This is a genomic window from Massilia sp. CFBP 13721 (assembly GCF_014842025.1).
GTDB lineage: Bacteria > Pseudomonadota > Gammaproteobacteria > Burkholderiales > Burkholderiaceae_D > Telluria.
Genome location: NZ_JACYUY010000001.1, coordinates 1 through 57,516, shown reverse-complemented (window position 1 = coordinate 57,516; position 57,516 = coordinate 1). Strand labels below are relative to the sequence as shown.

51 protein-coding genes (1 of these 51 only partly in view) are annotated in these 57,516 nt (G+C 67.8%); 27 read left to right on the top strand and 24 right to left on the bottom strand.

The features are described from left to right. The 6 genes from IFT60_RS00255 to IFT60_RS00230 form a co-directional block, all read left to right on the top strand. Positions 1-359, top strand: partial view of an alpha-ketoacid dehydrogenase subunit beta gene (locus tag IFT60_RS00255; RefSeq protein WP_197986171.1) — the 3' portion only. Its footprint begins 658 nt before the window's first position; only the last 359 of its 1,017 coding nucleotides appear in the window; its start codon lies beyond the left edge, outside the window; its stop codon occupies positions 357-359. Then, positions 360-1,760: a dihydrolipoamide acetyltransferase family protein gene (locus tag IFT60_RS00250; protein ID WP_192048238.1), complete on the top strand. Its 1,401-nt coding sequence runs from the start codon at positions 360-362 to the stop codon at positions 1,758-1,760. A 16-nt stretch (positions 1,761-1,776) separates the two neighbouring features. Beyond that, positions 1,777-3,174 carry a dihydrolipoyl dehydrogenase gene (lpdA, locus tag IFT60_RS00245; protein WP_374011007.1) on the top strand — a complete coding sequence of 466 codons (1,398 nt, stop codon included), beginning with the start codon at positions 1,777-1,779 and terminating at the stop codon, positions 3,172-3,174. Between the two features lie 296 nt (positions 3,175-3,470). Beyond that, positions 3,471-4,073: a PEP-CTERM sorting domain-containing protein gene (locus tag IFT60_RS00240; RefSeq protein WP_192048234.1), complete on the top strand. Its 603-nt coding sequence runs from the start codon at positions 3,471-3,473 to the stop codon at positions 4,071-4,073. Between the two features lie 206 nt (positions 4,074-4,279). After that, a complete protein-coding gene (locus IFT60_RS00235) occupies positions 4,280-4,792 on the top strand; it encodes a porin family protein (RefSeq protein ID WP_192048232.1) in 513 nt (170 codons plus the stop codon). 191 nt (positions 4,793-4,983) lie between these two features. Beyond that, complete coding sequence (locus tag IFT60_RS00230) at positions 4,984-5,997, top strand: aldo/keto reductase (RefSeq protein WP_192048230.1); 1,014 nt, start codon at positions 4,984-4,986, stop codon at positions 5,995-5,997. 75 nt (positions 5,998-6,072) lie between these two features. Here the strand turns inward: IFT60_RS00230 and IFT60_RS00225 are convergent, their stop codons facing one another. From IFT60_RS00225 to IFT60_RS00195, 7 genes are all read right to left on the bottom strand, one after another. Beyond that, positions 6,073-6,879, bottom strand: coding sequence for a hypothetical protein (locus tag IFT60_RS00225; protein WP_192048227.1), 807 nt, complete (start codon positions 6,877-6,879; stop codon positions 6,073-6,075). Between the two features lie 3 nt (positions 6,880-6,882). Continuing rightward, positions 6,883-7,611: a hypothetical protein gene (locus IFT60_RS00220; RefSeq protein WP_192048225.1), complete on the bottom strand. Its 729-nt coding sequence runs from the start codon at positions 7,609-7,611 to the stop codon at positions 6,883-6,885. Beyond that, positions 7,611-8,780: an exo-alpha-sialidase gene (locus IFT60_RS00215; RefSeq protein ID WP_192048223.1), complete on the bottom strand. Its 1,170-nt coding sequence runs from the start codon at positions 8,778-8,780 to the stop codon at positions 7,611-7,613. The genes IFT60_RS00220 and IFT60_RS00215 overlap by 1 nt, the downstream gene beginning before the upstream one ends. Before the next feature lie 683 nt (positions 8,781-9,463). Next, on the bottom strand, positions 9,464-11,068 hold the full coding sequence (locus tag IFT60_RS00210) for a chemotaxis protein CheW (RefSeq protein WP_192048221.1): 1,605 nt from the start codon (positions 11,066-11,068) through the stop codon (positions 9,464-9,466). Continuing rightward, complete coding sequence (locus tag IFT60_RS00205; RefSeq protein ID WP_192048219.1) at positions 11,065-11,565, bottom strand: chemotaxis protein CheD; 501 nt, start codon at positions 11,563-11,565, stop codon at positions 11,065-11,067. Before IFT60_RS00205 ends, IFT60_RS00210 begins: the two co-directional genes overlap by 4 nt. A gap of 2 nt (positions 11,566-11,567) precedes the next feature. After that, on the bottom strand, positions 11,568-12,413 hold the full coding sequence (locus tag IFT60_RS00200) for a CheR family methyltransferase (RefSeq protein WP_229510613.1): 846 nt from the start codon (positions 12,411-12,413) through the stop codon (positions 11,568-11,570). Then, on the bottom strand, positions 12,413-14,110 hold the full coding sequence (locus IFT60_RS00195; protein WP_192048217.1) for a methyl-accepting chemotaxis protein: 1,698 nt from the start codon (positions 14,108-14,110) through the stop codon (positions 12,413-12,415). The genes IFT60_RS00200 and IFT60_RS00195 overlap by 1 nt, the downstream gene beginning before the upstream one ends. 731 nt (positions 14,111-14,841) lie before the next feature. On the opposite strand from IFT60_RS00195, the gene IFT60_RS00190 reads away from it, so the two are divergent. From IFT60_RS00190 to IFT60_RS00140, 11 genes are all read left to right on the top strand, one after another. Beyond that, positions 14,842-15,333 carry a DUF11 domain-containing protein gene (locus IFT60_RS00190; RefSeq protein ID WP_192048215.1) on the top strand — a complete coding sequence of 164 codons (492 nt, stop codon included), beginning with the start codon at positions 14,842-14,844 and terminating at the stop codon, positions 15,331-15,333. Positions 15,334-15,356: 23 nt separating this feature from the next. Beyond that, complete coding sequence (locus tag IFT60_RS00185) at positions 15,357-16,685, top strand: DUF11 domain-containing protein (protein WP_192048213.1); 1,329 nt, start codon at positions 15,357-15,359, stop codon at positions 16,683-16,685. A 91-nt stretch (positions 16,686-16,776) separates the two neighbouring features. Then, complete coding sequence (locus IFT60_RS00180; protein ID WP_192048211.1) at positions 16,777-21,585, top strand: SdrD B-like domain-containing protein; 4,809 nt, start codon at positions 16,777-16,779, stop codon at positions 21,583-21,585. A 10-nt stretch (positions 21,586-21,595) separates the two neighbouring features. Then, on the top strand, positions 21,596-23,284 hold the full coding sequence (locus IFT60_RS00175; protein ID WP_192048209.1) for a DUF11 domain-containing protein: 1,689 nt from the start codon (positions 21,596-21,598) through the stop codon (positions 23,282-23,284). Between the two features lie 257 nt (positions 23,285-23,541). Beyond that, entirely contained in the window at positions 23,542-24,093 is a 552-nt protein-coding gene (gene kefF, locus IFT60_RS00170; RefSeq protein WP_192048207.1) for a glutathione-regulated potassium-efflux system oxidoreductase KefF, read from the top strand. Positions 24,094-24,096: 3 nt separating this feature from the next. Beyond that, the gene (gene kefC, locus IFT60_RS00165; RefSeq protein WP_192048205.1) at positions 24,097-25,902 is read left to right on the top strand and encodes a glutathione-regulated potassium-efflux system protein KefC; all 1,806 of its coding nucleotides are present in this window, start codon (positions 24,097-24,099) and stop codon (positions 25,900-25,902) included. 224 nt (positions 25,903-26,126) lie between these two features. Beyond that, positions 26,127-28,685, top strand: coding sequence for a hybrid sensor histidine kinase/response regulator (locus IFT60_RS00160; protein WP_192048203.1), 2,559 nt, complete (start codon positions 26,127-26,129; stop codon positions 28,683-28,685). Between the two features lie 2 nt (positions 28,686-28,687). Then, a complete protein-coding gene (locus IFT60_RS00155; RefSeq protein WP_192048201.1) occupies positions 28,688-29,299 on the top strand; it encodes a response regulator in 612 nt (203 codons plus the stop codon). Positions 29,300-29,355: 56 nt separating this feature from the next. After that, positions 29,356-30,939, top strand: a complete 1,584-nt coding sequence (locus IFT60_RS00150; protein ID WP_192048199.1) for a sensor histidine kinase — start codon at positions 29,356-29,358, stop codon at positions 30,937-30,939. Then, positions 30,932-31,306, top strand: coding sequence for a response regulator (locus IFT60_RS00145; RefSeq protein ID WP_192048197.1), 375 nt, complete (start codon positions 30,932-30,934; stop codon positions 31,304-31,306). The genes IFT60_RS00150 and IFT60_RS00145 overlap by 8 nt, the downstream gene beginning before the upstream one ends. Positions 31,307-31,466: 160 nt before the next feature. Then, complete coding sequence (locus tag IFT60_RS00140) at positions 31,467-31,709, top strand: hypothetical protein (protein WP_192087910.1); 243 nt, start codon at positions 31,467-31,469, stop codon at positions 31,707-31,709. A 587-nt stretch (positions 31,710-32,296) separates the two neighbouring features. Here IFT60_RS00140 and IFT60_RS00135 read toward each other — a convergent pair. From IFT60_RS00135 to IFT60_RS00110, 6 genes are all read right to left on the bottom strand, one after another. Further along, entirely contained in the window at positions 32,297-33,289 is a 993-nt protein-coding gene (locus IFT60_RS00135; RefSeq protein WP_192048193.1) for a Csu type fimbrial protein, read from the bottom strand. Positions 33,290-33,322: 33 nt separating this feature from the next. Beyond that, positions 33,323-35,722 (bottom strand): fimbria/pilus outer membrane usher protein, encoded by a 2,400-nt coding sequence (locus tag IFT60_RS00130; protein ID WP_192048191.1) that lies wholly within the window; start codon positions 35,720-35,722, stop codon positions 33,323-33,325. Positions 35,723-35,758: 36 nt separating this feature from the next. Then, on the bottom strand, positions 35,759-36,487 hold the full coding sequence (locus IFT60_RS00125; RefSeq protein ID WP_192048189.1) for a fimbrial biogenesis chaperone: 729 nt from the start codon (positions 36,485-36,487) through the stop codon (positions 35,759-35,761). Between the two features lie 17 nt (positions 36,488-36,504). Next, positions 36,505-37,029, bottom strand: a complete 525-nt coding sequence (locus IFT60_RS00120) for a Csu type fimbrial protein (RefSeq protein ID WP_192048187.1) — start codon at positions 37,027-37,029, stop codon at positions 36,505-36,507. Positions 37,030-37,172: 143 nt separating this feature from the next. Next, entirely contained in the window at positions 37,173-39,482 is a 2,310-nt protein-coding gene (locus IFT60_RS00115) for a sensor histidine kinase (RefSeq protein ID WP_192048185.1), read from the bottom strand. A gap of 178 nt (positions 39,483-39,660) precedes the next feature. Further along, positions 39,661-40,293: a TetR/AcrR family transcriptional regulator gene (locus IFT60_RS00110; protein WP_192048183.1), complete on the bottom strand. Its 633-nt coding sequence runs from the start codon at positions 40,291-40,293 to the stop codon at positions 39,661-39,663. Positions 40,294-40,366: 73 nt separating this feature from the next. Between IFT60_RS00110 and IFT60_RS00105 the strand changes: the two genes are divergently transcribed. The 6 genes from IFT60_RS00105 to IFT60_RS00080 all read left to right on the top strand — a co-directional run bounded on the left by IFT60_RS00105 (position 40,367) and on the right by IFT60_RS00080 (position 46,885). Beyond that, positions 40,367-41,851 carry a flavin-containing monooxygenase gene (locus IFT60_RS00105; RefSeq protein WP_192048181.1) on the top strand — a complete coding sequence of 495 codons (1,485 nt, stop codon included), beginning with the start codon at positions 40,367-40,369 and terminating at the stop codon, positions 41,849-41,851. Further along, complete coding sequence (locus IFT60_RS00100; protein ID WP_192048178.1) at positions 41,848-42,657, top strand: SDR family NAD(P)-dependent oxidoreductase; 810 nt, start codon at positions 41,848-41,850, stop codon at positions 42,655-42,657. Before IFT60_RS00105 ends, IFT60_RS00100 begins: the two co-directional genes overlap by 4 nt. Continuing rightward, a complete protein-coding gene (locus IFT60_RS00095) occupies positions 42,654-43,607 on the top strand; it encodes an alpha/beta fold hydrolase (RefSeq protein ID WP_192048176.1) in 954 nt (317 codons plus the stop codon). Before IFT60_RS00100 ends, IFT60_RS00095 begins: the two co-directional genes overlap by 4 nt. A gap of 507 nt (positions 43,608-44,114) precedes the next feature. After that, on the top strand, positions 44,115-45,083 hold the full coding sequence (locus IFT60_RS00090; RefSeq protein WP_192048174.1) for an MYG1 family protein: 969 nt from the start codon (positions 44,115-44,117) through the stop codon (positions 45,081-45,083). Positions 45,084-45,095: 12 nt separating this feature from the next. Beyond that, entirely contained in the window at positions 45,096-46,217 is a 1,122-nt protein-coding gene (locus IFT60_RS00085; protein WP_192048172.1) for a metallophosphoesterase, read from the top strand. 119 nt (positions 46,218-46,336) lie between these two features. Next, positions 46,337-46,885 carry a hypothetical protein gene (locus IFT60_RS00080; protein WP_192048170.1) on the top strand — a complete coding sequence of 183 codons (549 nt, stop codon included), beginning with the start codon at positions 46,337-46,339 and terminating at the stop codon, positions 46,883-46,885. A gap of 51 nt (positions 46,886-46,936) precedes the next feature. Here IFT60_RS00080 and IFT60_RS00075 read toward each other — a convergent pair whose 3' ends face one another. Both IFT60_RS00075 and IFT60_RS00070 read right to left on the bottom strand, forming a co-directional pair. Beyond that, positions 46,937-47,311, bottom strand: coding sequence for a hypothetical protein (locus tag IFT60_RS00075; RefSeq protein ID WP_192048168.1), 375 nt, complete (start codon positions 47,309-47,311; stop codon positions 46,937-46,939). 133 nt (positions 47,312-47,444) lie between these two features. After that, positions 47,445-47,963, bottom strand: coding sequence for a hypothetical protein (locus IFT60_RS00070; protein ID WP_229510612.1), 519 nt, complete (start codon positions 47,961-47,963; stop codon positions 47,445-47,447). 191 nt (positions 47,964-48,154) lie between these two features. Between IFT60_RS00070 and xth the strand changes: the two genes are divergently transcribed. Then, the gene (xth, locus tag IFT60_RS00065; protein WP_192048167.1) at positions 48,155-48,964 is read left to right on the top strand and encodes an exodeoxyribonuclease III; all 810 of its coding nucleotides are present in this window, start codon (positions 48,155-48,157) and stop codon (positions 48,962-48,964) included. On the opposite strand, the gene IFT60_RS00060 is transcribed toward xth, so the two are convergent. The 9 genes from IFT60_RS00060 to IFT60_RS00020 all read right to left on the bottom strand — a co-directional run bounded on the left by IFT60_RS00060 (position 48,965) and on the right by IFT60_RS00020 (position 55,571). Continuing rightward, positions 48,965-49,693, bottom strand: a complete 729-nt coding sequence (locus IFT60_RS00060) for an amino acid ABC transporter ATP-binding protein (RefSeq protein ID WP_192048165.1) — start codon at positions 49,691-49,693, stop codon at positions 48,965-48,967. Further along, positions 49,690-50,412 carry an amino acid ABC transporter permease gene (locus IFT60_RS00055; RefSeq protein ID WP_192048163.1) on the bottom strand — a complete coding sequence of 241 codons (723 nt, stop codon included), beginning with the start codon at positions 50,410-50,412 and terminating at the stop codon, positions 49,690-49,692. The genes IFT60_RS00060 and IFT60_RS00055 overlap by 4 nt, the downstream gene beginning before the upstream one ends. Positions 50,413-50,419: 7 nt before the next feature. Continuing rightward, positions 50,420-51,115: an amino acid ABC transporter permease gene (locus IFT60_RS00050; RefSeq protein ID WP_192048154.1), complete on the bottom strand. Its 696-nt coding sequence runs from the start codon at positions 51,113-51,115 to the stop codon at positions 50,420-50,422. Between the two features lie 10 nt (positions 51,116-51,125). Next, on the bottom strand, positions 51,126-51,959 hold the full coding sequence (locus tag IFT60_RS00045; RefSeq protein WP_192048153.1) for an ABC transporter substrate-binding protein: 834 nt from the start codon (positions 51,957-51,959) through the stop codon (positions 51,126-51,128). A gap of 458 nt (positions 51,960-52,417) precedes the next feature. Continuing rightward, on the bottom strand, positions 52,418-53,695 hold the full coding sequence (locus tag IFT60_RS00040) for an RNA polymerase sigma factor (RefSeq protein ID WP_374000222.1): 1,278 nt from the start codon (positions 53,693-53,695) through the stop codon (positions 52,418-52,420). Next, positions 53,692-54,102, bottom strand: coding sequence for a VOC family protein (locus IFT60_RS00035; RefSeq protein ID WP_192048772.1), 411 nt, complete (start codon positions 54,100-54,102; stop codon positions 53,692-53,694). Before IFT60_RS00035 ends, IFT60_RS00040 begins: the two co-directional genes overlap by 4 nt. 21 nt (positions 54,103-54,123) lie before the next feature. Then, a complete protein-coding gene (locus tag IFT60_RS00030) occupies positions 54,124-54,657 on the bottom strand; it encodes an SRPBCC family protein (protein ID WP_192048151.1) in 534 nt (177 codons plus the stop codon). Positions 54,658-54,676: 19 nt separating this feature from the next. Further along, complete coding sequence (locus tag IFT60_RS00025) at positions 54,677-55,105, bottom strand: YciI family protein (RefSeq protein ID WP_192048150.1); 429 nt, start codon at positions 55,103-55,105, stop codon at positions 54,677-54,679. Between the two features lie 109 nt (positions 55,106-55,214). Beyond that, entirely contained in the window at positions 55,215-55,571 is a 357-nt protein-coding gene (locus IFT60_RS00020; RefSeq protein ID WP_192048149.1) for a YciI family protein, read from the bottom strand. A 231-nt stretch (positions 55,572-55,802) separates the two neighbouring features. Here IFT60_RS00020 and IFT60_RS00015 point away from each other — a divergent pair, with 231 nt between their 5' ends. The 3 genes from IFT60_RS00015 (at position 55,803) to IFT60_RS00005 (ending at position 57,453) form a co-directional block, all read left to right on the top strand. Then, positions 55,803-56,186, top strand: coding sequence for a hypothetical protein (locus tag IFT60_RS00015; protein WP_192048148.1), 384 nt, complete (start codon positions 55,803-55,805; stop codon positions 56,184-56,186). A gap of 117 nt (positions 56,187-56,303) precedes the next feature. Continuing rightward, entirely contained in the window at positions 56,304-56,849 is a 546-nt protein-coding gene (locus IFT60_RS00010) for a M23 family metallopeptidase (RefSeq protein WP_192048147.1), read from the top strand. An 85-nt stretch (positions 56,850-56,934) separates the two neighbouring features. Next, on the top strand, positions 56,935-57,453 hold the full coding sequence (locus IFT60_RS00005; protein ID WP_192048146.1) for an ankyrin repeat domain-containing protein: 519 nt from the start codon (positions 56,935-56,937) through the stop codon (positions 57,451-57,453). Positions 57,454-57,516: the final 63 nt, after the last annotated feature.

Genomic DNA, 57,516 nt, shown 5'->3' with positions numbered 1-57,516 from the left:
ACCTCACCGTGATCACCTACGGCACCATGGTCTGGGTGTCGGAAGCGGCAGCGCTGGAAACCGGCATCGATGCCGAAATCATCGACCTGCGCACCCTGTGGCCGCTCGACCTCGACACCATCGTCGAGTCGGTGAAAAAGACCGGCCGCTGCGTCGTCGTGCATGAAGCGACGCGCACCAGCGGCTTCGGCGCCGAACTGGCCTCGCTGGTGCAGGAACACTGCTTCTATCACCTGGAAGCGCCGATCGAGCGCGTCGCCGGATGGGACACCCCGTATCCGCACGCGCAGGAATGGGCGTATTTCCCGGGGCCCGACCGTGTTGGCGCCGCTTTCAAACGTGCGATGGAGGCGAAGTAAATGGGTATTCATGTCATTAAAATGCCGGACCTGGGCGAAGGCATCGCCGAAGTCGAGGTCGTGGCCTGGCACGTCAAGCCGGGCGACACGGTCAAGGAAGACCAGGTGCTGGCCGACGTCATGACCGACAAGGCCACCGTCGAGATTCCGTCGCCGGTGAACGGCACCGTGACTTCGCTCGGCGGCAAACTGGGCGAAGCGATGGCCGTGGGCGCGGAACTGATCCGCCTCGAGGTCGAAGGCGCCGGCAACTTCAAGGTCGACGCCAAGACGCCGGCGCAGGCAGTGCGCAACGAAGCCGTCGCCGCAGCGGAAAGCGCCGGCACGACGGCAGCGCGTGCCGGCGGCGGTGGCACCGTCGACGAATTCATCCCGATCACGGTGGCGCAGCCGGAAACCGTGGTCACGAGCGTGACCAGCGCGCAAACCGCGGCGGCGCCTGCGCCGGCCAAGGCCGCGCCGGCGCAATCGTCGCACGCCGCGCAAGCCTATGCCGCGGCTCCCGCCCACCACGGCCGCGCTCCGGGCGAAAAGCCGCTGGCCGCCCCCGCCGTGCGCCAGCGCGCCTGGGACATGGGCATCGAACTGCAATACGTGACCGGCTCCGGTCCGGCCGGCCGCATCAGCCATGCCGACCTCGACGCCCACGTCTCGCGCGGCCAGCAGAAAGCCGCCGAGGGCGACCGCCGTTATGCCGTGCTGGAGGGCGAACAGGCGATGCCGGTGATCGGCATGCGCCGCAAGATCGCCGAAAAGATGGCGGAAGCCAAGCGCCGCATCCCGCACTTCACCTATGTCGAGGAAATCGACGTCACCGAACTCGAAGCACTGCGCGTGCAGTTAAACAGCCGCTACGCCGGCCAGCGTCCGAAACTGACGCTGCTGCCGCTGATCATGCGCGCGGTGGTGCTGGCGATCCGCAAGTACCCGTCGGTGAACGCCCGCTTCGACGACGAGGCCAACATCGTCACCACCTACAACCCGGTCCACCTGGGCATCGCCGCCCAGACCGACGCCGGTTTGATGGTGCCGGTGGTGCGCAATGCCGAGGCGCGCGACCCGTGGTCGGCCGCCGCCGAAGTGGCGCGCTTGGCCGAAGCCGCGCGCAGCGGCAAGGCGCTGCGCGAGGAGCTCTCCGGTTCCACCATCACCATCACCAGCCTCGGCGCACTGGGCGGCATCGTCACCACGCCGGTGATCAACCGTCCGGAAGTGGCGATCGTCGGCGTCAACCGCATCATCGACAAGCCGGTGATCCTGAACGGCGCCATGGTGGCGCGCAAGACCATGAACCTGTCGTCCTCGTTCGATCACCGCGTGATCGACGGCATGGTGGCGGCCGAATTCATCCAGACCATCCGCGGCTACCTCGAGTGCCCGGCAACCCTGTTCGTGGAGTGAACAGATGAATCAAATCGTGAACCAATTGAATACTACCTTGTTGGTGATCGGCGGCGGCCCCGGCGGCTATGTCGCCGCCATCCGCGCCGGCCAGCTCGGCATCCCGACCATCCTGGTCGAAGCCGGCCAGCTGGGCGGCACCTGCCTGAACATTGGCTGCATTCCTTCGAAAGCGCTGATCCACGCGGCAGAGGAGTTCGAGAAGGTGAATCACTACGCCAGTGGCTCCGCGCTCGGCATCTCCGCCAGCGCGCCCTCGATCGACGTCGCCCGCACCGTCGGCTGGAAGGACGGCATCGTCAAGCGCCTGACCGGCGGCGTCGGCGCGCTGCTGAAAAAGAACGACGTCCAGGTGATCAACGGCTTCGCCCGCATCCTCGACGGCAAGACGGTCGAAGTCAAAGGCGCGGACGGCGAACTGCAGCGCATCCGCTGCGAACACCTGCTGCTGGCCGCCGGCTCGGAAGCGGTCGAACTGCCCTTCATGCCTTTCGGCGGCATGGTGGTGTCCTCGACCGAAGCGCTGTCGCCGCAGACCATTCCGAAGCAGCTGGTGGTGGTCGGCGCCGGCTACATCGGCCTGGAACTGGGCACCGCCTACCGCAAACTGGGCGCCGAAGTCACCGTGATCGAAGCGGCGGATCGCATCCTGCCGGCCTATGACGCGGAACTCACCAAGCCGGTGGGCGCGGCCCTGAAAAAACTGGGCATCGATTTGCGCCTGGGTTCGAAAGTGCTCGGGCTGAACGCGGCCGGCGATGGGGTACGCACCGAAACCGGGCACGGCGAAGAGATCGTCTTGTCCGCCGACCGCGTGCTGGTGGCGGTCGGGCGCCGTCCGCGCGCCGGCGGCTGGGGGCTGGAATCGCTGCAGCTCGACATGAACGGCCGCGCCGTGAAAATCGACGACCAGTGCCGCACCTCGATGCGCAACGTCTGGGCGATCGGCGACCTGGCCGGCGAACCGATGCTGGCGCACCGCGCGATGGCCCAGGGCGAGATGGTGGCCGAGATCATCTCCGGCAAACGGCGCCACTTCCAGCCGGCCGCCATGCCGGCGGTCTGCTTCACCGATCCGGAAGTGGTCGTGGTCGGGATGGTGCCGGCCGAAGCGGAAGCGGCCGGCATCGACGCCATCACGGCCAACTTCCCGTTCGCGGCGAACGGGCGCGCGATGACGATCGAGTCGACGGACGGTTTCGTCCGCGTGGTGGCGCGGCGCGACAACCACCTGATCCTGGGCTGGCAGGCGGTCGGACGCGGCGTCTCGGAACTGTCGACGGCGTTCAGCCACTCGATCGAACTGGGCGCGCGCCTGGAAGACGTTGGCGGCACCATCCACGCGCACCCGACGCTGGGCGAAGCGGTGCAGGAAGCGGCGCTGCGTGCGCTTGGACACGCGCTGCACATCTGAGCGGGATACCTGCAGGGCGCGGCACATGGACGGCTTAGCTCGGCCGCTTGTCCATGTTCCGCGCAGGCGGCGATGCATCTGCCGCCTCTTGCGCAGCCCCAGGAAATTGGCCAAGGCAATCGAAACCAGCTATTACGCTGGTATATCGACCGCACTTGTCGATGAATCTTACAGGGCGTTACCAGGCAGTATTGACGTGCATCAAGTTTTCTGAATAGAATCAATGATGTAGCAAAGTATTTATTTATTGGCACGGTTGTTGCATAAACAAGGGTTCACACTAACCGGAGATTTATATGTCACTGAGTTCACTGCCTAAACTGCTCGCCAGCCTGTCGTTCTTTGCCTGCTCCTCGCTGTTCGCCGCGCCGATCGTCATCAACGTGGCTGGCATCCAGAGCATTGGCGAATTCGGCGACGCAGCCAATCCCGTGTTCACGTACAACGTCGGCGCGAATGCGACCATCACCAACGTCAGCTATTCGGTCAACGTGACCGCCTTCAGCCCTAGCTATTTGTCGGAAATCTCGTTCGCCATCACCGACTCCGGTGTGAGCGACGGTGTCCTGTTCACGCCAGGCTTCGAAGACGATAACGCGGGCACGGCCTCGTATACCGCGACCACCATCCTGGCCGATGAAGGGCTGTCGTTCAGCGTCGGCGCCGACGGCATCCTGCGCGTCGAGTTCTACGACGCTTTCGACGACGGCGCCGTGAATCCGGATGGCATCTGGAACTTCGGCACCATCACCATCGCCTTCGAACCTGACGTCGACGTGCCGGTCGATCCGGGTCCTGGCACCGACGTGCCGGAACCGGCAAGCGCCCTGCTGCTGGGCGTGGGCGCCCTGGCGATGGGCTACGGCCGCCGCCGCCGCGCCGCGAAAGCCGTGCACTAAGTTCTCCGTTTGACCGAACCTGCCCGGCCTTGCGCACATGCGCAGCGCCGGGCAGTTTTTTTCCCGCAGACTCTTCCCTCTGTCGGCGCCGCGCCACACCGAAACCCCGCCTCAAGATGTCGTTCTGGAAAGCGTGCGATAATCCGCGCCGGCCGACGCCCTCGCTGTCGGCCTCCTTTATCCACCATCGATAAGAGAGCACAGTCATGTTCAAGAAAATCGCCGCGGCAGCTGCCGTCCTTGCTTCCTTCGCCGCTTCCGGCGCCGCATTCGCCGCCGAGCCGCTGCCGTTCTACGCCGGTATCGACGCCGGCTCGACCAAGGTCAAAGGTGCAGACCGCGAAGGCAGCTACGGTGCCTTCTTCGGCTACAAATTCACCCCTGGCATTGCCATCGAAGGCGGCTACCACCGTCTGGCCGACACCGAAGTACGCTATGCCGGCGTGAACACCGACCTCACGGTCGACCAGATCGACCTGTCGCTGATCGGCAGCGTGCCGCTGTCGAACGGCTTCGACCTGTACGGCCGCCTGGGCTACAACCGCCTGGAAGCCGAGGCCCGCGTGGCCGGTTTCAGCGCCAAGGAGCACGATTCGCACGCCCTGTACGGCCTCGGCCTGGGCTACACCTTCACCCCGGTCGTGCACGGCCGCGTGGAAGTGCAGAAGCCGGAAAGCGACGTGACGCGCGTCCTGGCCGGCGTCGCCTTCCGCTTCTAAGCAACCGGCAAGCCGCACCGGAACCGGGAAGCCGCACCAAAACCGGGATGCATCCGCATCCCGGTTTTTTTTGGCGCTGTCATCGCGCAGTTCGATCCTCATCCATAGCGAACGGTGACAGCGCCTTTTTTGTCGTCCAATCAACCGTGCGCCCGCCCCGGCACCGCCGCGGGCATCATGGACGCTCTTCCATGAACAGAAAAGGACGCATCGTGAACCAGCGTTACCGACCGATCACGCGCCTGGGCCTTGGCGGCACCGGCCTGGGCGACATGTACAAGACCACCAGCGACGAGGCGGCGCGCACCACGGTCGATGCCGCCTGGGACGCCGGCATCCGCTACTTCGACACCGCGCCGCATTACGGCGCCGGCCTGTCCGAGCACCGCTTCGGGCAAGCCCTGCGCCGCCGCGCGCGCGCCGACTACACGCTCTCGACCAAGGTCGGGCGCCTGCTGGTGCCTGACCCGGTCGGCGAAATCGCCGCGCCCTTTGTCTCGGCACTGCCGTTCCGGCGCGTGATCGACTACACGAGCGATGGCGTGCGGCGCGCGGTCGAAGACAGCCTGCAGCGGCTCGCCCTCGGCCACATCGACATCGTCTACGTGCACGACCTTTCGCCCGACGCCTTCGGCCGCGACGATTACGAGCGCTACATCCGCATTGCCGCCGGCCCCGGGGGCGCCTTCGAAGGCCTGGTCAAACTGCGCGAGGAAGGCGTGATCAAGGGCTGGGGCATGGGCGTGAACACGATCGAGCCCTGCCTGCGCGCGCTGGAGGCGTCCGATCCCGACGTCTTCCTGCTTGCCGGACGCTATACGCTGATGGAAACGACGGCGCTGGCCGAACTGTTCCCGCTGTGCGCGGCGCGCGGCGCGAGCGTGGTACTGGGCGGGCCGTTCAACTCGGGCTTCCTGGCCGGCGGCGACCATTACGACTACATGCCGGCTAGCGAAGACAAGCACCAGCAGCGCGAGCGCCTGCGCCAGGTGGCGGCGCGCCACGGGGTCGACCTCGCCGCCGCGGCACTGCAGTTCGGCGCGGCGCACCCGGTCGTGGCGGCGACGATCCCCGGCGCCAGCAGTCCGCAGCACCTGCAGCGCAACGCCACCCTGATGGAGATGGCGATCCCGGCCGCGTTCTGGCAGGAACTGGTGAGCGCGGGCCTGGTGGCGCCGGAGGCGCCGCTGCCGACGGCTGCTTAGTCCTGGGTCGCCCGCAATGCAGACGTAAAAAAAGCCGGGCTGCCCGGCTTTTTTCATGCTCCGATGAGCGTGCGCTCAGGCGCCGGTCGCGCCCACGCCGGCAGCCAGCAGCCAGGACACCAGCAGCAGGAAAGCCATCGCCGCCGCGAACAGCACCGACAGGCGGCGGCCGGTCACGCCTTCGCCGAACAGGGCCGGCTTGTCGTAGTCGAAGCCGACGTAATAGGCGTAGAACACGGTTGCCAGGTAGTGCACGGCGCCGAACATCTCGCCCAGCTCGCCCTTGCGCGGGTGTTCGATCAAGAGGTGCGACAGCACCACCAGCACGATGTAGATGACCGACGCGCCCAGCGGCGGCAGGTACAGGCCCATCGACTCGATCCAGCGCTTCAGGCCCGGGCGGCTGCGCGCCAGGAACGGCAGCACCAGGTTGTGGGTCAGGCCGGCGACCAGGATCAGCTTGAGCAGCACGGTCTTGTGCAGGCTGCCGCTGCCGAGCGCCAGGTTGTGCAGGTTGGTTTCCGCCTGGCGGTTATTCTGGACGAAGAACTCGGGCGAGGTGATGCCCAGCACGCGCTGGAACCAGCTGACCTCCTCCAACGCGGCCAGCGCTACCAGCGCGGCCAGGCCGCCCAGCGCCAGCAGTTCGAACTTCGACGTACCGGGCTGCTTCAGGCGTTCGACGAACACGAAGCCGAGCATCACGGCGATCACGGCGAAGCAGAGGAACTGCATCCATTCGACGATGCCATCTTCGCCCAGCAGGCGCCACAAGGCCTTGGTATCGGGACCGGACCAGGCGACGGCCAGGCCGAGGATGAAGACGTTGATGGCGATCGCCATCAGGATGACCGGATGGGTCTGCCATTTGTTATTTGCCACGTACTACTCCTTACTTAATGAAAACGATTCGACCGGAGCCGCCACCTGCGCCGCGGCCACGTCGGCCGCAAGGTCGCCGGCGCCGCGACCTTCGTTACGTTCCGCAGCACCGCGCGCCCTGCTGCGCGCCAGCCGGCGCAGGCCCTGGCGCACCGCCGCGCCCACCGCCCAGGCCCACAGCAGCGGATCGAGCACGGCATCCCACAGGTTGCCGCTCGGCAGGCGTAGCAGGCTGAACAGCACGAGCGCGCCCAGCAGCGCGGCATGCTGGCGGCCGCCGCTGCCGCGCACGAACGCCAGCGCGCAAGCGAGCGCCCCGCACAGGGCCAGCAGCGGCGCCGCCAGCGCGCCGAAACCGGCGTAATACAGGCCCAGCGCCAGCACGCCCATGGCGTCGAGGTACAGCACGGTGCCGGCCAGCGCGAGCGGCGCCACCAGCGAGCGCGGTATCAGGGCGCCGGGCGCCGTCCCGCTCCAGCGCGCGAGCAGGCTGAGCAGGCACAACAGGGTCAGCAGGCCGCTCGGATACTGGAACGTCAGGCCGAGCCAATACGCCGCGCCGCCCTCGCCGCCGAATGCCAGCAGCAGGCCGGCGCCGCCCAGCACCGCCGCGATGGCCGGACGCCGCCGGCCCAGCGTGGCTGGCAACAGCGCCGCCACTGCGGCGGCGAGCACGATGGCCCATGACAGCCGGCCATAGGCGGCCTGCAGCGCGAATTCCGGCAGGGTCATCAGATATCCTTCCCGATATGGATCTGGTAAGCGTGATGCGCGATCGCTTCGCGCTGATGGGTATAGGTGATGTGCAGTGTGTCACCGACCTGGTGCATGGTCGGATACGAGAACTCGTCGCCCGCTTTGCCGCTGGCGATATCGGCGACCGTGCGCCAGACCTGGCCATCGCTCGAGATCGACAGGCGCAGCATGTTGCGCGACGAGCCGTTGGCGGCGACGTGGTTATGCAGCATCAGGATGTCGCCGTTGGCGAGGCGCAGCGCCGCCAGCGAGGTGCTGTGGTTGGGCATGTCCAGGGCCGGCAAGTCTTCCCAGCTGGCGCCGCCGTCGCCGCTGCGCGCGTGCTGCACGCGCTGTTCGTCGCTGGCGTCGCGCATCCAGGCGCGTACTTCGGTACGCGACACCGGCACGATGGTCGGCTGCAGCGTCGACATGCGCGCGCCGATGCGCACGACGCGGGTCGGTTCGCCCTGCGCATCGAAGGCCATCGCCATCGGATACTTGATGCCCAGTTCAAAGTAGACCGGCAGCCACCAGCCGCCGTCGGCGACCGCGACCGGCGCGGTGCGCACCAGGGTACTGGTATTGAACAGGGGCGAGAGCGGCAGCAGCCGACGCACGGCGAAGGTGGCGCCGTCGTCCAGCGACACCATGTGCGCGATGCGCGACGCCGCCCATCCGCCCATGCCGGTGGCGACCACGTACAGGTGGACGGCGCCGTCGGGCGCGGTCCAGGCGACCGGGTTGCCGATGCGGCGCACGCCGAAGCCGAGTGCGCGTCCCAGCGATTCGCGGCTGGCCACGACCCAAGGCGCGCTCCACTTGCCGTTGCGCGAGCGCGAGGCGTACACCTTCACGTCCGGACCGCTCTCGCGGCTGCCGGCCCACCAGAAGGCCAGCAGGGCGCCGTTGGCGCTGGCGAGCGAACTGGCGTGCGCCGACGGCGTGTTGGCCGGCATCGGAATCAGCGAGCGCGACAGTTCGACGAGGCGTGCCTGCCCGCGCGCGTCGGCCGCCGCGGCAGACAGCAGCGACGGCGGCGGCGCGGCGCGCATCCAGCGCGCGGCTTCAGCCGCAAACGCGGCCAGCACGGCCAGCGCCGCCAGGAAGGAGACGACGGTGGTCCGGGTCCAGCGGCGCAGCGGCAGGGTGCGGGTACTGTGCATGGTGGGTAATGGCAGGGATCGGCTGTTCAGGCGGGCGCGGCAAGCAAACCAGGGATCGGCTGCTGCATCTTGCCTGCAAACAATGCAAAGCGGGGATTTTAGCCGGATATCGGGGCAACCGGGCGAGGCTGGCAAAAAAATGGGCCGGGCACGGGGGAGATTGTTGCGTGCAATCCCTGCACACCGATCGAAAATAGCCAGGTCGTCAACAGGGATTGTGCCCGTGCCGGTTATGCGAGACACCCTACGGCTTGCACGATACAAACCGGGCAATGACATCGTTGTCCGACGAATCTCGCGGTCCGTAGGGTGGGCCGGGCGGCGATCCGCTCTGCCCACGCGGTACGGCGTTTGCATGTCGAAGCGCATTTACGAGCATTGCGGCTCTCAGCGGTACGACTGGTGCGCGTGAGCAAGTGGCCGTTCGCGAGCGCTGCGGCGTGCGGGAGAACGGCCGTGGGCAGAGCCCACCCTACGGTTTGCGCGATACCGACTGTTCAATAATATGTTGACGGACGAATATCACGGTCCGTAGGGTGGGCTCTGCCCACGCGGTACGGCGTTCGCATGTCGAAACGCACTCGCAGGCACTGCGGTGTGGGATGGGTACGACTGCGTGGGCGGAGCGGTTCGCCGCCCGGCCTACCCTACTGTACGCCGGTGGGAGAAATGCCCGGCGCGGGTCAGGCGTCGAGGCGGGCGCGCAGGGTGGCGGCGAAGCGCGCGCGGTCGAACAGGCAGACGATGTGTTCGTCGCCCTCCTCGCCCGCCACCGCCAGCACCTCGCCCACGTCGCGGCGCATGTCGGGCGCGCCGGCGCCGTTGCCACCACCGTTGCGGCCGAGCGTCGGCGCCGGGCGGCGCTCGCGGTCGGACAGCGTCAGGATGCTGTCGACGCGGTCGACCACCAGGCCGAAGCTTTCGCCGTCGTGCTCGACCACCAGGATGCGGCGCTCGGAGGGGTCGTCCAGCGGCGCCATGCCGTACAGGCGGCGCAGGTCGACCACACACAGCATTTGCCGGCGCAGCTGCATCATGCCTTCGACGCAGTCCGGCATGCCCGGCGGGCGCAGCGCGATCGTGCCGTAGGGGACGATCTCGCGCACCTGGCCGATATCGGCGGCCCAGGCGCTGCCGAGGGAGAATGCGAGGTAGACCCGGCGCCGCGCCACAGTGCCGGCGCCGCGCACGGCGGCCGCCGCCTGTTCGCCGTACAGGCGGCCGTGGCCGGCGCAGATCTCGGCGACTTCACCCTGCGTAAAGATATGCTCGGGCGCCAGGAACAGCGCGTCGGCGCCGTCCGGGTGCGGCAGACAGCCGCGGAACATGGCGGCGCGGCCGGTGCCGAGCATCGGGATCGGCAGGATATCGCTGTCGAAATGGGCGCGCACGTCCTCGACCGCATCGACCAGCAAGCCGAGCAGGTCGTCGCCGACGCGCACCACCAGGATGCGGCGCTCGGCCTCGTCGGCGCCGTCAGCTGCACATTGCAGCAGCACCCCGAAGTCGACCACGCCGACCGCCCGGCCGCGCAGGTTGAACCAGCCCTTGCACACCGCGCTGAGCATGGCCGAAGGTTCGATGGCGGGGACGCGGATGATTTCCTGCACCGCCAGCATCGGCAGCGCGAAGGTGGTGGCGCCGGCGCGGAACACGATCGCCTTGTGGCCTTCGGCCTGGCGCAGGAAGCGCGCGCGCTGGGCGTCGTGCGCCGCGGCCGCGAGCGAGCGCACCTGCGGCACGTTCTCGACCCGGATCAGCGCATTCGCATCGAGCACCTGCACCAGGCGCCGTCCTTCGTCCAGCAGCAGCGCGCCGCAAATCACGGCGCGGCCAGCGCCGGGCGCGTACTGCACGCTGCTGCGCTGCTCGGGACGCACGCGCAGCACTTCGCCGGTGGCGTCGAACAGCAGCCCGACCTGGACGCCGTCGTGGTCGAGGATGGCGATGCGCTGGCCGGGCTGCACGGCGGGCGCGGCGGGATCGAGGATGCGCGCCAGGTTCATCACCGGAATGGCGGCGCCGCGCAGCGTGAAGATGCCTTCCAGGCAAGGCGGCGACAGCGGCAAGGCGGTGATCCGCTCGGGCAGGTTGACCACTTCGCGGATCGACAGCGCCGGCAGCGCGAATTCCTGGCCGCCGAGCAGGAAGCTGCCGTACAGCGCCATGCCGGCGGCGCCGGCCAGCACCTGGGCCGCTTCCGCGCGCGCGGCATTCATCGCCGCCAGTGCAGCTTGGGCCGACTGCGCCAGCGTCGGCTGGGCTGCGTTCTCCTGGTGGGCGATCATTGCAGTACTCCCGTGGGGGCGCCGATGCCGACCACCGAATAGCGCTGGCTGTCGCAATCGATGCTGATGCGCCGGCCCTGGTGGCCGCCGACGTCCTGGAAACTGACGCGCAACCCGCGCCGCGTGAGGTGTTCGCGCGCCGCGGTCACGTTGCGGCGCCCGATCGGTTCCTGGCCGCGCAGCGCCGCCAGCATGCTGGCGCCGCCGGCGACGACGACTTCGACCTCGTCGTACTGGTCGCGCCGCACGCCGAGCGCGCGCAGCAGGCCGGGTACCGCTTCGCTGACGTAGCGCGCGCCGAGATCAGCTTGAACCGCATCGGTCTCGGGCAGCAGGCAATGCGCCAGGCCGCAGCGGCGGCCGTTCCGCCAGATCATGCCGATGCCGACGCAGGAGCCCAGCAGCGCGGTGAGAACGTCGCTGCCGGCGCCGACCTGCATCTGGCCGGCGAAGACGTGGTGGCGGGTGGCGTCGATGGATTGCACGATGTTATGCATATTTATGCGTGTTCCTGGCGGATGCGGTAGACGTGGGCCTGTTCGAATTCGAACGGGGTGGCGATGCGGGTGATCGATTCCTGTTCGCCGAGGATCAGGCGCGCGCCCGGAGCCATGGCGGCATGCACCTGCCCCAGCACGCGCTGCTGGTTGTCTTCGTCGAAGTAGATCAGCACGTTGCGCAGCAGGACCAGGTCGAATTGCGCGCCGCCCGGCCACGGCGCCAGCAGGTGGTGCTCGCCGAAACGAACGTGGGCGCGCAGTTCCGGCCGTGCGCGCAGTGCGCCGCCCTCGGGCGTGAAATGGGTGCGCGCCAATTCCGGGTGCGCGTCGGCAAAGCGCTGCGCGGTGCGGCCTTCATAGAGGCCCGTGGCGGCCGTGGCCAGCACCGCGGTGTCGATGTCGGTGGCGGTAATCGAGAATGTGAGCTGCGGCGCGCGCGCCTGGAAGCCGCTGCACAGCATCGCCAGAGAATACGCTTCCTCGCCGCTGGCGGCGGCGGCCGACCAGATGCGCAGGGTGCGCTGCGGATGCTGCGCCACCCAGCCCGGCAGGAAGTCGCGCTCGAGGTAGTCCCACACGGCCGGGGTACGGAAGAACGCGGTGTCGTTGGTCGTCACCAGGTTGATGAAGGCTTGCACCTCGGCGCGGTCGGCGCGCACGCGCGCGATGTAGTCGCCGTAGCGGGCCAGGCCCAGGGTACGCAGGCGCGGACGCAGGCGGCCCTGCAGCAGCACGCGCTTGTGCTCGTGCATGGCGATGCCGGTGTGTTCGCGCACCAGGCTGGCCAGGGCGGCGAAGTCGGCGCCGGTCAGATCGGCGTTATCGAAGGCGTTCCCGGGCATCATCAGACCACGAAGCGCGAAACGATGCGGTTGAGCTGCTCGGCATTCTCGTTGAGGCCTTCGGTCGAGCGCGCGATGCTGTCGCAGGAGCCGGCCGAACGTTCGGTTTCCTGGGCGATGTAGGCGATCGCGGCGCTCACTTCGCGCGCGGTGAGCGACTGCTCGTCGGCGCTGCGCGAAATGTCGGAGATCGCCAGCGAGGTTTTTTCCACGCCCGAGGCGATACGGTCGAAGGCGTCGCTGGCCTGGCGCGAAATGTCGCTGCCCTGCACCACGCGGCGTACCGATTCGTTGATCAGCTTGGAGATTTCCTTAGTCGCCTGCGAGGAACGCTCGGCCAGCTTGCGCACTTCGTCGGCCACGACCGAGAAACCCAGGCCATGTTCGCCGGCGCGCGCCGCTTCGATCGCGGCGTTAAAGGCCAGCATGTTGGTCTGGCTGGCGATTTCGCCGATGACTTTCACGATCTCGGCGATGTCTTCCGACGACTGGTTGATCAGGCCCATCGCCTCGATGGTCTTGGCCACGGCCTTGGCGCCCGACTCGGCTTCGTTGCGGGTGGCCTGGGCCAGCGCATCGGCGTCGCCGGTGCTGCGCGCGATCGTGCCGATCGAGGCGGTCAGGCCGTCGACCGAGGCGTTCATCTGTTCGACGGTGGCGCCGAGCGCCTGGGCGCTGGCCGCGACCACGTTGGAGCGGTCGGCGATGGTGCGCGAGGAGCCGGACAGCTTGCCGGCGGCGCCGACGACTTCGCCGATCACGCCACGCAGATCGGCGATCATTTTGATGACGCCGGCCGCCAGCTGGTCGAGCGGCTCGTCGCCCTCGATCTCGGCCATGCCGGTCAGGTCGCCGGCCGAGGCGCGCGCCACTTGCGCCAGCAACAAGGTCACCTTGCGCTGCTCGTCGATGGCGCGCGCGGCGCTGCGCTGCTCGAGCAGCACCTGGTCGGTGATGTCGGTGGCGAACTTGACCACCTTGACCGGCTTGCCGTTGGCGTCGAGGATCGGGTTGTAGGTGGCCTGGATCCAGACCACCTTGCCGTCGTTGCCGAGGCGGCGGTAACGGCCGCAGTCGTACTCGCCGCGCTGCAGCTGCTGCCAGAACTTGCGGTAGGCCAGGCTGGCGGCATACTCGTCGTCGCAGAACACGCGGTGGTGTTCGCCCTGCACGTCGCCGATCGCGTAGCCCATCAGGTCGAGGAACTTCTCGTTGGCGTCGAGCAGGATGCCGTCCATGTCGAATTCCACCACCGCCTGCGCCTTGCGCATGGCTGCCACCAATCCGGCCAGCTCGACGCTGCGCGCTTTCTCGGCCGAAACGTCGGTGGCGAACTTGATGATCTTGTGGACCCGGCCCTCGGGGTCGAGCACGGGATTGTAGGAAGCGTTGATCCAGATTTCGCGCCCGCCCTTGCCGATACGCTTGTATTCGGCGCGCTCGATCTTGCCCGCCGCCAGGTCGGCCCAGAAATCCACGTACGCCGCCGACTGTTCGAACGACGGCTCGCAGAACATCGAATGGTGCTGGCCGACCACCTCGTCCAGGCTATAGCCCATCACCGCCAGGAAATTATCGTTGGCATGGGTGACATACCCGTCGAGCGTGAACTCGATCACGGCTTGCGCCCGGTTGAGTGCGCGGTGGATGGCTTGCAGTTCGTGAACGGCGTTGCTCGATTCTTGGGTGCTGATATGCATGGCTGACCTGTTGAGGGCGGAAGAACTCGGGTGCTGGGCACCAGAGGCGGGCTGACGCAGTGCTCGAGTCAGCAGGGTCAATGATGCCGCAAATCAACAAATCAGTAAATCCAGAAATCGGTAAATTACGAAATTATTTATTGCCGTTGTTGCTTGGCAACATGCAGTGACACGGGCCTATTTCATGGCGTTTTGCTAGCACCGAATTTTCTACAGCTGAGCTAAGAGGGGTGGTCGAGTCAAAAAAGCAAGCTGACCAAATTTAATATTGCTGAGCTGGAGGACGGAATCATGGGTCCCGGAACGACACCAAATTTTCTACAGCTGAGCTAGGTTTGTACAGGCGGTTCCCTGCGCTGGCTGCTGTGCACTGTAGGGTGGGCTGGTCCGCGTAGGACCCCGAGCCCACGCCTTATGTACGGCTTATATAGCGATGGCAGTGATCGGCTCGCATGGTGCCGGAATCCGTGCAGCAGGCGGGAAAGGATGGGCAGGTACGCGTGGGCCCGGGGCGCCCACCCTACTGCACGGCTGTTACAGGTGACCGCTCGCTGATCGTCTTATGATGCACCAAAGCAACGTTAATACTCTCGTGCAATATTTTTCTTTACAGCAAATCAGCAAAACCGATACTATTCGCTCGTCAGAAAAATTCGGCAAATTCGAAACCCTCTGACGGCCTTCGCCACCGGGGCCATTCCAGCGGGCGGTTTTCGATTACCGGAGCTTTTGTGCATCGCGTCTTTCTCTTCCTGGCCCTGTGCCTGTTCCAGCTGAACGCGGCGTTCGCTGCTGCCACCGGCGCCGGCGGCGTCGACGTCACCCTGCAGGCCTTCCAGGTCGCCGGCAGTGGCAAGGACGCCAAGCTGATGCCGACCACCCGCGCCTTGCCGGGTGACACCATCGAATACCAGGTGACCTACCGCAACGGCGGCACCACCCCGGCGCGCCAGATCAAGGCGGTGCTGCCGGTTCCGGCGAGCGGCATGGCTTACCTGGCCGGCAGCGCCCTCCCCGCCGCGGTCGAAGCCAGCCTGGACGGCAAGACCTACGCGCCGGCGCCTTTGACCCGCGACGTCATGCGCGAAGGACGCCGGGTTACCGAAGTCGTCCCCGTTTCCGAATACCGCTTCCTGCGCTGGGACCTGGGCGACCTGCCCGCCGGCGCCGCCGTCACCGTCAAATCCCGTATGCGCCTCGCAGGCGCGCCAGCCCAACCCTGATTTATCTGTAGAGGAATAACAACATGAACAAGCACTTCGCTTCCCCGCGCGTCACGCGCCTGGCCCTGGCCGCCTCGATGCTCGTCCTGGCCTCGTCCGGCGCCCATGCCGCCACCGCCGCCGGCACCGAAATCACCAACCAGGCCAGCGCCGTCTACCTCGACTCGCTGCTGCGCGGCCATACCGCCGTGTCGAACACGGTGGTCACCGTCGTCCAGCAGGTCGGCAGCGCGGGCATGGGCGATGGCTCGGCCAAGAACGCCGCCGCCAGCGCCCAGGTCGTGTATGCGCATAGCCTCAGCAATACCGGCAACGGCGCCGACACCTTTACCCTGAGCGCGAGCAACAACGGCGCCTTCGCCATGGCCAACGTCGTGTTCTATGCCGACGCCAACGGCGACGGCATTGCCGACAACGCCACCCCGATCACCAGCAGCGGCAGCTTGCCGGCCGGCGAAACTTTCCGCTTCGTTGCCGTGGCAACCCTGCCGGCGAACGCCGCCCCGGGCACCAACAACGAACTGACCGTCACCGCCACCAGCACCTTCAACCCGCAAGTAACGGCCAGCAGCACCGACACCACCACCGTCACCGCCTCGGCCCAGATGGACATCACCGCCAACGCGGCCGGCAATGGCGCCAAGGGCGCGGGCGCCGGCGCCGAGACGACGGCCGTGATCACCAACACCACCACCGCCGGTGCGACCACGCGCTTCACCCTGTTCCTGAACAATGCCGGCGGCAGCAACGAAACCTTCAACCTGCAGGCCAGCACCAGCGCCGCTTTCGCCAATACCGACCTGCCGGCCGGCTGGACCGTGGTGTTCAAGGATGGCTTCGGCAACCCGATCAACAACGCGGCCGTCAACAGCGGCGCCTACCGCATGGTCTACGCCGACGTGACCGTGGCCGCCGGCGCCACCGCCGCCACCACCGACATCTACTTCCGCGCGCTGGCCAGCAACAACGTGGGCGACGTCATCCACCAGGCCGTGAACGTCGTGAACGAAGCCGTGCAAGTGACGCTGGTCAAGAAGCAAGCCCTGGACAAAACCTGCGACGGCGTCGCCGATACCGAGTTCAGCGCCGACAACATCACCACCGGTGCGGTTCCCGGCGCCTGCATCCGCTACCAGATCACTGCCACCAATACCGGCGCCAGCGACGTCAACACCGTGATCATCCGCGACACGATCCCGGCCTACACGACCTGGCACTCGGCGCCGAACAACACGACCGGCGCCATCATCGCTCCGATCGTCAACCTGCTCGGCACCATCTCGGCCACCGTCGGCACCATGCAGCCGGGCCAGTCGAGCACGATGACCTTCGGCGTACGCATTTCTCAGTAACACCCACCCCCAATAACAAGAATTCCCTTTCCGCCGCTCCTGAAAAGGCCGGCGGCAGGGACCCCTACGCCCGAATTTCAGAGTTTCCGCCATGAAGAACCGCCTGGACCACTTCGTTTTCTTTCTGTTGCTCGTACTGGTCGTGTGCACCGGCGCCCAGGCCGCCATCCGCAACCAGGCAAGCGCCGGCTACGTCAATGCGCTCGGCAATGGCGTGAACCTGAAATCGAACGTGGTCCGCGCGATGCAGCCGGAAACCATCCGTTACTACACCAATTCCAGCTACGCGACCCAGGCGTCGGTCACGACCTTCGGGCGCCAGCTGTTCATCGAAGCCACCGCGCCGGCCTGCGATGCCGACCCGGAAGCGGTCGACACCATTTCGCTGGCGATCACCTCGCAAAAGACCGGCGACACCCAGACGTACCGCGCCGCAGAAACCGACGTCGACAGCGCCGTGTTCCACATCACCGCCCAAGTCATGACCGCCAGCAACACCGGCGCAGGATGGAGCAACGGCGACGGCAACGGCGCCATCGACGTCATGGCGGACGACACCCTGACCGCGACCATCGCCAGCTGCGGCAGCAAGGTCGCCACCGCCGCGATCCTGGTCGACCCGGTCGGCGTGGTGTTCGACAGCAAGACAAACGTGCTGCTGAGCGGCGCCACCGTCACCCTGATCGACGTCACCGGCCAGGGCAACGGCGGCCGTCCGGGCGAAGCCGCGCTGGTGTTCGATACCGACGGCGCCACCCCGCTGCCGAGCACGGTCGTCACCGGTAACGATGGCCGCTATCACTTCCCGCTGGTCGCGCCGAGCCTGTACCGCCTGGCCGTGGTCGCCCCGAACAATTACACCTTCCCATCGAAAGTCGCGCCCGGCGCGTTGCCGGAAGGCCGCGAAATCAACCTGTACGGCTCTTTCGGCGGCAGCTTCACCGTCAGCGAAGCGACCGGCGCCGTGACCATCGACGTCCCGCTCGACTCCGTGCCGGGCACCCTGTACCTGGAAAAGAGCGCCTCGCGCGCCACCGCCGAGATCGCCGATTTCGTCGACTACACCATCCGTGTGCACAATACCGCCGAGCAGGCACTGGTCGGCGTGAAGGTCGACGACGCGCTGCCGGCAGGCTTCCGCCTGGCGCCGGGCAGCGTGCGCATGGACGGCGTGGCCGTGGCCGATCCGGCCGGCGCCACGGGCGCCGCGCTGCAATTCACGGTCGGCACCCTGCCGGCCAGATCGACCATCGTGCTGCGCTACCGTGTGCGCATCGGCGCCGGCGCCCTGCAAGGCGACGGCATCAACCGCGCCAGCGCCACCAGCGCCGCCCCGCTCGCTTTTACCAGCGTGGTCGCGGCCGCCAAGGTCAAGGTCGAAGCCGGCGTCTTCAGCGACAAGGGCGTGATCCTCGGCAAAGTGTTTGCCGACTGCGACGGCAACGGCATCCAGGACGCGAACGAGCCGGGCGTGCCGGGCGTGCGCATCTACCTGGAAGACGGCAGCTTCAGCCGCACCGACCTCGACGGCAAATACAGCTTCACCGAAACCCGCCCGCGCACCCACGTCGCCAAGCTCGATCCGTCGACCCTGCCGGCCGGCGCCACCCTGTCGGTGCTGGCCCAGCGCAATGGCGGCGACGCCGGCAGCCGTTTCGTCGATGCCAAGGATGGCGAGCTCGCGCGCGCCGATTTCGCCATCGCCGGCTGCAGCCCGGCGCTGCGCGCCGACATCAACGCCCGCCGCGCGGCCGCCAAGGCCGACGGCAAGGCTGCCGAAGCCGTGCAGGCGCCCGCTGCCAAGGCCGCCCCGGCCCAGCTGGATTTGACCCAGTTCGACAACAGCCTCGGCTTCGTCAACCTGCAGGATGGCGCCGTGCTGGCCGGGCACCAGGCCACCGTGCGCGTCAAGGGCGCGCTCGGCGCCCGCTTCGCGCTGCTGGTGAACGGCGAGGCCGTCGCCGACTCGCGCATCGGCCAGCGCAACAAGCTCGCCGAGCGCCAGCTGGAAAGCTGGGAATTCGTCGGCGTCGCCCTGCACGCCGGCAAGAACGTGATCGAACTGCGCCAGGTCGACGCCTTCGGCAACCCGCGCGGCAGCAGCCGCATCGACGTCGTGGTGCCGGGCGCCCTGGCGCGCCTGCGCCTCGAACTGCCGCAGCCGAAGGTGGCCGCCGATGGCCGCAGCGCGGTGGCCGTGCTTGTCAAGCTGGAAGATGCCCGGGGCGTGGCCGTGCTGCAGCGTACCCCGGTGACCCTTGACGCCAGCCTGGGCCAGTGGCTGCAGGCCGACCTCGATCCGCGCGAAGCGGGCGTGCAAACCTTCATCGAAGGCGGCCAGGCCGAATTCGCCCTGCGCGCGCCGCAGGAAGCCGGCGAAGCAACCGTCGCCGCCGCCAGCGGCCAGGTCAAGACCAGCACCACCCTCGGCTTCGTGCCGGACCTGCGCCCGCTGGTCGCCGCCGGCGTGGTCGAAGGCAGCATCAGCCTGAACCGCATTCGCGGCAACGTCAGCAATCCGAACCGCTCGTTCGACGCCTTCGAGGACAGCCTGCGCAGCGTGTCGGGTAAATTCAACGGCAACGAAGCCGAGGCCGGCGCCCGCGCCGCCTTCTTCATGAAGGGCAGCGTCGGCAACGACACCCTGCTGACCATGGCCTACGATTCGACCAAGGAAAAGCAGGAAAAGCTGTTCCGCGACGTCGATCCGACCGGTTTCTATCCGACCCTGGGCGACGATGCTCAGCGCGGTTTCGAAGCGCAGTCGACCAGCCGCATGTACCTGCGCGCCGACCGCAACAAGTCGTGGCTGCTGTACGGCGACTTCACGCCGCCGGGCAGCACGCCGGCGCGCAGCCTGGGCGCCTACAACCGCAGCCTGACCGGCCTGCGCCACCATGTCGAGACCGGCAACCTGACCGTGGACGCTTTCGCCAGCCGCGACAGCACGCGCCAGATGGTCGAGGAAATCGCCGCCAACGGCACCTCGGGTCCCTACCTCACCGGCAGCGCCGTGATGGTGCTGAACAGCGAGCGCGTCGAACTCGTCGTGCGCGACCGTAACCAGAGCGGCGTGGTGCTGTCTAACGTGACCCAGGTGCGCTATGTCGACTACGACATCGAGCCGCTCACCGGCCGCATCCTGTTCCGCGCCCCGGTGGCCAGCCTGGACGCCAACCTGAACCCGGTGTCGGTGCGCATCAGCTACGAAGTCGACCAGGGCGCACCGCAGTTCTGGGTCGGCGGTGCCGCAGCCCAATACAAGCTCGGTGCGATGGTCGACGTCGGCGGCAGCTACGTTGCCGACCGCAACCCGATCGCCCAAACCACGCTGTCCAGCGTGAACGCCACCGTCAAGCCGGACGACAAGACCACCGTCATCGTCGAAGCGGCGCGCATGGATAAACAGCTCAAGGATGGCAATGCCGCCCGCATCGAAGCCGTGCGCAAGGACGGCAAGCTGGAAAGCCGCCTGTTCGCGGTGCGTACCAGCGAACACTTCGACAACCAGTCGGCCCTGCTGCCGAAAGGCCGCGTCGAAGCGGGCCTGCGCGCCGGCTACAAGGTCGACGAACAGCTGCGCCTGGACCTGGAAGCCCTGCACACCGAAGACGTGGTCAGCGGCGCCGCGCGCGACGGCGTGCAGGCCGGCGTGGGTTACGCCTTCAAGAACGGCGTGCGCGTCGAAGCCGGCCTGCGCCACTCGCAGGAAACCGCCGCCGCCAATACGGTGCTGGCCCAGCCCGATCTCACCAGCGTGCGCGCCAAGGCCAGCGCCCAGATCCCGGGCCTGCCGCAGGCCAGCGTCTCGCTGGAAGGCGAGCAGGACATCAAGGACAGTGCCCGCCGCATGGTCGCCATCGGCGGCGATTACCGCCTGGCCGGCGGCAGCCGTTTCTATGGCCGCCATGAACTGATCAGCAGCCTGGGTTCGAACTATGCGCTGAACGAAGGCCAGCAGCGCAACGCCACCGTGTTCGGCATGGATTCGGACTACATGAAGGATGGCCGCGTGTTCTCGGAATACCGTGCGCGCGGTTCGGATCTCGGCTCGAAAGAAGCCGAAGCGGCGATCGGCCTGCGCAACCTGTGGACCATCGCGCCCGGCGTGCGCGCCAACACCAGCTTCGAGCGCGTGCGCGTGCTGAGCGGCCCGGCTACCAACGAATCGATCGCCGTCGCCGGCGCGCTCGACTACGCCCGCAATCCACTGTGGCGCGGCAACGTGCGCCTGGAACTGCGCCATGGCGAAGACAGCGACAGCGTCCTCAATACCCTGGGCCTGGCCCACAAGCTGAGCGAGGAGTTCACTTTCCTCGGCAAGAACACCTACGCCGCCAACCGCAGCCGCACCACCCGCAGCATGCGCGTCAACGAACTGCTGCAAAGCGGCATCGCCTACCGCGCGCCGGGCAGCCTCGGCTTCAACGGCCTGGCGAAATACGAGTTCAAGCTGGAGTCGGACGACGGCCCGGCCGACCTCGAGCGCGCCGTGCACGCCGTGTCGCTGGCCGCTAACTGGCAGCCGACCGTCGACACCGTGCTGAGCGGCCGTTACGCCGCCAAGCAGGTGCGCGACGCCTCGAACGGCCTCGACACCCGCGGCACCGCCCAGCTGCTGGCCGCGCGCATCACCCACGACATCGGCCGCGACTGGGATGTGGGCGCGGTGGCCCAGGTCTTGTTCAGCGGTGCAGAACGGAGCCGCCAGTTCGGCCTCGGCCTGGAAGCCGGTTACCAGCTGCAGCAAAACGTCTGGGTCTCGGCCGGCTACAACCTGCTCGGCTTCAAGGAGCGCGACCTGGCCGGCGCGGACGCCACCACCAAGGGCGTGTACCTGCGCCTGCGCATGAAATTCGACGAGCGCGCCCTGGGCGGCATGCTGTCCGCATTCAATTAAGGAAATGACCATGACCTCCTTGACGAACCGTTTTAGCTGGCTGCGCGCCCTCTTGCTGGCCTGCGCCCTGTTCGCAGTGTTGCCCGCCCAGGCCGCCTGCGTGGCCGGCGCCTGCATCTCGGCCGGCCCGCGCCTGGCCAGCGTGAATTCGACGCAAAGCGCCCTGCTCAACCCGATGCTCGGCGGCCTGCTCGGCAGTAACGTCAACCTGTCGGTGGCCGACTGGAATGCCCTGGCCGGCGGCGACGTGAAGCTGCTCGACTTCCTCAATGCACTGAAGGTGCAGGCGAACGTCTCGAGCCCGACCCAGGCGCTCGGCACCGGCGTCACCCTGGGCCAGGTGAATGCCGCCCTCGGCGTGGCGGCCCAGCTCGAGGCCAAGACCAGCCTGGCCGGCGTGCTGAACGCGTTGCAGTCGCAGCTCGGCAACGCGAATGCCACCGTGCGCGTCGGCGACCTGCTCAAGGTCTCGACCGATGCCGGCGCGCTGGCCGGCGCCACCATCAATTCGCTCGACATGCTCACCGGCCTGATCCAGCTGTACAACCACCGCAACATGCTGACGACGCCAACCCCGATCGGCATTTCCGGCGGCGCGCTCGGCATGCTGGGCGTGGTCAACAACCTGCAGCTGTACGCCCAGGTGATCGAGCCGCCGGTGTATGTGTGCGGCCCGACCGGCAGCCAGTTCCACTCGGCGGCGATCCGCCTCAAGCTGAAACTCGACCTGGTCACCCTGAGCCCGGTCACCGACGCCCTGAAAAAGGTCGCCGGCGTTAACAGCGCCTCGCTCGCCATCGGCAAGCTCGACGTCTACGTGGAAGCGGCGCGCGGCGAAGGCAGCCTGGCGGCCGTGGACGCCGCCGCCAAGGCCGTCACGCTGCAGGTGGCGCCCGGCGTGGGCGACATCTACCTCGGCAGCATTCCCGACAGCGTGTTCTTCAACCGCACGCGCCGCTTGTCCGCCGCCGACGTCGGCTATGGCCAGATCGGCCAGCTGGTCCTGAACGGCATCAACGTCGCCATCGAGATCAAGACGACCGCGCGCGGCCAGGCGCCCTTCGCCACCAGCGTGACGATGTCCGGCAGCTTCCCGCAAACCCGCACCGTCAGCACCAGTGCCGCGTTCGTTACCGGCCTGACCGACAGCCTGGTCAACAACCTGTCGCTGCGCACCACCATCCTTACCGGCACCGTGCTCGATGCCCTGCTGGTGCCGGTCACGAACCTGCTCAACGGCTTGCTGCAGCCGGTGCTGAAACTGCTGGTGGTGGACACGCTGTCGCCGATCCTGACGCCGGTGCTGACTGGCGTCGCCGATCCACTCCTGAAACTGCTCGGCGTGGGCCTGGGCGAAATGACGGTCACCGTGAATGGCATCTGCCAGGCCTGCGACGATTTCCAGCTCACCAAGTCCGCCAACAAGGCGAATGCCGTGCCCGGCAGCGTGATCACCTACGAGATCGCATACAAGAACAGCGGCACCACCACCTTGTCAGGACTGGCGATCACCGACGCCACCCCGGCCTTTACCGCCTTTGTCGGCGCCGAATGCGGCGCCCTGCCGGCCGACCTGGCCAGCTGCGCGATCGCCGCCCAGCCCGCGGCCGGAGGCGATGGCCTGGTGGAGTGGCGGTTTACGGGGAGCCTGCAGCCGGGAGCGAGCGGGACGGTGAAGATCAAGGTAAGGGTGCTGTAGCACAAACCCGTAGGGTGGACGGCTATACCCTGGAATATGCATTTCTGCTGCCCGAATGCCGCCCACGCGTTCAACCACACGATGAAACTTCGCGACGAATCATCGGCTGGTTGAACGCGTGGACGGCGCGAATGCTACTGGGCCGCGAACTGAAGAGGTATAGCCGTCCACCCTACGGGTCTGTGCATCGTTCCCCGCACTGTCGTGAAGCGGCCCGGTAGCTGTACAATTTGTACAACACCACACGCCGCCCTCCCATGCCCAACCCCCGCATCCTGGTCCTGTACGCCCACCCGTCCCCGCACCGCTCGCGCATCAACCGCCGCCTGGCCGATGCCGCGCGCGCCATCGAGGGCGTGCTGGTGCACGACCTGTACGAGACCTATCCCGACTTTTACATCGACGTCGCGCGCGAACAGGCGCTGCTCGAAGCGGCCGAGCTGGTCGTGTTCCTGCATCCGATCCGCTGGTACAGCATGCCCTCGCTGATGAAGGAATGGGTCGACAGCGTGCTGGTGGCCGGCTGGGCCTACGGGCCCGGCGCCACGGCGCTGCGCGGCAAGGGCTACTGGCTGGCGGTGACGACCGGCAGCCCCGAGGAAGCCTACCGGGCCGGCGAACGGCACGGGCGCCCGTTCGCGGCCTACCTGCCGCCCTTCGAGCAGACCGCCCTCTTGTGCGGCATGGAGTGGTGGCCGCCGCATATCCTGCATGGTGCCCACGGCGCCGAGGATGCCGCCGTCGACGCCCACATCGCCGCCTTCCGCGCGCGCCTGGAAGCGTTCCTGCTCACGCCATCGAAAGCATAAGACATGGAACACAGCTTATTGGCGAACGCCGTCGTCTACCTGGCCGCCGCCGTGGTCGCAGTCCCCTTGGCCAAGCGCCTCGGCCTGGGCGCCGTGCTCGGCTACCTGCTGGCCGGGATGGCGATCGGTCCGTGGGGCCTGGGACTGATTCGCGAAGTCGAAACCATCCTGCACTTTTCCGAATTCGGCGTCGTGCTGCTGCTGTTCCTGATCGGCCTCGAGCTCGAACCGGCGCGCCTGTGGTCGATGCGGCGGCCGATCTTCGGCTGGGGCGCGGCCCAGGTGCTGGGCGTGGCCGGCGTGCTGTGCGGCGCGGCCGTGCTGGTGGGGATCGGTTGGCAGGTGGCGCTGGTGGGCGCGCTCGGGCTGTCGCTGTCCTCGACCGCGATCGCGCTGGCGACGCTGGGCGAACGCAACCTGATGGGCACCCCGGCCGGACAGGCCGGCTTCGCCATCCTGCTGTTCCAGGACATCGCCGCGATCCCGATGATCGCGCTGATTCCCTTGCTGGGCGTGGCGGCGGCCGACAGCGGCGCCGGACACGGCTGGCTCGACGCCGCGCGCCTGGGCGCGGTGATTGTCGGCGTCATCGTGGCCGGCCGCTTCCTGGTGCGCCCTGCCCTGCGCATCATCGCCAAATCCGGCATGCGCGAAATCTTCACGGCGTTCGCGCTGCTGCTGGTGATCGCCATCTCCCTGCTGATGCAATGGGTCGGCATGTCGATGGCGCTGGGCGCCTTCATGGCCGGCGTGCTGCTGGCGGATTCGGAGTATCGCCACGCGCTGGAAACCGACCTGGAACCGTTCAAGGGCTTGCTGCTCGGGCTGTTCTTCATCGCGGTCGGCATGGCGGTCGACTTCGGCGTGTTCCTGTCGAAGCCCTGGCTGATCCTGGGCCTGGTGCTGGGCTTCCTGGTCCTGAAACTCGCGGTCCTGTTCGCGCTGTCGACCCGCTTCGGCATCGCGCGCGGCCAGCGCTGGCTGTTCGCGTTCCTGCTCTCGCAAGGCGGGGAATTCGCCTTTGTCGTGTTCGGCGCGGCCGGGGCGGCGCGCGTCTTCACGCCGGAAGTGGGCTCGATCCTGGTGGCGACCGTCGCCTTGTCGATGGTGACCACGCCGCTACTGCTGCTCCTGCACGACAAGGTGCTCGAGCCGCGCTACCACGGCCAGAACCTGCGCGAGGCCGACGCCATCGAGGGCGACGAAGGCCACGTGATCATCGCCGGCTTCGGGCGCTTCGGCCAGATCGTCGGGCGCCTGCTCAACGCGAATCGGTTCAAACTCACAGTGCTCGACCACGACCCCGACCAGATCGAACTGCTGCGCCGCTTCGGCTGGAAGGTGTTTTATGGCGACGCCACCCGGGTCGACCTGCTGCATGCGGCCGGGGCGGCCAACGCGCGCGCGCTGGTGCTGGCGATCGACGACATCGAGGACAGCCTGGCCCTGGCCGACGCCGTACGCGAACACTTCCCCGACCTGCCGATCCTGGCGCGGGCGCGCAACGTCACCCATTATTATCAGCTGATGGACCGCGGCGTCACCATCATCGAGCGCGAAACCTTCGAATCGGCCCTGCAGCTGGGACGGCGCGTGCTGTGCCAGCTCGGCTACGGCGCCTACCGCGCGCGCGCGGCGACCCTGAAATTCCGCGAGCATAACAAGGCCAGCGTCGATGCCGTCTACCCGTTCTACAAGGACCGAGAGCAGTACGCCTCGATGTCCAAGCGCGCCCGTGACGAACTCAACGACATGTTCGCGCGCGACCTGAAGAACTATGAAAAGGAATCCGAGCGCGGCTGGGATTAAGGCGCGGTGGTTTGTACTGTATCCTTAAGGCAACAACGAGCTGACCGCTTACAAACCCGTACTGTGTGCGCCGCCGAAATGCCGTACTATCGGCGCATGGAAGAAATCAGTAAAAACGAAACATGTGCTGGCACCGCGCCGCCGTCCCGCGCCTGTTGCGGTCGCGAACGCCGGGTGAGCCGTCCGCGCCTGTACAATACCCGGTTTCTGCGCCGGGGGCGATCGTGAAAGAGCAAGCGCACCCGGACGCGTTCCTGGACAATGGCGGACGCCTCGGGCGCCGCATCCGCGACCGCGACTGGTCGGGGCACCCGCTCGGGCCGATCGCCGGCTGGGACGCCGCGCTGCGCACCAGCCTGGGCATCATCCTGAACTCCGCCTTCCCGACCTTCCTGGCCTGGGGCGAAGACCTGACCCTGTTCTTCAACGATCCCTACGAGCCGATGCTGGGCAAAAAGGCGGACAGCCTGGGTGCGCCCTACCGCGCGGTCTGGCATGAAGTCTGGGACACCCTCGGCCCCTACGTGCGCCGCGTGCTGGACGGCGAATCCTTCTTTTTCGAAGACTACGCGATCACGCTCGAGCGCTACGGCTATCCAGAACCGGCCTGGTTCACCTTCTCGTACAGCCCGCTGCGCGACGAACGCGGCAGTGTGCGCGGCATGCTCTGCACCTGCGTCGACGTGACCGGCAAAGTGCTGGCGCTGGCGCGCCACAAGGAAGCCGAAGAGCGCCTGGCGCTCTCGCTCGAAGCCTCGGGCAACATCGGCACCTGGTCGTACGACCTCGACGACGGCACCACCTACGTCGACGAACGCTTCGCGCGCCTGTTCCAGGTCGACGCGGCGCTGGCGCTGTCGGGCACCGAACTGGAACGCTTCACCGACATGATCCACCCGCAGGACCGGGCGCGCGTGGTGGCCGCGATCGCGGACGCGATCCGCGACGATACCCGTTACGACATCGATTACCGCATCCCGCAGCGCTCGGGCCTTGATGTCTGGGTCAATGCGCGCGGCAAGGTATTCGCCGACCCGGTCAGCGGCGGGCGCCGCTTCGCCGGGATCGCAGTCGACATCACTGCGCGCAAGGAGGCGGAAGCCGCGCGCAGCGCCAGCGAGGAACGCGCGGCGGCGGCCACGCTGCGCGCCGAGGACGCGCTGCGCCGCCTCGACGCCCTGTTCGACGCGGCCCCGGTCGGCATCGCCTACGCCGACACCGATGGACGCATGCTGGTGGCGAATGCCGCCGACCGTGCGATCTGGGGCGAGGAGCGGCCCGACAGCGGCGTGGCCGGCTATGGCGCCTGTAGAGGCTGGTTCCCCGGCGACGGTACCGAGCCTGCGCGGGCGCTGGCGCCGCACGACTGGCCGGTGGCGCGCGTGCTGGCCGGACGCGAGGCCGACGAGGCCGTGATCGAGATCGAACCCTTCGGCATGCCGGGGGTGCGCAGGACGATCCTGGTGCGCGCCCAGGCCATGCGGGATGCCGGCGGCGCCCTGGCCGGCGTGGTGGCGGTGACGCGCGACATCGGCGAGCAGGTCGCGGCCGAGCGCGCGCTGGCCGACAATGCCAACGAACTGCGCGCGGCGGCGCGCCGCAAGGACGAGTTCCTGGCGATGCTGGCGCACGAATTGCGCAACCCGCTGGCGCCGATCAGCAATGCCGCGCGCCTGCTGACGATGGCCGGCGCCAACGAGGCGCGCATCCGCAAGGCGGGCGAAGTGATCACGCGCCAGGTGCGCCACATGACGGCGCTGGTGGACGACCTGCTCGACGTCTCGCGCGTGACGCGCGGCCTGGTCGCGGTCGAACGCAAACCGGTCGACGTCGCCGCGGTCGTGCTGGGCGCGGTCGAACAGGCGCGCCCGCTGATCGAGGCGCGCGGCCACCGTTTCGAACTCGACCTGGCGGACCTCGAGGGCCTGGACGGCGGCGCGCGCATGCTGGGCGACCGCACGCGCCTGGTGCAGGTGCTGTCCAACCTGCTCAACAACGCCGCCAAATACACGCCGCAGGGCGGGAACATCGCGCTCGCCGCCGCGGTGCAGGATGGCGCAGTCGCCATCAGCGTGCGCGACGACGGCATCGGCATCGGTCCCGAGATGCTGCCGCACGTGTTCGACCTGTTTTCCCAGGCCGAGCGCACGCCCGACCGCTCGCAGGGCGGGCTTGGCCTCGGCCTGGCGCTGGTCAAGAGCCTGGTGCAGCTGCACGGCGGCCGGGTCGGGGCGCACAGCGCCGGGGCCGGGCGCGGCAGCACCTTCAGGGTGGTGTTCGAGCTGGTCGCCACCGGCGCGCCCGCAGCGGCGCCGGCCGCGCAACACGCCATGCCGGCCTCTAGGCAACAGCGCCTGCTGGTGGTCGACGACAACACCGACGCCGCCCAGTCGCTGGCCGAGATACTGGGCGCGCTCGGCCATCGGGTGGCGACGGCGGACGGTTCGCGCGCCGCGCTCGAGCGCGCCGCGGCCGCCTGGCCCGACGTCTTCATCCTCGACATCGGCTTGCCCGACATCGACGGCTACGCCCTGGTGCGGCGCCTGCGCGCGCTGCAGGACGGACGTCCGACGCGCTACATCGCCCTCACCGGCTACGGCCAGGCGCACGACAAGGTGCTGGCGCGCGGCGCCGGCTTCGACCACCATTTCGTCAAGCCGGTCAACCTGGACGCCCTGTGCGCCGTTCTCGACGATAATGCCTCCCCGGGCGCTGTCACTTCAGCGGCAACCATTCCACCATCGGCATCGACCGCACCCGCTGCGGCGCCGAACGCTTCGTAATCATGCAAAAACCTGACGCACAACCCGACCTCGCCTATAACGCCGCCGATTTCTGTTCCACCAAGGACGCCGCCCTGCTGCTCGGGGTATCGCATCGCACCGTCCAGCTGTGGGTCGAAAACGGCGCCCTGCAAGCATGGAAGACGGCCGGCGGCCACCGCCGCATCACCATGGCATCCGTGAACAAGCTGGTGAACGAACGGCGCGGCGTCACCGGGCCGGACACGCCGGCGCCCGCCCCCAGCACCAAGAAGCTGCTGCTGGTCGACGACGACGCCATGCTGCTGCGCCTGTACGAACTGGAGATCTCCGGCTGGAACCTGCCCCTGACCCTGATCAAGGCGCACAACGGCTTCGAAGCGCTGCTGCGCATCGGCGAGCAGCGGCCGGACGTGCTGGTCAGCGACCTCTCCATGCCCGGCATGGACGGCTTCCGCATGATCCGCACGCTGCGCGCCGACGCCAGCTGCGCCGGCATGGCGGTGATCGTGGTCAGCGGCCTGGACCGGCCAACGATCGACTCGATGGGCCTGCCCGGCGACATTCCGGTCTTCCCCAAGCCGGTACCCTTCAACCAGCTGCGCGCCGCCATCGAAAAGGCGCTGGCAGGATAAGGGTTTGCGGGCGGCTTCCCGCCGCCTGCGGTTCTTTACGATCGATTGTCACCACCATGCTTGCACCGCCACTCCCGTCCGACGAACAACACCGCCTCCAGGTCCTGCTCGACCTGAACCTGCTCGACACCGCCCCCGAGGAACGCTTCGACCGCATCACGCGCCTGGCCGCGCGCCTGTTCGGGGTACCGATCGCGGTGGTTGGCCTGATCGATGGCGAGCGCGAATGGTTCAAGTCGCGCATCGGCGTGCCCGAAACCGAAGTGGCGCGCCAGATGACCTTCTGCGCCCACGCCATCCTGCAGGACACGGTGCTGGTGGTCGAGGATGCCCTGAACGACGAACGCTTCGCCGACAACCCCTTCGTCTCGGGCGGGCGCGTGCGTTTTTATGCGGGCACGCCGCTGGCGGCGCCCGACGGCAGCAAGGTCGGCACCCTGTGCCTGCTCGACAGCGCGCCGCGCCGCTTCGGCGACGACGAGCGCACGCTGCTGCGCGACCTGGCCGCCATGGTCACCAATGAATTCGCCGCCGACGAACTGCGGCGCGCGCTGGCGCAGCAGCGCGACAGCGAAACCTGGCTGCGCGCCCTGCTCGAGCGCTTGCCGGAAGGCGTGCTGACGCTCGACGAGGACGCCAAGGTGTTGTCGGCAAACGCCGCCGCCGGGGCGCTGTTCGGCGCCGACCCGCAGCAGCTGGCCGGACGCAGCGCTCAGTCGCTCGCGGTCGAGTCGATCGCCGGGATGCTGGCGGCGCATGCGGATGGCGAAGTGCTGGCGGTCCAGGTCACCGCGCGCCGCGCCGACGGCAGCACCTTTCCGCTCGACGTCGCCGCCAGCGCGATCATGCTGGGCGGGCGGCGCCGTTACGCCGCCATCGTGCGCGATGCCGCGCCGCGGCTGGAGCAGGACTGGCGCCTGCGCGCCGCCGGCGAACGGCGCCACAAGACCTTCACCCATGCCGCGCACGAACTGCGCACGCCGCTGGCAAGCATCATGGGTTTTTCCGAACTGCTGATCAAGCGCGACTTCGACGCGCCGACCGCGCGCGAACTGCTCGAGATCGTGAACGCGCAGGCGAAGCTGATGTCGACCGTCGTCACCCAGACCTTCGACCTGGCGCGCATCGAGGCGGCCGGGCACGCGGGAATGCAGATCGAACCCGAACCGTTCGAAGCGCTGCTGGCCAAGGCGCTGGCCGGCACCGAGCCGCTCGGCCACAACGCGCGCGTGGTCGTCGAATGCGAACCGGGCTTGCCGCCGCTGGCGGCGGACCGCTACCGGCTGCCGGCGGCGATCGCGAACGTGCTGGCGAATGCGCTCACCTACTCCACTGCCCCGGTCGTGGTGCGGGCCTGGACGGACCCGGCGCCGGGCGCGGCCGCGGTACTGATCGACGTGCGCGACCAGGGCATCGGCATGACCCCGGAACAGCTGGCACGCATCGCCGAACCGTTCTACCGCGCCGCGGGCACGCCGGAGAGCGGCGGCACCGGTCTCGGCATGGCCATCGTGCAGGAGATCCTGCATGCCCACAATGGCAGCATGGGCGTGGTGTCGGCGCCGGGCGCCGGTACCACGGTGACGCTGCGCGTACCTGCTGCCGCTGCCGCCGCAGCCGGCGAGGCGACCCATGGTTGAGCCAATCCTGGTGGTCGACGACCAGCGCGAACTGCGCCTGCTGATCCGGCTCAGCCTGCTGACCCTGGGCCGGGTGGAAACCGCCGGCACGAGCGCCGAGGCCCTCGACAAAGTGCGCAGCGACCGCCCACGCCTGATCGTGCTCGACGTGTCGCTCGGTGCCGAGAGCGGACTCGACCTATGCCGCGCGCTGAAAAGCGACCCGGCGACCGCGGCGATCCGCATCGTGCTGCTGTCCGCCTATGGCCAGCAGGCCGACCTGGCCGCTGGCCTGGCGGCCGGCGCCGACAGCTATGTGGTCAAGCCGTTCAGTCCGCGCGACTTGCTGGAGACGGTCGCCGGACTGTTGGCCCATAAAAATCAGTAAATTCGATAACTTCGATCAAAATCGATAAAATCGATAGCAACATCGGGCAAAAGGCCATCTGGAATTTGCTCCACTGTCAAGAACGCCGAATCTCCTGTAAGATTGGCTCATACGTTGTTACGAGGCAATACTCGTGGCAAATTGCATAATCTCGGAGTCAATGATGAACCTTCGCCTGCCCTTCGCCGCCCTGCTGCTGTCGCTGCTGGTCCTGCCAGCCCATGCCGGCAGCGCGAATGCGCGCATGGAAGTGAGTTTCGTCGTCCACGCCGCCTGCACCGTCGACGCCCCCGGCGGCGGCGCCCCGCACGTCTCGTGCAGCGATGCGTCGCTCTACCGCGTGGCCCCGGCCGTCGCCGCGGCCCCGGCGGGTGGCAACGCCGCCTGGACCGTCATCTTCTGAAGCGATCCTTCCTCCGGCGGCGTACGCCGCACCGATAGAAAAACGGCCGTCATCGACGGTAATGCCGTTCAGTTAAGCAGATTGCGGCGCATTTCAGCCAGGACCGACCTCGGTTGCGAAAATGCGCGTTGCGCGATACGTAGGGTGGACTTAGTCCACGGCCCTTCTCATGCATATCGAGATGCGCTACGTAGACCGGAGCGCGCACGTACGGGCTTCCCCTAGCATGAAGGAGTGCAACGAAACGGCCGTGGACTGAGCGGTTCGCCGCCCGGTCCACCCTACGATTATCGAAACTCAGCCTGTGTGGCCTAGCTCACTGCTGGCAGAGAGTTCGTTCAGGCTTAACTGAACAGTATTACCGTCATCGACGGCCGCTTTTTTGTAGGGTGGGCACTCGTGCCCACGCGGTACCACCGTTGCATGTCGAGACGCTCGCCAACGCACGAGGCGCAAGCATCACGAGCGTGGCTCCACGTCTCGAAACGCACGCGTAGTACCGCGTGGGCTCGAGAGCCCACCCTACAAAACAACGATGAAAAAATGCGGCCGTCGATCGACGGCCGCATTTTTTATCCGGCCCCGTCTCAGAAATACACCGTCGCCGTCACCGTATCCTTGTACTCCCCCGGCGTGGGCGTGCGCTGCGCCGGTACGCGGCCGTGCAGCGGCAGGCTTTGCAGGGTGCCGGTGCCGGTCCCGGTCGCCATCGTGGTGCCGGCCGTGCCGTCGCCCCATGGCGCGCCGTCGGGCGTGGTGGAGATCAGGTAGCGCACCATCTCGCCGGTGGCGGCGTTGCGCATGCGCCGCTCGGCCACGCTGCCGTTGGCGCCGCCGTTGAGGGCAATGCGGTAGGCGCTGTTGGCCGTACATTGCACGCCCAGCGCGGCGCTGGCGCGCACGGCGCCGGTGAGCACGTCGCTGTTACCGAACGATAGATTGCCGGCGTTGATGACGCAATTGTTGACGACCGTGGCGCGCACCTGGAACGGCAAGGTCGTGGTGATGCCGGTGGTGCAGGACGGCGGGCCGACCAGGGTCGAGAGCGCATAGGTGAAGGTCGCGTCGGCGCCGAAGCTGCTGGCGTACACGGTATCGGCATCGCCGCTGGTGCCGACGCCGGCGAGCGCGCTGCCCGCGATCTTGCCGTAGATCGTATAGCTTTTGGTGTACACGCCGAGGCCCAGCAGGCCGGCCAGCACCGCTTCCCGGATCGGGGTCTGGTTGGCCGGCATGGCGGCGCCGCCCCACACGGCGGCGCCCGCATAGCTGCTGTCGGTGTACAGGTTGTACGGCAGGCGCGTGCCGCCGGCCGCCAGCGTGCGCGCGCCGCCATTGGCGCCGCCGCTGCCCGCACCCAGGCTGAGGCAATAGGTGATGTTCGGCAGCAGCAGGCTCGGAAATCCAAGGGCCAGCGTGCAGCTCACCGTCAGCGTGCCGCTGGCATAGTAATCGCTGCCCGAGATCGGGTTCACGTCGGCAAACACGACATCGGTCATCTTTGCGCTGCAGCTGTCGGCGGCATGTGCGGCGCCGCTGCCCAGTGCGAGCAGAAGCGCCAACGCAAGGGCCGGCGACATGCGCCATATGGTTGTTCCCGGCATCTTCATCCCTTATTTTCCTTTGTTTTCCTTGAGCGGCGCGCAGGCCAGCGGGCCGAGGGGCGCCAACGCCGCGCCTTGCGCCGCATTGAAATTGAACCGCACTTCGCAGGCGCCGCCCGCCGCGCGCAGCACCAGCCGGTTCGCCGGCCGCGCGCCGTCGACGAACACGACGCCATCGTAGCCGACGACGGTGGGCGCGCCGCCGTCGATCTCGACCATGGTGCCGAGCGGCGCCGGACGGCCGTCGGCGCCATGCACGATGACGCTCGCGGCCACGTAGCGTTCGACCGCGAAGCGCGCGACGATGCCGGATGCGCGCTGCGGCACCAGTTCCTGGCTGGTGCCGCGCACGTGAAAGTCGACCGGCAGCTCGGTGGTGTCGATCGACAGCATGTTGGCCGTGTAGGGCACCAGGTCCGGCACCAGGAAGTGCCCGCCGGCGTCGGTGCGCCCGATCCGGCGGTTTTCCTGCAGTACCGGCACGTCCGCCAGTCCGGTCGACACCAGCGCGAAGGCGCGCCCGACCTGGCGCGCCGCCAGCAGCGTGCCGTCCATCGCCACCACGGCGCCGGTCGCGCCGAGCGCGCGCGTGACGGTACCGCCGCCGCGCTGCACCAGCGCGCTGACCTGGCCGGCGCGGCCCAGGTAGTTTAGCTGTCCCTGGCTGAAGCGCCCGCCGCCCTGGTCCGCGTCCTGCACGCCCCAGCCCAGGCCGCCGCCGAAGTCGGCGGCGCGGCTGAGCGAGGCGTTCCAGGTCCGCGCGCCGTCGCGGCTGCCGGCGCCGGCGCTGGCGCCGACGCGGCCGGGCAAGCCCAGGTTGAGCGTCGCCGCCACGCCACGCGTGGCGTGGCGGCGCAGGTCCTGGTAGGCGTTGACGCTGAGATAAGCGTTGAAGTAAGCGCCGATACCCAGGCGCGCCGACCAGGCCAGCGAGGCCAGGCGCGTGCTGTCCTGCCCGGGCGGGCGGTAGCCGATGTAGCTGGCGCTCAGGCTCTGGCCGCCAGGCAGGGCCACATTCAGGCTGACACGGTCGTTGGCGCGGGCCACCGGGCTGCCCTCGGCCGTGCCGAGGTCGGCGTAGGCGCGGGTGCTGCGGGTGCTCTGGGCATCGAGCGACCAGCCGGCCGACAGGTACTGGTAGCCGGCGCTGGCCAGCATGCCCCCGCCTTTTTCACCCCGGCCGGCGCCGCTGCTGGCGGCGAGCGCACCCTGCAGGACGCCCAGTTGCCCGACGCGCAGCAGCGCGCCGGCGCCGCCGTTGACGAGCCTCCTTCCCGCCTCCAGGTGCGCCTCGAGGGTGAGCGTCTCGCTGTAGCCATGGCGCAGCGAGGCGCTGGCCAGCGGCCGGCCGGCGTAGCCGAACGAGCGCGCGCCGAAGTCGCGCCGCGGCACGCCGAACGCGAGCGCATAGTCGGACAGCCCCGCCGCCAGCAGGCGGGTGTCGATGTACAGCGGCAGCGTGGTGGCCACTTCGCGCCCGAGCGCGTCGCGGGTGACGACCGTGGCCTGGCCGGCGCCGTTCAGGCCGGTGATCCCGTTCAGTACGAAGGGGCCGTCCGGCACCTGCGCATTGAACTGCTGCATGCCGTTGACGTACAGGCTGACGCTGCTGGGCACGACGGCCGAACCTTTCAAATCGGCGACCGGATAGGTCACCAGGTCCGGGCGCAATTCGAAATTCTTGCGCCACTCGATGCCGGCCATGCGCAGCGAGCGCGTCCAGGTCAGCGAACGGTTGACCAGGTCGCCCACCTGCAGCGAGGACAGCGCCACCGGATCGGCCCAGCTCCAGGAAGTGTCGTGGCGCAGGTAGCGGCGCCCGGCGCCGTGCAGGGTCGCCACGCCGCTCGTGCTGAACACGCCGCGCGCATCGAAATAGCGCAGTTCGTTCAGCGCCGCCACGCGGCTGGCGCCGCTGCCCGACTGGGCGTACAGGTCGTAATTGAGGAGCAGGCCGGGACTGGCGCTGCCGGCGCGGACAGCGCGTTCGGGGCGGGCGTCGAGCTGGAGCGGCGTGCGCAGGGTGTCGGCCAGGCGCAAGGCGATGCTCTGGCGCGCGTTGTCCCAGGTGTAGGACAGGCCGGGCACGGCATCGAGGTCGACTTCGAGATCGGGAGCGCCGCGCAGGCCGAGTTTGTCGGTGTCGAGGCCGAGGTCGCGCAAGTCCTGCAGCGTGCTGCGCAGGGTGCCCGCGGGCGTGCGCACGAAGCGCGCGACGGCGCCGCTGGCGTCGCCGTTCAGGCTGGCTTCGAGAAAGAGTTCGACCGCCGCGGGCGCGCTTGCGGGCGCAGGCGCGTCCTGCGCCGCGGCGTGGCCGGCCGGCAGTACAAGCAAAGGCAAAAGCAGCAGCAGCGCTTGCGACAGCAAGGCGCGCCCGGACGCGTACGCCCCGCCCCGGCGGTTCTTCATCGGCACATCACGTCGATACGTCCCGCAAGGCAGGTCCTACGGCACCACGCCGGCGGTGGCGGTCAGCGGGCGGGCATTGACGTTGGCGCGCACGGTCAGCGGGCCGGACAGCTTCGCATCCGGCGCCAGCGGCAGGCGCAGGACACGCTCGCGCCCGGCCAGCGCATAGCCCAGCAGCCCTTTGCTCAGCTCGTATTCCTTGCCGGCGCCGTCGACCAGGGTGGCCGCGCCGATTTGCGCATGCAGGCCGCCGCTGTTTTTCAGTTCCAGCATCCAGGCGCCGCCACGCCGCACGACGGTCCAGGCGAGGTTCGGGGCGGAGGCTTCGTCGCTCGGGGCGACGAACACCGGCACCGAATACTGCAGGCGGATCGCCACGCCGCTGGTGGCTTCGTCGCCGCGCGGGATTTCGTCGATCAGGAGGCGATAGGCGCGCTCCGGGCCCGGCGCTGCGCCGCCACGGCGCACCAGGCGGATGGTCTGGCTGGTTTTCGCGGCGATTTCCATAATCGGCGGACTGGCGACCAGTTCGTCGGTCGGCGTCAGGACGTCTTCGCCGCCGCGCTGTTCCCAGGCGTAGACCCGCACCTGCCCGTGGATCGGCCGCTCGCCCAGGTTCTGCAGGCTGATACCGCCGGCCCCCTGGCTGGCGCGCAGGTTGATCAGCACCGGCGAGATCTGCAGGTTGGCGGCGAACACGGGCGCGGCCAGTGCCAGCGCGCAGACGATCACCAGGAGAAAGCGGAAGAGGGAGGAACGCGCCATGCTGAGCAACTAAAGAATCAGAAGTACACGGTCGCCGTGATGGTCGACTTGTAGTTGTCCGGCGTCGGCGTGGCCTGGGCCGGGATTTCGCCGTACACGGTCAGGTTCTGGGCGACGCCGCTGCCGGTGCCGCCGAGGGTATCGGTGCCCTGCGTGTTGCCCCAGGGCGAAGCGCCCGGCGCCTGGTACAGGTTGAAGCGCACAGTGCCGGCGTTGGCGCCGGTGCCGCTCAGGAAGCGGTCGGTGCCGCTGGAACCGGTGCCGGTGCCGGCATTCAGGCCGATATTGTAGGGCGTCGTATTGCTGCAGGTGACGCTGATGTTCGAGGAAGCCGTCACCGCGCTCGCCAGCACGCCCTGGGTCTGGCCGAAGTCGATGCCGTTGGCGGCGATCGCGCAGTTGGCAACGATGCGCATGGTCACGTCGAAGGTCGCAGCCTTGGTGCCGTTGCCATAGACGGCAGCGGCGGACATGCCAGGCGCGGCGGTGATGACGATGGCGGTGGCGGTGGCAATGGCGCGACGAAGATTCGATGCAGACATGTGGATTCCCTGGAGAGTGAGGCGGTTAGTTGCTATACATCAACTATGCCAGAGTTTCTCGAAATCAGCAAATACAGAAATATCAGCGAATTCAGTAATTGTTGCGTGGAAACATCACTGGTCGAAAAATATATCCGAATCCCTCATTTTTCGGGGCGCGCGAGTGCCGGCATTGCGCCATGCGGCAAGCGCACCGAGAACACGGCGCCGCCGCCGGGCGCGTCCTCGATCGTGACGGTGCCGCCATGCTCTTCGACGATGCGGCGGCAGATCGCCAGCCCGAGGCCGGTCCCGCCGGACGCCGCCGGCTGCCCTTTCGATTCGATCTGCACGAAGGGCTGGAACACGCGTTCGCGCATCTCGGGCGGCACGCCCGGTCCGCGGTCGCACACCGACAGGCGCGCGCCGCCGGCCTCCGCCACCACCTGCAGCAGCACCGGACTGCCGGGCGGTGCGACCTTGATCGCGTTCGACAGCAGGTTCGTCATCACCTGGGTCATGCGGTCGTAGTCGAAGGTGGCTTCGAGGGTCTCGGCGCCGGGTGCGCAGTCGAGCACCAGGGTGACGTCCCTGGCGGTGGCCATGCCGCGCATCGTGCGTTGCGCTTCGCGTGCCAGAGGCAGGACCGGCTGCAGCACCGGCTTGAAGGACATCATGCCGGCCTCGATCTTCTGGATGTCGAGCATGTCGTCGACCAGCCGGTTGAGGCGGATGCAGTTCGCGTGGCAGATCTCGACCAGTTCCAGCATGTCGGGCGGTACCGGCCCCAGCGCGCCGGCGGCGAGCAGTTCGAGCGAGGCGCGGATAGAGGTCAGCGGCGTGCGCAATTCGTGCGACACGGTGCCGACAAACTCGTTTTTCGCGCGGTCGATACGCTTGCGTTCGGTAATGTCGCGCAGGAAGATGCTGAAAGTGGTGCCGTCGCCCTGCCCGGTCAGGCCGCTGCTCATCTCGACCGGGATTTCCGCCCCATGGCGGTCGGTGACGATGCGTTCGACGCGGCGGTCGAGCACTCCGCCGTGCTCGTCGAGGAAGGCCAGGCCGGACTGGCCGGTCACGGGGCGGAACCGTTCCGGCAGCATCAGCTCGGTCAGGGGCTTGCCGATCGCTTCGTCGCGGCGCCAGCCCAGCAGCTGTTCGGCCTGGCGGTTCCACTCGATCACGCTGCCCGCGAGGTCGATACCGATAAAGGCATCCTGCGCCGTCTCCACGATGGCGCGGATGCGCGCTTCGCTGATGCGCACCGTGTCGAGCGCGCGCCGCAATTCGAGCGTACGCGCCTCGACCACCTCTTCCAGCGTGCCGTTCAATACCTGCAGCTGGCGGCGCCGTTCGTCGAGGTCGGCGACCAGTGCATTGAGCGAGCGGCTCAAGGCGCGCACTTCCTCGTAGCCGCCCTGGCCGCTCTCGATCTGCACCGCGCCGCCACCGGTGATGTCGCCGGCCGAACTGGCCAGCTGCTTGAGCGGGCGGGTGATGCGGCGCGCCACCCACACGCCGGCCAGCGAAAACAGCAGCGCCAGCGCGATGCCGCCGAACAGCAGCTGGGCGCGCAGGGCGTACACCGGGGCGTAGGCTTCGTCGAGGTCCTGGCGCACCATCACGACCCAGCCCAGGCCGGGATAGCTGGCGTAGCCGGTGCCTTTCTGGAAACCGACCAGGTACTTCTTGCCGTCCGGCCAGTCCTCGACCAGGAAATCGCCCTGGCGGGTCGGCGTCGCGCGCCGGAAACTCTGGAGGTCGAGCGTCTGCTCGACCAGTTCGGACGGCCCGAGCAGGACGACGCCCTTGCTGCTGAGGATAAGGGTCTCGAGCCGGGAATGGCGCGCGACCGAGCCGGTCACCGAACGTTCGACTTCGCGCGCCCAGTTCCACGACAGGTGCGCGCCCAGCACGCCCTGCACCTCACCCGTGGCGTCGGCAAACGGGAAGGCGACGTCGACGAAGCGGCGCGGCCCGCTCGCTTGCGGCGGCAGCAGCTTGTCCAGCAGCAGCGCTTCGTGGACGTCGCCGACGAAGCCGCCGCGCAAGCCTTCGCGGAACCAGGGACGGGCGGCCACATTCACCCCGACCAGCAGGTTGTTGCCGGACGCGAGCACCTTGCCCTTGACGTCGGCGATGCCGAGCCACTCGTAATAGGTATAACTCCGCTGCACCAGCGCCAGTGCCGCTGCGCGGTCGGCGTCGGCTTGCGCCGGGTCGTGCGACACCGCCTGGCGGGCGATCAGCGCCACTTCGCGGTAGCGCTCGAACATGCCGCGTTCGAGCTTGTCGGACGTCTGGGCCGCCAGGTCGGCCAGCCCTTCGCCGATCTGGGTTTCTATCTCGGCGATGGCGCGCCGCTCGAACAGCGCGACGAGCGCGATCGTGAGCACGATGGAGAGGAGCGAGAAGGCCAGCGCCAGCTGGGCTTCGAGACCGCGGGGAACGAATCGTAGTAGTTTGCCTTGCACCGGGCCCTCTATCGCGTGATCAAACCGGGATCAACGCTAACACATGCGGCATGGGTGCCGACGCACGTTCTTTCCAACGTAACCAACTCTCCGTAAACAGTTTCCGTAAATCACTTCCAAACTGACCGACTTTCGGTCAGCGGCTACGCATCTGTAGCGCATCCGCCACGCATCCGGCCTACCCGGCGGCCGTCTTCGTGCCCGGCCGCGCCAAGACCATCCCGAGCCGCAGCGCGGCATCGGTCACCTGCGCCAGCGGCGGCTGGTAGCCGTTGTCGATCCAGCGCAGCGCGATGTGCATCACCCCACCCACGATGCCGGCCTCGAGCAATTCGTCCGAGGGTGCATCCGCGGGGGCGATCTGGCGCGCCACTTCCGCCCCGATCGCGCGCAGGGCGGCGTCGAAGGCGCGGTCCACGGCGCGGCTGACGCCGCGGATCTCGACCAGGTAGACGCGCGCCGAAGCCGGTTCGCGCTGCAAGGCGCTGAAGTAGGCGTCGAGCATGGCGCGGGCACGCGCAATACGTCCGCGCCCGGCGTCGCGCGCGGCGGCCGTGATCTGGTCGAACACGGCGTAGGTCACCGCATTGAACGAGGTGACCAGCAGCTGTTCGCTGTTCTCGAACGATTCGTAGAAATAGCGCTCGGTCAGCCCGGCCGCTTCGCAGACGGCCTTGACGGTGGCCTGGCGGTAGCCGCGCTCGCCGTACACGGCAATCGCAGCGGCGATCAGTTTGGCGCGCCGCTCGGCACGGCGCTGCTCGGGGGAGACGCCGCGGTAAGCCCGGGCTGTCGTGGGTTCCTGGTTCATGCCGCTATTTTGACATATTTACTTATCGCAACGAATGTGACAACATACTGTGTCAAATGTGTGCACGAATCAAATGAACACCCTCTCAAGCGCCGGCGACGGCGACATCCTCGACGTGCTGATCGTCGGCGCCGGCCTGTCGGGCATCGGCGCCGCCGCCATGCTGCAGCGGCGCCTGCCCGGCAAGCGCTACGCGATCCTCGAGGCGCGCGCCGCCATCGGCGGCACCTGGGACCTGTTCCGCTACCCCGGCATCCGCTCCGATTCCGACATGTACACGCTCGGCTACGGCTTCAAGCCCTGGGTCGACGCCAAGGCGATCGCCGACGGGCCATCGATCCGCGCCTACATCCGCGAGACCGCGCACAGCCACGGCATCGACGCGCACATCCGCTTCGAACACAAGGTGGTGCGCGCATCCTGGTCGAGCACGCAGGCGCTGTGGACGGTCGAAGCGGAAGTCGGGCCACTGCGCGAGCCAGCGACGCTGCGCACGCGCTTCCTGCACATGTGCAGCGGCTACTACGACTACGACCGGGCCTACCGTCCGCGCTTCGAGGGCGAGGACGATTACGGGGGCCGCATCGTGCAGCCGCAGTTCTGGCCGCAAGACCTCGACTACGCCGGCAAGCGCGTGGTCGTGATCGGCAGCGGCGCCACCGCCGTGACCCTGGTGCCGGCCATGGCCGCCACCGCGGCGCACGTGACAATGCTGCAGCGCTCGCCGAGCTATGTGGTGTCGCGCCCGTCCGAATACCGCTTCGCGCGGCGCCTGCAACGGCGCCTGCCGCCGAAGCTGGCCTACTGGACCACGCGCTGGCGCGTGATCGCCGAATCGATGCTGCTGTACCGCATCGTGCGCGCCAGGCCGGACCTGGCGAAGAAGAAGATCGTCGCGATGGCCGCGCAGCAGCTGGGACCGCACGTGGACGCCGCCCATTTCACTCCCGACTACAAACCCTGGGACCAGCGCGTCTGCGTCGTGCCCGACGGCGACCTGTTCCGCGCCTTGCGCGATAGGCGCGCCGAGGTGGTGACCGACCATGTCGCACGCTTCACGCCGGGCGGTATTTTCTTGAAATCGGGCCGCGAACTGGCGGCCGACGTCGTCGTCATGGCCACCGGCCTGTCGTTGTCGGTGCTGGGCGGCGCCCGCATCGAGGTCGACGGCCAGGCCTACGACCCGAGCGCGCACATGGCCTATAAAGGCATGATGCTGAGCGAACTGCCCAACAGCGTGATGACCTTCGGCTACACAAATGCGTCGTGGACGTTGAAAGCCGACCTGACCGCGGCCTGGGTGTGCCGCCTGCTGGCCTACATGGACCGCAAGGGCCAGGCGATCGCCGTGGTGCGGCGCGAAGCCGGCGTCACGCCCGAACCTTTCCTCGGTTTCACCTCCGGCTACGTGCAGCGTGCCCAGTCGCTGCTGCCGCGGCAGGGGTCGCGCCGTCCCTGGCAGGTGTACCAGAACTACCTGCAAGACATGTTCACCATCCGCTTTGGACGCATCGCCGATGGCGTGATGCGCTTTGGACCGAAAGGAAGCCTGCCATGAATGTATCGAACCGGGTCGCCGTGCTGACCGGCGCCGCCGGCGGCATCGGCCGCGCCACCGCGCTCGCGCTGGCCCGTCGCCACTGCCACCTGGCCCTGGCCGACATCGACGCCGCCGGCCTGGCCGAGACGGCGGCGCTGCTGGCCAACCTCGGCGTGCGCATCACCACCCACCCGCTCGACGTGGCCGACCGCGACGCCGTGCGCGCCCTCCCGGACCAGGTGCACGCCGCCCACAAGCGCGTCGACCTGCTGGTCAACAATGCCGGCGTGGCGCTGGGCGGCAGCTTCGAGCAGGTCAGCGAGGAAGACTTCGACTGGCTGATGGACATCAATTTCAACGGCGTAGTGCGCATGACGCGCGCCTTTTTGCCGCTGCTGCGCAGGAGCGACGAGGCGCGCATCGTCAACGTTTCGAGCATCTACGGCATCGTCTCGCCGCCGGGCCAGGCCGCCTACTCGGCCAGCAAGTTCGCGGTGCGCGGCTTTTCCAACGCGCTGCGCCACGAACTCGAAGGCAGCACGGTGGCCGTGAGCGTCGTCCATCCGGGCGGCGTGGCCACGGGAATCGCGCGCAATGCGCGCGTGCCGGCGGACGCACCGCTCGACGAGATCGAACAGGGACGCGCGCAAGCCGAAAAGCTGCTGCGCCTGGCGCCGGCGGCGGCCGGCGAGATCATCGCGCGCGGCATCGAAGAGCGCCGCTCGCGCGTCCTGGTCGGCACCGACGCCAAGGTGGTCTCGCTCCTGGAACGCCTGTCGCCGGTGAATTACTGGCGCATCCTCAAGAAAGCGACCGCCCGATGACGATCCTCCTGGTCCTGCTGGCCATCGTCGCGCTCGTCCTTGCCGGCCTCGTCTGGTTCACGGCGCGTACCGCGCGCCGCATCGAAAGCTATCTGCCGCCGAAGGGCAGTTTCGTCGACGTACCCGGTGCGCGCCTGCACGTGCGCGAGGCCGGCAGCGGCCCGGCGATCCTGTTGCTCCACGGCCTGGGCGGCCAGAGCGCGCACTTCGACTATGGCGTGTTCGCGTCGCTGGCGCGCGCGCACCGCGTGGTCGCCGTCGACCGTCCTGGCTCCGGCCATTCGCAACGCGATCCGGGGACGGCGGCCGACCTCCCGGCCCAGGCGGCGGCGCTGGCCGCGCTGATCGGCAAGCTCGGCCTGGAGCGCCCGACCGTGGCCGGGCACTCGCTGGGCGGTGCGCTCGCGCTCACGCTGGCGCTCGCGCATCCGGACAAGGTCGGCGCGCTGGCGCTGGTGGCGCCGCTGACCCACGTGCAGACAGCGCCGCCGGCCGTGTTCAGGGCACTGGCGATCGGCTCGCCCTGGCTGCGCACGCTGTTCGCCTGGACCCTGGCCACGCCGGGTTCGATCGCCGGCGGCCACAAGGTACTCGCCGCCGTGTTCGCCCCGGAACGCGCGCCGCGCGACTTCCCGGTGCGCGGCGGCGGCATGCTCAGCCTGCGCCCGCGCCAGTTCCTCGCGGCCTCCGCCGACATGCAGGCCCTGCCCGCCCACATGCCGGCGCTGGTGGCGCGCTACCGCCAGCTGGCCTTGCCGACGGCCGTGCTGTACGGCCGCGACGACGCCATCCTCGACTGGCGCCAGCACGGCCAGGCCCTGGCCGACAAGGTGCCGGGGCTGCGCCTGGAGCTGGTCGACGGCGGGCACATGCTGCCGGTGACCCAGCCCGAGGTGGTGGCCGATTTCGTGGCGCGCTGCGCCAGGTTGGCCGTGCCGGCCGTGGCCTGAGCCGCCCGATCGCGTTTCTTCGCTGGCGGGCATGCCCGCCCTACGGATCACGGCCGTCCCATCCGTCCGCGCTTCGCGTTTTTCTCTGGCGGGCATGCCCGCCCTACGAATTGCGACCATCCCCGTCCGTCCGCGCTTCGCGTTTCCTCGGTGGCGGGCATGCCCGCCCTACGACCACGACCGTCCCATCCATGCGCACTTTGGCGCTGTGCACCGTAGGGCGGGCATGCCCGCCGTTCGTGTCTCTCCGGCATACGCGATGCCAGCCGTTACGCGCACGGCAGACTGGATTGCGCGCAGCTGTCTCGGACGACGCTGGCGGCTGGTCGCGGGCGCAGGTAAAAGCATGCGCACGAATGGCGGGCATGCCCGCCCTACGGACGATCGCTACCCGGCAGGCATCGCCCATTTGCACGCGCGCCCGCCTGAACCGTTATCATCTGTCTTCCAGGCCCGCCGGCAGCACGCCGGCCGGCCTTTCGACAGGTTCAAGGATGGGAGTGTGGCATGGTAGTGGTAACGCATAGCGGCAAGTTTCACGCGGACGACGCATGGGCGGTCGCCGTCCTGTTCATCCTGTATCCGGACAGCCACCTGGTGCGCACGCGCGACACGGCCGCGATCGAGGCGGCCGACTTCGCGATCGACGTCGGCGGCATCCACGATCCGGCCACCGGCCGCTTCGACCATCACCAGAAGGGCTTCGCCACCGCGCGCCAGACCGGCGTGCCCTATGCCAGCGCCGGCCTGGTGTGGCGCGAATACGGCGCGCGCTGCGTGGCGGCGCTTGCCCTCGAACACACTGGCCGCACGCTGGGCGCGGACGCGGCCCAGCAGATGGCGTATGCGATCGACGCCGACATCGTGCAATACCTCGACCTGTCCGACGTCGGCGCCGCCAAGAATGCGCCCGGCGGCTATGGCCTGTCGGCGGTCGTCTCCGGCTTCAATCCGAACTGGATGGACGAAGAGCGGCTCGGCTACGGCGAGGCGTCGGATGCCTACCGCCTGAGCCAGTTCCGCAAGGCGATGGCCTTCCTCACCGAGATCATGGTCAACTCGGTCAAGTACCGGGTCGGCGCCCTGCTGGCGCTGGAACAGGTGCGCAATGCCGAGGTGCTCGAAGGCGGCAAGATCCTGTTCCTGAACAACGGCGCCCTGCCCTGGACCGCCGTCGTGCGCAAGGAGATGCCGAAGGTGCTGTTCGTGATCAGCCACAGCATCGCCGAGCAGCGCTACATGATCCACGCGGTGCCGGTCAGCGCCGACAGTTTCGACGCCCGGGCCGACCTGCCCGAGTCCTGGGCCGGCCTACGCGACGCCGACCTGGCGCGCGTGACCGGCGTGCCGGATGCGACCTTCTGCCATAACGGCCGCTTCATCGCCGCCGCCAAGTCGTACGACGGCATCCGCGCCCTGGCGCGCCTGGCGCTGGAGGACGTCGCGTTCCCGAACGTGTCCGGCCACGCCTGCTGATCCCGGAGTTCCATGTTTTCGATCGTCCTGAACATCATCGGCAGCCTGTTTCACTTCTACGTCGCCCATCGCCTGTACCGCCTCGATCCGCTGCGCACGCGCGTGCGGCCCGGGGCCTGGTGGCTCGGCGTGCTGGTGGTCTGGCTGGTCTACCTGGGCGGCGTGCACCTGGGTGACGAAGCGATCGACTGGCGCTGGTGGCCGGGACAGTTCGCCCTGACCTGGCTCGGCATCCTGTTCGTGATGACCCTGTGCCTGCTGCCGGCCGACCTGCTCACCGGTTTCGGCTTCTGGTGGCGCGCGCAGGCCCAGCGCGTGCTCGGCGTCGGTGCGCTGGCCGGGGTGCTGCTGTCCGCGTTTGCGATCTTCCAGGGCGTGCGCGCGCCCGTCATCGTCGAGCAGGAAGTGAGCATGCCGCACCTGCCCGAAAGCCTGGACGGCACCGTCCTCGTGATGGTGACCGACCTGCACCTGGGCGCCCAGCGCCGCGCCGACTGGATGGAACGGCGGGTCGCGCAGATCAACGCATTGCAACCTGCCGCGGTGCTGATGGTGGGCGACCAGGTGGAAGACAACCCGCTGGGCGAACCGCGCCTGGCGCAGGTATTACGCGGCCTGAAGGCGCCGCGCGGGGTCTGGGCGGTGACCGGCAACCACGAGTTCTATGGCGACGTCGAGACGACGGTGCGCGAATTCGAGGAAGGCGGCGTGCGCTGGCTGCGCGACAGGCGCGTCGAACTGGCGCCGGGACTGGTGCTGGCCGGGATCGAAGACGTCGGCAGCCGGATGCGCGGCGGCGGCGAGCTCACGACCGGACTGGTGGACGTGCTTCCGGCGGCGGCCGATTCGCCGAACCCGGTGGCGACGATCCTGCTCTCGCACATCCCGGCCGCGCCCGTGATCGAGATGGCGGCCGCGCGCGGCGTCGGCCTGATGCTGTCCGGTCACACCCACGGCGGCCAGATCTGGCCGTTCAGCTACCTGGTGCAGCGGCGCTTTCCGCAGCTGGTCGGACAGCACGCGGTCGGCCCGATGACGCTCGTCATCAGCCGCGGCGCCGGCAGCTGGGGGCCGCGCATGCGCCTGTGGCAGCCGGGCGAGATCGTCAAGATCACGCTGCGCGCGCCGCGCTGAGGCCGGCGCAGGGGCACCCACACCCGTCAACCAAGGGCGAACAACTGGACAGAATTGCCTGCGCGCGTTGATGGCATTCTGTTAAGCTGTTGCAGTTCGAATACGACCGAGAGCTGACGATGAGCTTTACGATGAAATGCGCGCTGACGCTCGCGATCGCCCTTGCATGGCCTTCCCTGTCCGGTGCGGCAGAACCACTGCCCCCGCACCTGACCGGCACCTGGAGTACCGGGAAGCTCCCGCATGCTGAAGGCGGCAAGCAGGTCGACTTGTATCTGAAGGAGGATGGGTTCGGCGTGTTGCTGGGGTCGAGATACGCACAAGCCACCGGCACAGCCGCCGCGCCCTCGCATCCGGATCAATTCCTCGCCATGGCGATCGAGGCGACGCTGGAGGGCGACACGCTGACGACACGGCCCGTCGTACCCGACAACCGGCACAGTGCGGAAGCGGCCAGCAAAACCCTCGTTTGCCATGTCGCGGCGCGTGGGCCGGCACTGGCATGCGCAGACCCGCAGGGTGTCGTCATCGACATGCAGCGACAGAGCGACACGATCACGGCCGACGTGGCGACCATGCTGGGGATTCTCGGCGAACAAGGCAAGCGCACGCAGCCGCCGCATACGGGCGCCAATGACGGCCTCCCGCACGCCGCTGTCGAGCAATAAAGGACGGCCGCAAGTCAGCCCGCGCTCGCCCCGGCCGTCCAGGCAGTGCGCTTAACGGTCCTGCTGCCCTCTGGATGCGGCGTCCTCGTCGCGGCCTTCATCGGACGCACGCGCCCCCTGCGAATCCTGCCCCGACTGCCGATTGCCCTTCGCGCCGCCGGTCAGGTTGCCGATGCCCTCGAGCCCGGTCTGGATCTGGCCGCCGCGCGAAAAGCCGGTGTCGCCTTCCTGTGACGAACCGTCGTCGAGCAGGTCGTCGGTACGGCTGGCCGATTGCTGGCTGCCCTCGCGCTGCAGCTTGCCGCTGTCGCCGGTGCCGCCCACGCCTACGCTGCCGGCGCTGCTGGTGCCGTTCTGGGTGATCTGGTCCCAGGAGCGGCCCTGCACGTTTTCCTTGCTGTCCTTCTTGTCGTCTTGTGTCGACATGATGTTCTCCTCGTTCGTTAACATAGTTACATCATAGAGTGCCAGTATCGGGGTGCCGTCGGCGCACGGGAGAAAACGCGGGCGAAAAAAAACGGCGCTCATCCAGGCGCCGTTCGAAGGGGAATTGTCCCGATTACTTCTTGTTCGACAAATACATCACGCGGCCCGACAGCTTGATATTACCGGCGCCGGTGATCATGTCTTCACCGCCGGTCAGCATGCCGCCGCCGGTGATTTTCGAGTACTTGCCGGTGCCGCCGGTGACCTGGAAGGTCGCGCCGGAAAAGACATATTCCGCGCCTTTGCCGGTCGGGATGAACTGGCCACTGTAGTTGGCGAAGATCTGGTCGCCTTCGGTGGTCATGACGATGAATTTGCCGTTGCTGAAGTGGAACAGCGGGCCGATCGGCGTGATGCAGTCGGTGGCGATGAACACGACTTTGCCGCCCATCAGGGCGCTGGTGCCGTGGCCGCTGATGGTGCCGCCGAATTTCGACAGGCAGTCGCCCCTTGGACCGACCGCTTCGACCAGCGTGCCTTCGACTTCAAGTTGTTGGGTAACCCAACCTCCTGCCGATGCCGAGGCCGAAGCAGCCAGCAGGAGGGAAACGGCAGCTGGACGGGCGATCGTACGCAGGAAGGAAGTGAACATGTGTGTCTCCGGAGTTAAGAAAGATTTAATAATAATATATTTTTTATAAAAGTTGCCACGTACGCTCAGCAGTATCCAGCGCGAGCGTGGTTCTCAAGATACATGTTTTTACGGCAACATTGACATGCTTGCGTGCGCCAGTTACAGCGCGGCTGAGATAACTTAACAACGGCTTTAACAACGGAGAAAACATGCGCGTCGCGACTTTCAACATCAACGGCATCGGCAGCCGCCTCCCGCGCCTGCTTGAATACCTCGAGGAAAAACAACCTGACGTCGTCTGCCTGCAAGAGCTGAAGTCACCGCAGGAACGCTTTCCGCTGGCCGAGATCAACGGCGCCGGCTATGGCGCCATCTGGTACGGACAAAAAAGCTGGAACGGCGTCGCCATCCTGGCGCGCGGCAGCGAACCGGTCGAGGTCACGCGCGGGCTGCCGGGCGACGACAGCGACGAGCAGAGCCGTTACCTGGAAGCGGTGGTGGGAGAATTGGTGGTCGCCTGCCTGTACCTGCCGAACGGCAATCCGGCGCCGGGGCCGAAGTTCGATTACAAGCTGGCCTGGATGGAGCGGCTGATCACGCGCGCGGCGCAACTGCTGGAAACCGGCGCGCCGGTGGTGATGGCGGGCGACTACAATGTCATGCCGACTGAACTCGACGTCTACAAGCCGGAGCGCTGGCTGACCGACGCCCTGTTCCGGCCCGAGTCGCGCGAAGCCTTCCACCGGCTGGTGAACCAGGGCTGGACCGACTCGTTGCGCAGCATGCACCCGGACGAAGTCATCTACACCTTTTATGACTACTTCCGTAACGCCTACGGACGCAATGCCGGCCTGCGCATCGATCACCTGTTGCTTTCTCCCACGCTGGCGCCGGCCCTGCGCGCGGCCGGGACCGACCACGACATTCGCGGGCGCGAGAAACCGAGCGACCACGTGCCGACCTGGGTCGAACTCGATTTGAGCGCGCTGGCGCCGCAAAAAGCCGCGAAAAAGGCCTGATCAGCGCCCGCTGCGGTCGGCCAGGAATTGCTGCGCGCGCGGATGGGTGGGGTTGGTGAAAAAGTCTTCCGGCGTGGCGCGTTCGAGGATGCGCCCTTCGCTCATGAACAGGATGCGGTCGGCCACGTCGCGCGCAAAACCCATCTCGTGGGTCACGCAGACCATGGTCATACCCTGCCCGGCCAGCCGGCGCATCACGCCCAGCACTTCGCCCACCATTTCCGGGTCGAGCGCGCTGGTCGGCTCGTCGAACAGCATCACCGGTGGACGCATCGCCAGCGCGCGCGCAATCGCCACGCGCTGCTGCTGGCCGCCGGAGAGTTCGTGCGGATAGGCGTCGGCCTTGTGCGCGAGGCCGACGCCGTCGAGCAGTTCCATGGCATACGCGCGTGCTTCCGCTTTAGTGGCGCGCTTCAGGTTCACCGGCGCCAGCATGCAGTTTTCCAGCGCGGTCAGGTGCGGGAACAGATTAAAGTGCTGGAACACGAAGCCAATCCCGGCGCGCAACGCGTTCACGTCGACGCCGGGCGCATGGATGTCGCGCCCGTCGATGGCGATGCGGCCGCCGTCGATTTCCTCGAGGCGGTTGAGGGTGCGGATCAGGGTCGACTTGCCTGATCCCGAGGGGCCGCACACCACCACCACTTCGTTTTTGGCGACGTGTTCCGACACGTCGACCAGGGCGTGATACTGACCGTACCACTTGTTGACGCCGTCGAGCTGGATCATAAGGAAACCTTTGGTACCGATACAGGAGCATGTGCCGCGTTGGGGCGCCGGTTCAGGCGCCGTTCGAGCAGGAAGGCCAGGCGCGAGAGGCCGAAGCACAGGATGAAATAGGTCGCCGCCAGGATGATGTACACCTCGACCGCCTTGGTGAACACCAGCGTGTTGACCTGGGTGGCGATGAAGGAGACTTCGGACAGGCCAATGATGTAGCCGAGCGAAGTGGCCTTGATGGTCGCGACCAGCTGGCTCACCAGCGAGGGTGACACGTGGCGCAGCGCCTGCGGCAGGATCACCAGGCGCAGCGCCTGCCCGTACGACAGGCCGAGCGAACGCGCCCCTTCGAGCTGCCCTTTCGGCAGCGACTGAATACCCGCCTTCACGATCTCGGCCAGGTAGACGGCGTCGAACAGCACCAGCGTCATCAGCATGGTGGTGGCCTGGCCGGTCTTCACGCCGGTGACGGCGGGCAGGAAGAAGTAGGCCCAGAACACGACCAATAGCAGCGGCACGGCGCGCACGACCTGCACCAGCACGGCCACCGGCCAGCGCACGGCGCGGAACGGGCTGACGCGCGCCACGCCCAGCAGCAGGCCGAGCGGCATGGCCAGCAGCAGCGCTGCGGCGGACAGCAGGATGGTCAGCGTCAAGCCGCCGAGCGGGCCGTTCGGGTATTGGCCGACGAGGAAGTACAGCCAGTAGTCCTGGATAAGTTCGATCATGCCAGTCTCATACAGTGCGCACCGGGAAGCGGCGCGCGTACAGCTGCGCGGCCAGCGAGATCGCCAGCGATACCGTCAGGTAGGCCAGCGTGGCAAACGTGAACGCTTCCACGCTGCGGAAGGTGGCCGTTTCCACGCGCGCGGCCTGGTACATCATCTCGGCCGCGCCGATCACGGTGGCGACACTGGTGTCCTTCCACAGATTGACGGTCTGCGACAGCAGCGGCGGCACGGCGATGCGGATACTTTGCGGCAGCAGCACCAGGCGCAGGGCCGCGATGCGTCCCAGGCCGAGCGAACGCGCCGCCTCCATCTGGACGGCGGGCACGGCGCGGATGCCGCTGCGGATGTCTTCGGCCATGTGCACGCCGGCGTACAGCGAAAGTGCGATGGTGGCGCAGATGAATTCGGGATTGCTGTCGTAGAGCGCCAGCTTGACGGTCTCGGGCAGCAGTTCGGGAAAGGCGAAGTACCAGAACAGCAGGTGGGCCAAGAGCGGCACGTTGCGGATGCCCTCGACCAGGCTGGCGCCGGCCGCGCGCAGCGGTGCGCTGGGCGCGGTGCGCATCAGCGCGATCGCCACGCCCAGCGGCAGCGCGATCACGAAGCTGGCGCCGAGCAGCTGCAGCGACAGGATGAAACCCTGCACCAGCCAGTCGTGGTATTCGCCCGACCGCAGCAGGTGTGCGTCGAAAAACGTCAAGGCAGATGTCTCAGAGCTTGTCGGTGTGGATGGTGAAGGCGCGCTTGGCCATGTTCGGGCGCGTGCCCGGGCCATACCATTTGTTGAACAGGGCGTTCGCGGCGCCGCTCGTTTCCAGCTCGCGCAGGGTGGCGTCGACGACCGTCTTCAAGCCCTTTTCGCCCTTGCGCAGGCCGAGCGCGATCGATTCCACGCCGATGCTGTTCGGCAGGATCGTGAAGTTCTTCGCGTTCGGGCCGAGCTTGCCGTAGTCGGCCAGCAGCGAGGACTCGTCGTTGACGTAGGCGATGCCCTTGCCCTGCTGCAGGGCCTGGAAGGCTTGCTGGGTATTCTCGAAAGTCACGACGGTCGCGCTCGGGACGGCGGCGCGGATGTTGGTTTCCTGGGTGCCGCCGCGGACGGTGACGACCTTCTTGCCGGCCAGTTGCGGCAATGCCTTGATGCCGCTGGCCGTGCGCACCATGACTTTCGAACCGGTGACGAAATGGGTCAGCGCGAAATCGACCTGCGATTCGCGCTCCTTGTTGTGGGTCAGCGTGGCCGCCAACACGTCGACGTGGCCCTGCTGCAGCTCGGGAATGCGCGCGGCGACCGACATCTGCTTGAACACCGGTTTGACGCCGATCTTCTTCGCCACGGCGCGCGCCAGGTCGATTTCGTAGCCGACCAGTTCGCGCGTCTTCGGGTCGATGAAGCTGTTCGGCTCGTCGGTACCGAGCACGCCGAAGACGATCTCGCCCTTCTTCTTGATGTCGGCCAGCTGGTCGGCGTGGGCGGTGGCGGCGAAGCCGAGTTGGGCGGAAAGCGCGATCGCGCAGGCGAGCAGGGTACGGCGGGTGGCCATGGGATCTCCAACAGCTGAATAAATGAGCCGGAGATTATATGTCATGTGAATGACGGCGCGAAGGATCGAATTCCTATAAGAACATGTCCAAGTGGTATAAGAACCTTGATGTGGACAGTGCCAGAAGACGAGACCCGGTAAGGTGGGCGGATTTTCCGCCCACGCGTTCGACGCACGGATGAGTCATCGCGCAGTTCGCCTGAGCCGGATGGTAGGGTGGGCGCCCCGTGCCCACGCGGACGCATGCACAGCGTTGGCCGGGCGTCGATTGCAACCCAGGAGCGACTCACCGCATCCGCGGAGCTTCGGATAAGTGCGTACCGCGTGGGCTCGGGGCGCCCACCCTACTGAAAAGCGGGTGCGAGTATTCAACCTGCGTCGAACGCGTGGGCGGGATACCCGCCCACCTTACAGGTCACCCTGCCCGCTGTACAGATGCACCCGGTGAGGTTGCCCGTTTAGCCACCATGCGCATTTATCCTCGCCCGCTCCCGCAGTAAATCCCGCTCGCGCACATTCGTCGCCATCCCGGCCGCGCGCGCGAACTCGGCGGCGGCTTCAAGCCGCCGGCCCAGCTTTTCCAGCAAGTCCCCGCGCACGCTCGGCAGCCACTGGTAGCGCTCGAGCGCGCCGTCCTGCGCAAGCGCGTCGACCAGCGCCAGCCCGGCCGCCGGCCCCTCGGCCATCCCGACCGCCACCGCCCGGTTCAGTTCGACCACCGGCGACGGGCTGACGCGCGCCAGATCGCCGTACAGCGCGGCGATGCGGGCCCAGTCGGTCTCGCCGGCCGTGCGCGCACGCGCATGGCAGGCGGCGATCGCGGCCTGCAGCGCATACGGTCCCTGCCCGCCCAGCAGCCGGGCGCGCGCCAGCGCCGCCAGGCCGCGCCGGATCAGGATACCGTCCCAGCGCGCGCGGTCCTGGTCGAGCAGCAGCACCGGCTTGCCGGCGCGGTCAACCCGCGCGGCGGCACGTGACGCCTGCAGTTCCATCAGCGCGGCCAGGCCTTGCGCTTCCGGTTCGCGCGGCGCCAGCTCGGCCAGCATGCGGCCCAGGCGCAACGCTTCTTCCATCAGCGCCGGGCGCATCCAGTCTTCGCCGGCGGTGGCGGTATAGCCTTCGTTGAAGACCAGGTAGACCACTTCCAGCACCGAGCCGAGCCGCTCTTCGAGCTCGGCTGGCGGCGGCAGTTCGAAGGGCACGCGCGCCTGGCCCAGGGTGCGCTTGGCGCGCACGATGCGCTGGGCGATGGTCGGCTCGGGCACCAGGAAGGCGCGCGCGATCTCGCCGGTCGACAAGCCGCCCAGCAGTTTCAGGGTCAGCGCCACCCGCGCCTCGGTCGAAAGGATCGGGTGGCAGGCGGTGAACATCAGGCGCAGCAGGTCGTCGTGGACGACGTCGTTGCGCGCCGCGTCCAGGTCATCGACAAAGTCCGGCACAATGTGGGCCTCCTGCGCTTCCAGGTCGTGGCCGATCTGCACGCATTTTTCGCGAAAGGTTTTATCGCGGCGCAGGTGGTCGAGCGCCGCGTTCTTCGCCGTGCGCATCAGCCAGGCGCCGGGGTTGTCGGGAATGCCGGAGACCGGCCAGTGCTCGAGCGCGGCCACCAGCGCGTCGCCGGCCAGTTCTTCGGCCAGGCCGATGTCGCGCACCAGGCGCGCCACGCCGGCGACGATCTTCGCCGACTCGATGCGCCAGACGGCGCCGATGGCCTGGTCGACCCTTGTGCGCGTCACGGCTGCGGCGGCACCAGGCTGAGATCCATCCACGACAGCTCCCAGATGTGCCCGTCGAGGTCTTCGAAGCCGTGCCCGTACATGAAGGGGTATTCCTGCTTCGGGTTTGGCGCGCGCCCGCCGGCGTCGATCGCCTTGGCCACCAGCGCATCGACCTCCTCGCGGCTTTCGCAGGAGAGCGCGATCAATACTTCGGTGCTTTCCCGGGCGTCGGTTACCGGTTTGTTGGTGAAGCTCTGGAAGAAGGATTTGCGCAGCAGCATGGCGTAGATGTTCTCGCCGACGATCATGCAGATGCCGTCGTCGTTGCTGAACTGGGGATCGAACTCGAAGCCGAGGCGGGTGAAGAATGCGCGGCTGCGCGCCACGTCCTCGACCGCCAGGTTTACGTAAATCTGCTTGTGCATGATGTCTCCTGTGTAGTGGATTCAGGCCGCGCTGAGCGCGTCCTGTGCTTCGGCCTGTGTCTTGAGTGCGGCCAGCCCGGTCTCGAAATCGCGGCCGCACATGCGGTCGGTATCGACGACCAGGCCCATGAGTTTGGCGATGAACGGACTGCGTCCCTGCATGGTCCAGGTGACTTCGGTACCGCCGATACCGGGCGAGAGCAGGAATTCGATGGTGTTTTCGCAGCGCAGCGGCGCCGTCATGGTCAGCAGCATCGTCACCTTGCCCGGCGTCGCATCGAGCACGGCCAGCGTGCCGCGCCCGGCCGCGCGCGGTCCGGCGAAGTGGCTGGTGGCGCCGGCGCCGCGCTCGGGGCCGGTGTAGCTCAGTTGCTGCGGTCCCCTGGCGAACGGGTTCCAGGTATTGAAGCGGCGCAAGTCGCTGATCAGGGGCCCGATCCGTTCCGGCGCCGCCGCGATGTGGATGCTGCGCTCGACGCGGAACACGTCCGGCCGGCGCGCCGCCGCCAGTACGACCGCACCGGCGACGCCGGCCGCGATGAGGAGGATGATCATGGTGTCCTCTCAGGCGTGCTTAGTAAGACTGCGCGGACGCTTGGCCGGCTTCGAGCGCGCGGAAGCGCTCCAGCGTCTCGGACTGCGGGAAGTCGTCGAGTTCGAACACGCGGCGCACCTCGATCTCGGCCTCCAATCCTTCGCCGCGCGGGTTCGGGAAGCGGCGCGCCCATTCCAGCGCCTCCTCGGGCGTGCGCACGCTGATCATGGTGTAGCCGGCGATCATCTCCTTCGATTCGGTGAAGGGGCCGTCGACGATGCTGCGTTCCGTGCCCTGGTAGCGGATGCGCCAACCCTGGCTGGACGGGTGCAGGCCGCTGGCGTCGAGCAGCACGCCGGCGCGCGCCAGTTCGCCGTGGTAGTCGGCCATCGCGCTCAGCAAGTCGTCGCCCGGCATGCAGCCGGCTTCGGACTCGGGGGTGGCCTTGACGATGATCATGTAACGCATGCTGTTCTCCTCTGTTTGGACCGGGCGCGGCGGCTGCCGCGCGCTGGGCGGTGTCATTCACACGACGAAGCAGCTGGCCAGGAATCGACATGGCCGGCGAAAATTATTGTCAACTTTCGTAACAGGGCGCCAGCGCGCGTACCTCGACCGTCGCCCATTCGGCCGCCGGACAGCGCGCCGCCAGCGCCACCGCCTCCTCATGGGTCGCTACGTCCACGTGGAAAAAGCCGCCGATCATTTCCTTGGCTTCGGCAAAGGGGCCATCGACCGCGCGCGCCTTGCCGCCCTCGACCCGGACCCGGGTGGCGCGGCTCTGCGGCGCCAGCGACTGCGCACCCAGCAGCACGCCTTCCGCGCGCAGGGTGTCGCCGAATGCCAGCATGCGGTCGTAGAGCGCGCGCCCCTCGGCCTCGCTGCGGGTGGCGCGCTGGCCGACGGTTTCATGGATCAGCAACATGTACGACATCGACGCTCCCTTCGAGCATGTAGACACAAGAGCAAGCAGTATGCAACGCGACGCCGGTCGAGTAAAGCAGGGGCGAGGCGACGCCCTGCCCGGCCGCGTCAATCGTGCGCACCCTGCACCTGATGACATGGCGTGCGATTGCTCCTACATGGCAGTCTCGCATGCGCCTATTGTCCATTACCGGCCCGGCGTTACCATGGGAAAACCAATCACCGACAGCAGGAGGCAACGATGGGCGAGAACAAGGGCAAGGGCACGAAAGGCCGCAACTACGACGAACTGACGGGCGTGGGCACCAGCAGTGCCGGCATTACCGGCACCACCGGCAACCTGAACACGGGCACGCGCGATGGCGGCATCGGCATGCCGTCGCCGGACGACAGCGGCTATCGCGCAGGCAACCGCCAATCGGCCGAACCCGACGATGGCGACACCACGCCGGCGCTCGGGCGCGGCACCCGCGGACGTGCGGGCAGCCAGTCGCAATCGAGCCAAGGCAGCCAGGGCGGCAATCAGCAGAGTGGCCAGCAAGGCAGCCAGGGCAGCCAAAGCGGCAACGCGCAAGGCGGCCTCGGTCACAGCCTCGACCAGGATGTGATGGGCAAGGAGCAGTAAGCCAGCTTCACACGGCGCGCCTCCCTGGCGCGCCAGGATCACCGCGAACGCTCCGCTCGAGGCCGGAGCGTTCGACTCGGCGCGTCCGCGCCGTCCACCTGCCACTCTGGAGACCCGATGCGCGTACTGCTGCGTGGCGCCATGCTCGCATTCCTGCTGCTGGGCGCCTATGCCCTGTTCGGGCCCTACATCAAGAACATGCTGTATGCGATACGGCTGGCGTCGATGCCGGTGCCGACCGCCCTGCCGGTGCCGGTGCGCGGCGTCGCACCGCGCGGCCTGCGCGACACCTGGGGCGGCGCGCGCAGCGAGGGCCGCAAGCACGAGGGCATCGACATCTTCGCCAAACGCGGCACCGCCGTGATCGCCGCCACCGAAGGCGTGGTGCTGCGCGTGTCCACCAACCGCCTGGGCGGCCAGGTGGTGTGGGTGCTGGGACCGGGCGGCCAGCGCCATTACTATGCGCACCTGGATCGCTATGCCGATATCGAGAACGGCGAGCGCGTGCGGCCGGGGACGGTGCTGGGGTATGTGGGCGACACGGGCAATGCGAAGGGGACGCCGCCGCATCTGCATTACGGGATTTACGAGGCGGATGGGGCGATCAATCCGTATCCGTTGTTGAAGGCGAAGGTGCGGGTGGCGCAGACGGAAGAAAGGTAGTTTTCGTGCGTTGCGGACTGGCGGGGCGGTATGCTATTCCGTGAGCACGACCGCGTCGGTTGGCATTATTTTTGGAGGAGCGTGCATGGACGGTGGACTCGACGACGATACCCTCGCGTTTGCGCGGCGGGTGTTCCAGTGTGCGCGCAGCGGCGAGACCGAAGAACTCGCGACGCTGCTGGGACAGGGCTTGCCGCCCAACCTGCGCAACGAGCGCGGCGACGGCTTGCTGATGCTGGCCTGCTACCACGGGCACGTGGACACCGCGCGCGTCCTGCTCGACCACGGCGCCGACCCGGAACTGCTGAACGACGCCGGCCAGACGCCGCTGGCGGGGGCCGCCTTCAAGGGCGATGCCGCCGTGGTGGCGCTGTTGCTCGAACGCGGCGCCCAGGTCGACGCGGCCGGGCCGAACGGCAAGACGGCGCTGATGATCGCGGCGATGTTCAACCGGGTGGAGATGATGCGCATGCTGATGGAACATGGGGCCGATCCGTTGGTGCTTGATGCGGCCGGCATGTCCATTCGCGAGGCGGCGGCGAAGATGGGCGCGGTCGAGGCGGTGGCGTTTCTCAACGAGCACCTCGACGGTCGCGCAACGTAGGGTGTGTAAAGGCAAATTAGAAATGTCCGCTTTTGGCAAAGTTAAAATGTCCGCTTTCTAAAA

Excerpts from the sequence above, each read along its gene's own strand:
- IFT60_RS00250 (WP_192048238.1), top strand. The coding sequence starts at position 360 with ATGGGTATTCATGTCATTAAAATGCCGGACCTGGGCGAAGGCATCGCC.
- IFT60_RS00240 (WP_192048234.1), top strand. The coding sequence starts at position 3,471 with ATGTCACTGAGTTCACTGCCTAAACTGCTCGCCAGCCTGTCGTTCTTT.
- IFT60_RS00235 (WP_192048232.1), top strand. The coding sequence starts at position 4,280 with ATGTTCAAGAAAATCGCCGCGGCAGCTGCCGTCCTTGCTTCCTTCGCC.
- IFT60_RS00230 (WP_192048230.1), top strand. The coding sequence starts at position 4,984 with ATGAACAGAAAAGGACGCATCGTGAACCAGCGTTACCGACCGATCACG.
- IFT60_RS00220 (WP_192048225.1), bottom strand. The coding sequence starts at position 7,611 with ATGACCCTGCCGGAATTCGCGCTGCAGGCCGCCTATGGCCGGCTGTCA.
- IFT60_RS00215 (WP_192048223.1), bottom strand. The coding sequence starts at position 8,780 with ATGCACAGTACCCGCACCCTGCCGCTGCGCCGCTGGACCCGGACCACC.
- IFT60_RS00210 (WP_192048221.1), bottom strand. The coding sequence starts at position 11,068 with ATGATCGCCCACCAGGAGAACGCAGCCCAGCCGACGCTGGCGCAGTCG.
- IFT60_RS00205 (WP_192048219.1), bottom strand. The coding sequence starts at position 11,565 with ATGCATAACATCGTGCAATCCATCGACGCCACCCGCCACCACGTCTTC.
- IFT60_RS00200 (WP_229510613.1), bottom strand. The coding sequence starts at position 12,413 with ATGATGCCCGGGAACGCCTTCGATAACGCCGATCTGACCGGCGCCGAC.
- IFT60_RS00195 (WP_192048217.1), bottom strand. The coding sequence starts at position 14,110 with ATGCATATCAGCACCCAAGAATCGAGCAACGCCGTTCACGAACTGCAA.
- IFT60_RS00185 (WP_192048213.1), top strand. The coding sequence starts at position 15,357 with ATGAACAAGCACTTCGCTTCCCCGCGCGTCACGCGCCTGGCCCTGGCC.
- IFT60_RS00180 (WP_192048211.1), top strand. The coding sequence starts at position 16,777 with ATGAAGAACCGCCTGGACCACTTCGTTTTCTTTCTGTTGCTCGTACTG.
- IFT60_RS00175 (WP_192048209.1), top strand. The coding sequence starts at position 21,596 with ATGACCTCCTTGACGAACCGTTTTAGCTGGCTGCGCGCCCTCTTGCTG.
- kefF (WP_192048207.1), top strand. The coding sequence starts at position 23,542 with ATGCCCAACCCCCGCATCCTGGTCCTGTACGCCCACCCGTCCCCGCAC.
- kefC (WP_192048205.1), top strand. The coding sequence starts at position 24,097 with ATGGAACACAGCTTATTGGCGAACGCCGTCGTCTACCTGGCCGCCGCC.
- IFT60_RS00155 (WP_192048201.1), top strand. The coding sequence starts at position 28,688 with ATGCAAAAACCTGACGCACAACCCGACCTCGCCTATAACGCCGCCGAT.
- IFT60_RS00150 (WP_192048199.1), top strand. The coding sequence starts at position 29,356 with ATGCTTGCACCGCCACTCCCGTCCGACGAACAACACCGCCTCCAGGTC.
- IFT60_RS00145 (WP_192048197.1), top strand. The coding sequence starts at position 30,932 with ATGGTTGAGCCAATCCTGGTGGTCGACGACCAGCGCGAACTGCGCCTG.
- IFT60_RS00140 (WP_192087910.1), top strand. The coding sequence starts at position 31,467 with ATGATGAACCTTCGCCTGCCCTTCGCCGCCCTGCTGCTGTCGCTGCTG.
- IFT60_RS00135 (WP_192048193.1), bottom strand. The coding sequence starts at position 33,289 with ATGTCGCCGGCCCTTGCGTTGGCGCTTCTGCTCGCACTGGGCAGCGGC.
- IFT60_RS00130 (WP_192048191.1), bottom strand. The coding sequence starts at position 35,722 with ATGAAGAACCGCCGGGGCGGGGCGTACGCGTCCGGGCGCGCCTTGCTG.
- IFT60_RS00125 (WP_192048189.1), bottom strand. The coding sequence starts at position 36,487 with ATGGCGCGTTCCTCCCTCTTCCGCTTTCTCCTGGTGATCGTCTGCGCG.
- IFT60_RS00120 (WP_192048187.1), bottom strand. The coding sequence starts at position 37,029 with ATGTCTGCATCGAATCTTCGTCGCGCCATTGCCACCGCCACCGCCATC.
- IFT60_RS00110 (WP_192048183.1), bottom strand. The coding sequence starts at position 40,293 with ATGAACCAGGAACCCACGACAGCCCGGGCTTACCGCGGCGTCTCCCCC.
- IFT60_RS00105 (WP_192048181.1), top strand. The coding sequence starts at position 40,367 with ATGAACACCCTCTCAAGCGCCGGCGACGGCGACATCCTCGACGTGCTG.
- IFT60_RS00100 (WP_192048178.1), top strand. The coding sequence starts at position 41,848 with ATGAATGTATCGAACCGGGTCGCCGTGCTGACCGGCGCCGCCGGCGGC.
- IFT60_RS00095 (WP_192048176.1), top strand. The coding sequence starts at position 42,654 with ATGACGATCCTCCTGGTCCTGCTGGCCATCGTCGCGCTCGTCCTTGCC.
- IFT60_RS00090 (WP_192048174.1), top strand. The coding sequence starts at position 44,115 with ATGGTAGTGGTAACGCATAGCGGCAAGTTTCACGCGGACGACGCATGG.
- IFT60_RS00085 (WP_192048172.1), top strand. The coding sequence starts at position 45,096 with ATGTTTTCGATCGTCCTGAACATCATCGGCAGCCTGTTTCACTTCTAC.
- IFT60_RS00080 (WP_192048170.1), top strand. The coding sequence starts at position 46,337 with ATGAGCTTTACGATGAAATGCGCGCTGACGCTCGCGATCGCCCTTGCA.
- IFT60_RS00075 (WP_192048168.1), bottom strand. The coding sequence starts at position 47,311 with ATGTCGACACAAGACGACAAGAAGGACAGCAAGGAAAACGTGCAGGGC.
- IFT60_RS00070 (WP_229510612.1), bottom strand. The coding sequence starts at position 47,963 with ATGTTCACTTCCTTCCTGCGTACGATCGCCCGTCCAGCTGCCGTTTCC.
- xth (WP_192048167.1), top strand. The coding sequence starts at position 48,155 with ATGCGCGTCGCGACTTTCAACATCAACGGCATCGGCAGCCGCCTCCCG.
- IFT60_RS00060 (WP_192048165.1), bottom strand. The coding sequence starts at position 49,693 with ATGATCCAGCTCGACGGCGTCAACAAGTGGTACGGTCAGTATCACGCC.
- IFT60_RS00055 (WP_192048163.1), bottom strand. The coding sequence starts at position 50,412 with ATGATCGAACTTATCCAGGACTACTGGCTGTACTTCCTCGTCGGCCAA.
- IFT60_RS00045 (WP_192048153.1), bottom strand. The coding sequence starts at position 51,959 with ATGGCCACCCGCCGTACCCTGCTCGCCTGCGCGATCGCGCTTTCCGCC.
- IFT60_RS00035 (WP_192048772.1), bottom strand. The coding sequence starts at position 54,102 with ATGCACAAGCAGATTTACGTAAACCTGGCGGTCGAGGACGTGGCGCGC.
- IFT60_RS00030 (WP_192048151.1), bottom strand. The coding sequence starts at position 54,657 with ATGATCATCCTCCTCATCGCGGCCGGCGTCGCCGGTGCGGTCGTACTG.
- IFT60_RS00025 (WP_192048150.1), bottom strand. The coding sequence starts at position 55,105 with ATGCGTTACATGATCATCGTCAAGGCCACCCCCGAGTCCGAAGCCGGC.
- IFT60_RS00020 (WP_192048149.1), bottom strand. The coding sequence starts at position 55,571 with ATGTCGTACATGTTGCTGATCCATGAAACCGTCGGCCAGCGCGCCACC.
- IFT60_RS00015 (WP_192048148.1), top strand. The coding sequence starts at position 55,803 with ATGGGCGAGAACAAGGGCAAGGGCACGAAAGGCCGCAACTACGACGAA.
- IFT60_RS00010 (WP_192048147.1), top strand. The coding sequence starts at position 56,304 with ATGCGCGTACTGCTGCGTGGCGCCATGCTCGCATTCCTGCTGCTGGGC.
- IFT60_RS00005 (WP_192048146.1), top strand. The coding sequence starts at position 56,935 with ATGGACGGTGGACTCGACGACGATACCCTCGCGTTTGCGCGGCGGGTG.